This window comes from Nonomuraea sp. NPDC050478, assembly GCF_044458265.1.
Classification (GTDB): Bacteria; Actinomycetota; Actinomycetes; order Streptosporangiales; family Streptosporangiaceae; genus Nonomuraea; species Nonomuraea ferruginea.
This window is the reverse complement of the sequence record NZ_JBITHT010000001.1, coordinates 1,421,572-1,476,195: the sequence shown is the minus strand read 5'-3', so window position 1 is coordinate 1,476,195 and position 54,624 is coordinate 1,421,572. Positions and strand designations below refer to the sequence as shown.

At 69.4% G+C, this 54,624-nt stretch carries 57 protein-coding genes and 1 tRNA gene (2 of these 58 cut by a window edge); 20 read left to right on the top strand and 38 right to left on the bottom strand.

Annotation, left to right across the window (positions count from 1 at the left end; translation table 11 throughout):
- Positions 1-160, top strand: the final stretch of a protein-coding gene (locus ACIBF7_RS07095; RefSeq protein WP_219544804.1) for a HEAT repeat domain-containing protein. Its footprint begins 359 nt before the window's first position; the window shows 160 of its 519 coding nt (coding positions 360-519); its start codon lies off the left edge, out of view; the stop codon is at positions 158-160.
- Here the strand turns inward: ACIBF7_RS07095 and ACIBF7_RS07090 are convergent.
- Positions 137-784, bottom strand: coding sequence for a CoA pyrophosphatase (locus ACIBF7_RS07090; protein ID WP_271276105.1), 648 nt, complete (start codon positions 782-784; stop codon positions 137-139). The two genes, ACIBF7_RS07095 and ACIBF7_RS07090, sit on opposite strands and share 24 nt — an antisense overlap.
- A 39-nt stretch (positions 785-823) precedes the next feature.
- Positions 824-1,555, bottom strand: coding sequence for an endonuclease III (gene nth, locus ACIBF7_RS07085; protein WP_148036287.1), 732 nt, complete (start codon positions 1,553-1,555; stop codon positions 824-826).
- A gap of 349 nt (positions 1,556-1,904) precedes the next feature.
- On the opposite strand from nth, the gene ACIBF7_RS07080 reads away from it, so the two are divergent.
- Positions 1,905-2,585 (top strand): Crp/Fnr family transcriptional regulator, encoded by a 681-nt coding sequence (locus ACIBF7_RS07080; protein ID WP_148036286.1) that lies wholly within the window; start codon positions 1,905-1,907, stop codon positions 2,583-2,585.
- Here ACIBF7_RS07080 and ACIBF7_RS07075 read toward each other — a convergent pair.
- From ACIBF7_RS07075 to ACIBF7_RS07060, 4 genes are read right to left on the bottom strand one after another with little or no spacing between them, the layout of a single operon-like run.
- On the bottom strand, positions 2,567-3,355 hold the full coding sequence (locus ACIBF7_RS07075) for an MBL fold metallo-hydrolase (protein ID WP_271276103.1): 789 nt from the start codon (positions 3,353-3,355) through the stop codon (positions 2,567-2,569). The genes ACIBF7_RS07080 and ACIBF7_RS07075 overlap by 19 nt on opposite strands.
- Complete coding sequence (locus ACIBF7_RS07070; protein ID WP_397196641.1) at positions 3,352-4,167, bottom strand: NUDIX hydrolase; 816 nt, start codon at positions 4,165-4,167, stop codon at positions 3,352-3,354. Before ACIBF7_RS07070 ends, ACIBF7_RS07075 begins: the two co-directional genes overlap by 4 nt.
- A gap of 49 nt (positions 4,168-4,216) precedes the next feature.
- Positions 4,217-4,675 carry a RidA family protein gene (locus ACIBF7_RS07065; RefSeq protein ID WP_148036284.1) on the bottom strand — a complete coding sequence of 153 codons (459 nt, stop codon included), beginning with the start codon at positions 4,673-4,675 and terminating at the stop codon, positions 4,217-4,219.
- The gene (locus ACIBF7_RS07060; protein ID WP_090945153.1) at positions 4,672-4,827 is read right to left on the bottom strand and encodes a hypothetical protein; all 156 of its coding nucleotides are present in this window, start codon (positions 4,825-4,827) and stop codon (positions 4,672-4,674) included. Before ACIBF7_RS07060 ends, ACIBF7_RS07065 begins: the two co-directional genes overlap by 4 nt.
- A 76-nt stretch (positions 4,828-4,903) precedes the next feature.
- On the opposite strand from ACIBF7_RS07060, the gene ACIBF7_RS07055 reads away from it, so the two are divergent.
- Together ACIBF7_RS07055 and ACIBF7_RS07050 are read left to right on the top strand one after the other, a co-directional pair.
- Positions 4,904-5,905 carry an ArsA-related P-loop ATPase gene (locus ACIBF7_RS07055; protein ID WP_397196640.1) on the top strand — a complete coding sequence of 334 codons (1,002 nt, stop codon included), beginning with the start codon at positions 4,904-4,906 and terminating at the stop codon, positions 5,903-5,905.
- Positions 5,902-7,029, top strand: coding sequence for an ArsA family ATPase (locus ACIBF7_RS07050; RefSeq protein WP_219544801.1), 1,128 nt, complete (start codon positions 5,902-5,904; stop codon positions 7,027-7,029). Before ACIBF7_RS07055 ends, ACIBF7_RS07050 begins: the two co-directional genes overlap by 4 nt.
- 44 nt (positions 7,030-7,073) lie before the next feature.
- Here ACIBF7_RS07050 and ACIBF7_RS07045 read toward each other — a convergent pair whose 3' ends face one another.
- Positions 7,074-7,370, bottom strand: coding sequence for a WhiB family transcriptional regulator (locus tag ACIBF7_RS07045; protein ID WP_148036282.1), 297 nt, complete (start codon positions 7,368-7,370; stop codon positions 7,074-7,076).
- 241 nt (positions 7,371-7,611) lie between these two features.
- On the opposite strand from ACIBF7_RS07045, the gene ACIBF7_RS07040 reads away from it, so the two are divergent.
- On the top strand, positions 7,612-9,867 hold the full coding sequence (locus ACIBF7_RS07040; protein WP_271276101.1) for a transglycosylase domain-containing protein: 2,256 nt from the start codon (positions 7,612-7,614) through the stop codon (positions 9,865-9,867).
- 45 nt (positions 9,868-9,912) lie between these two features.
- Here the strand turns inward: ACIBF7_RS07040 and ACIBF7_RS07035 are convergent, their stop codons facing one another.
- On the bottom strand, positions 9,913-10,368 hold the full coding sequence (locus ACIBF7_RS07035; protein WP_148036280.1) for a GatB/YqeY domain-containing protein: 456 nt from the start codon (positions 10,366-10,368) through the stop codon (positions 9,913-9,915).
- A gap of 59 nt (positions 10,369-10,427) precedes the next feature.
- Here ACIBF7_RS07035 and ACIBF7_RS07030 point away from each other — a divergent pair, with 59 nt between their 5' ends.
- Positions 10,428-11,321, top strand: a complete 894-nt coding sequence (locus ACIBF7_RS07030; RefSeq protein WP_148036279.1) for a metallophosphoesterase — start codon at positions 10,428-10,430, stop codon at positions 11,319-11,321.
- Positions 11,322-11,393: 72 nt separating this feature from the next.
- Positions 11,394-11,467, top strand: a tRNA-Pro gene (locus ACIBF7_RS07025).
- 78 nt (positions 11,468-11,545) lie between these two features.
- On the opposite strand, the gene ACIBF7_RS07020 is transcribed toward ACIBF7_RS07025, so the two are convergent.
- The gene (locus tag ACIBF7_RS07020) at positions 11,546-11,671 is read right to left on the bottom strand and encodes a hypothetical protein (protein ID WP_197093450.1); all 126 of its coding nucleotides are present in this window, start codon (positions 11,669-11,671) and stop codon (positions 11,546-11,548) included.
- Positions 11,672-11,737: 66 nt separating this feature from the next.
- Here ACIBF7_RS07020 and ACIBF7_RS07015 point away from each other — a divergent pair, with 66 nt between their 5' ends.
- The gene (locus ACIBF7_RS07015; protein WP_397196639.1) at positions 11,738-12,898 is read left to right on the top strand and encodes a hypothetical protein; all 1,161 of its coding nucleotides are present in this window, start codon (positions 11,738-11,740) and stop codon (positions 12,896-12,898) included.
- A gap of 57 nt (positions 12,899-12,955) precedes the next feature.
- Here ACIBF7_RS07015 and ACIBF7_RS07010 read toward each other — a convergent pair whose 3' ends face one another.
- Entirely contained in the window at positions 12,956-13,585 is a 630-nt protein-coding gene (locus tag ACIBF7_RS07010) for a class I SAM-dependent methyltransferase (RefSeq protein WP_185110958.1), read from the bottom strand.
- Positions 13,586-13,834: 249 nt separating this feature from the next.
- On the opposite strand from ACIBF7_RS07010, the gene ACIBF7_RS07005 reads away from it, so the two are divergent.
- On the top strand, positions 13,835-13,960 hold the full coding sequence (locus ACIBF7_RS07005) for a hypothetical protein (RefSeq protein WP_269433553.1): 126 nt from the start codon (positions 13,835-13,837) through the stop codon (positions 13,958-13,960).
- Between the two features lie 289 nt (positions 13,961-14,249).
- Here ACIBF7_RS07005 and ACIBF7_RS07000 read toward each other — a convergent pair whose 3' ends face one another.
- Positions 14,250-14,798 carry a hypothetical protein gene (locus tag ACIBF7_RS07000; protein ID WP_397196638.1) on the bottom strand — a complete coding sequence of 183 codons (549 nt, stop codon included), beginning with the start codon at positions 14,796-14,798 and terminating at the stop codon, positions 14,250-14,252.
- Positions 14,799-15,082: 284 nt separating this feature from the next.
- On the opposite strand from ACIBF7_RS07000, the gene ACIBF7_RS06995 reads away from it, so the two are divergent.
- The gene (locus ACIBF7_RS06995) at positions 15,083-15,361 is read left to right on the top strand and encodes a hypothetical protein (protein WP_397196637.1); all 279 of its coding nucleotides are present in this window, start codon (positions 15,083-15,085) and stop codon (positions 15,359-15,361) included.
- A gap of 97 nt (positions 15,362-15,458) precedes the next feature.
- Here ACIBF7_RS06995 and ACIBF7_RS06990 read toward each other — a convergent pair whose 3' ends face one another.
- Positions 15,459-16,211, bottom strand: coding sequence for a GntR family transcriptional regulator (locus tag ACIBF7_RS06990; RefSeq protein ID WP_397196636.1), 753 nt, complete (start codon positions 16,209-16,211; stop codon positions 15,459-15,461).
- A 101-nt stretch (positions 16,212-16,312) separates the two neighbouring features.
- On the opposite strand from ACIBF7_RS06990, the gene ACIBF7_RS06985 reads away from it, so the two are divergent.
- From ACIBF7_RS06985 to ACIBF7_RS06970, 4 genes are all read left to right on the top strand, one after another.
- A complete protein-coding gene (locus tag ACIBF7_RS06985; protein WP_397196635.1) occupies positions 16,313-17,443 on the top strand; it encodes an adenosylhomocysteinase in 1,131 nt (376 codons plus the stop codon).
- Positions 17,440-17,985, top strand: a complete 546-nt coding sequence (locus ACIBF7_RS06980; protein ID WP_397196634.1) for an NUDIX hydrolase — start codon at positions 17,440-17,442, stop codon at positions 17,983-17,985. The genes ACIBF7_RS06985 and ACIBF7_RS06980 overlap by 4 nt, the downstream gene beginning before the upstream one ends.
- Positions 17,986-18,181: 196 nt before the next feature.
- Positions 18,182-18,502 (top strand): DUF6247 family protein, encoded by a 321-nt coding sequence (locus tag ACIBF7_RS06975; protein ID WP_397196633.1) that lies wholly within the window; start codon positions 18,182-18,184, stop codon positions 18,500-18,502.
- Positions 18,499-18,744: a hypothetical protein gene (locus ACIBF7_RS06970; protein WP_397196632.1), complete on the top strand. Its 246-nt coding sequence runs from the start codon at positions 18,499-18,501 to the stop codon at positions 18,742-18,744. The genes ACIBF7_RS06975 and ACIBF7_RS06970 overlap by 4 nt, the downstream gene beginning before the upstream one ends.
- A 3-nt stretch (positions 18,745-18,747) precedes the next feature.
- Here the strand turns inward: ACIBF7_RS06970 and ACIBF7_RS06965 are convergent, their stop codons facing one another.
- The 3 genes from ACIBF7_RS06965 to ACIBF7_RS06955 form a co-directional block, all read right to left on the bottom strand.
- Positions 18,748-19,458 carry a GntR family transcriptional regulator gene (locus ACIBF7_RS06965; RefSeq protein WP_397196709.1) on the bottom strand — a complete coding sequence of 237 codons (711 nt, stop codon included), beginning with the start codon at positions 19,456-19,458 and terminating at the stop codon, positions 18,748-18,750.
- A gap of 538 nt (positions 19,459-19,996) precedes the next feature.
- A complete protein-coding gene (locus tag ACIBF7_RS06960) occupies positions 19,997-23,560 on the bottom strand; it encodes an NACHT and WD repeat domain-containing protein (RefSeq protein ID WP_397196631.1) in 3,564 nt (1,187 codons plus the stop codon).
- 182 nt (positions 23,561-23,742) lie between these two features.
- Positions 23,743-24,159, bottom strand: a complete 417-nt coding sequence (locus tag ACIBF7_RS06955) for a hypothetical protein (RefSeq protein ID WP_397196630.1) — start codon at positions 24,157-24,159, stop codon at positions 23,743-23,745.
- An 837-nt stretch (positions 24,160-24,996) separates the two neighbouring features.
- Here ACIBF7_RS06955 and ACIBF7_RS06950 point away from each other — a divergent pair.
- The gene (locus ACIBF7_RS06950; RefSeq protein ID WP_397196629.1) at positions 24,997-25,308 is read left to right on the top strand and encodes a hypothetical protein; all 312 of its coding nucleotides are present in this window, start codon (positions 24,997-24,999) and stop codon (positions 25,306-25,308) included.
- Positions 25,309-25,335: 27 nt separating this feature from the next.
- Here the strand turns inward: ACIBF7_RS06950 and ACIBF7_RS06945 are convergent, their stop codons facing one another.
- The 6 genes from ACIBF7_RS06945 to ACIBF7_RS06920 all read right to left on the bottom strand — a co-directional run bounded on the left by ACIBF7_RS06945 (position 25,336) and on the right by ACIBF7_RS06920 (position 29,145).
- Entirely contained in the window at positions 25,336-25,572 is a 237-nt protein-coding gene (locus tag ACIBF7_RS06945) for a hypothetical protein (protein ID WP_397196628.1), read from the bottom strand.
- A gap of 70 nt (positions 25,573-25,642) precedes the next feature.
- Complete coding sequence (locus ACIBF7_RS06940; RefSeq protein WP_397196627.1) at positions 25,643-25,834, bottom strand: hypothetical protein; 192 nt, start codon at positions 25,832-25,834, stop codon at positions 25,643-25,645.
- A gap of 115 nt (positions 25,835-25,949) precedes the next feature.
- Entirely contained in the window at positions 25,950-26,324 is a 375-nt protein-coding gene (locus tag ACIBF7_RS06935) for a BlaI/MecI/CopY family transcriptional regulator (RefSeq protein WP_271276094.1), read from the bottom strand.
- Positions 26,325-26,383: 59 nt separating this feature from the next.
- Complete coding sequence (locus ACIBF7_RS06930) at positions 26,384-28,087, bottom strand: VanW family protein (RefSeq protein ID WP_397196626.1); 1,704 nt, start codon at positions 28,085-28,087, stop codon at positions 26,384-26,386.
- Complete coding sequence (locus tag ACIBF7_RS06925) at positions 28,084-28,392, bottom strand: hypothetical protein (protein ID WP_397196625.1); 309 nt, start codon at positions 28,390-28,392, stop codon at positions 28,084-28,086. The genes ACIBF7_RS06930 and ACIBF7_RS06925 overlap by 4 nt, the downstream gene beginning before the upstream one ends.
- Before the next feature lie 234 nt (positions 28,393-28,626).
- A complete protein-coding gene (locus ACIBF7_RS06920; RefSeq protein ID WP_271276090.1) occupies positions 28,627-29,145 on the bottom strand; it encodes a carboxymuconolactone decarboxylase family protein in 519 nt (172 codons plus the stop codon).
- 58 nt (positions 29,146-29,203) lie between these two features.
- On the opposite strand from ACIBF7_RS06920, the gene ACIBF7_RS06915 reads away from it, so the two are divergent.
- Positions 29,204-29,875: a GNAT family N-acetyltransferase gene (locus ACIBF7_RS06915; protein ID WP_397196624.1), complete on the top strand. Its 672-nt coding sequence runs from the start codon at positions 29,204-29,206 to the stop codon at positions 29,873-29,875.
- 206 nt (positions 29,876-30,081) lie between these two features.
- Here ACIBF7_RS06915 and ACIBF7_RS06910 read toward each other — a convergent pair whose 3' ends face one another.
- The 4 genes from ACIBF7_RS06910 to ACIBF7_RS06895 form a co-directional block, all read right to left on the bottom strand.
- On the bottom strand, positions 30,082-31,059 hold the full coding sequence (locus tag ACIBF7_RS06910) for a saccharopine dehydrogenase family protein (protein ID WP_397196623.1): 978 nt from the start codon (positions 31,057-31,059) through the stop codon (positions 30,082-30,084).
- A 46-nt stretch (positions 31,060-31,105) separates the two neighbouring features.
- Positions 31,106-31,315, bottom strand: a complete 210-nt coding sequence (locus tag ACIBF7_RS06905; protein WP_397196622.1) for a heavy-metal-associated domain-containing protein — start codon at positions 31,313-31,315, stop codon at positions 31,106-31,108.
- A 26-nt stretch (positions 31,316-31,341) separates the two neighbouring features.
- Positions 31,342-31,623 (bottom strand): metal-sensitive transcriptional regulator, encoded by a 282-nt coding sequence (locus ACIBF7_RS06900; protein WP_148037235.1) that lies wholly within the window; start codon positions 31,621-31,623, stop codon positions 31,342-31,344.
- 551 nt (positions 31,624-32,174) lie between these two features.
- Positions 32,175-34,211: a SufS family cysteine desulfurase gene (locus ACIBF7_RS06895; RefSeq protein WP_364231694.1), complete on the bottom strand. Its 2,037-nt coding sequence runs from the start codon at positions 34,209-34,211 to the stop codon at positions 32,175-32,177.
- A gap of 184 nt (positions 34,212-34,395) precedes the next feature.
- On the opposite strand from ACIBF7_RS06895, the gene ACIBF7_RS06890 reads away from it, so the two are divergent.
- On the top strand, positions 34,396-35,526 hold the full coding sequence (locus tag ACIBF7_RS06890) for a helix-turn-helix domain-containing protein (RefSeq protein WP_271276086.1): 1,131 nt from the start codon (positions 34,396-34,398) through the stop codon (positions 35,524-35,526).
- A 131-nt stretch (positions 35,527-35,657) separates the two neighbouring features.
- Here ACIBF7_RS06890 and ACIBF7_RS06885 read toward each other — a convergent pair whose 3' ends face one another.
- Both ACIBF7_RS06885 and ACIBF7_RS06880 read right to left on the bottom strand, forming a co-directional pair.
- The gene (locus tag ACIBF7_RS06885; RefSeq protein WP_364231697.1) at positions 35,658-36,095 is read right to left on the bottom strand and encodes a hypothetical protein; all 438 of its coding nucleotides are present in this window, start codon (positions 36,093-36,095) and stop codon (positions 35,658-35,660) included.
- A 10-nt stretch (positions 36,096-36,105) separates the two neighbouring features.
- Positions 36,106-37,224: an amidase domain-containing protein gene (locus ACIBF7_RS06880; RefSeq protein ID WP_397196621.1), complete on the bottom strand. Its 1,119-nt coding sequence runs from the start codon at positions 37,222-37,224 to the stop codon at positions 36,106-36,108.
- Between the two features lie 243 nt (positions 37,225-37,467).
- Between ACIBF7_RS06880 and ACIBF7_RS06875 the strand changes: the two genes are divergently transcribed.
- A complete protein-coding gene (locus ACIBF7_RS06875) occupies positions 37,468-39,252 on the top strand; it encodes a hypothetical protein (protein WP_397196620.1) in 1,785 nt (594 codons plus the stop codon).
- 64 nt (positions 39,253-39,316) lie between these two features.
- On the opposite strand, the gene ACIBF7_RS06870 is transcribed toward ACIBF7_RS06875, so the two are convergent.
- The 6 genes from ACIBF7_RS06870 to ACIBF7_RS06845 form a co-directional block, all read right to left on the bottom strand.
- Positions 39,317-39,928, bottom strand: a complete 612-nt coding sequence (locus ACIBF7_RS06870; protein ID WP_271276082.1) for an isoprenylcysteine carboxylmethyltransferase family protein — start codon at positions 39,926-39,928, stop codon at positions 39,317-39,319.
- Between the two features lies 1 nt (position 39,929).
- Positions 39,930-40,592, bottom strand: coding sequence for a cation transporter (locus ACIBF7_RS06865; RefSeq protein WP_271276081.1), 663 nt, complete (start codon positions 40,590-40,592; stop codon positions 39,930-39,932).
- The gene (locus ACIBF7_RS06860) at positions 40,589-40,963 is read right to left on the bottom strand and encodes a metalloregulator ArsR/SmtB family transcription factor (RefSeq protein WP_148036263.1); all 375 of its coding nucleotides are present in this window, start codon (positions 40,961-40,963) and stop codon (positions 40,589-40,591) included. Before ACIBF7_RS06860 ends, ACIBF7_RS06865 begins: the two co-directional genes overlap by 4 nt.
- A gap of 68 nt (positions 40,964-41,031) precedes the next feature.
- On the bottom strand, positions 41,032-41,895 hold the full coding sequence (locus tag ACIBF7_RS06855; RefSeq protein WP_397196619.1) for a universal stress protein: 864 nt from the start codon (positions 41,893-41,895) through the stop codon (positions 41,032-41,034).
- Positions 41,896-41,978: 83 nt separating this feature from the next.
- Positions 41,979-43,697, bottom strand: coding sequence for a DNA polymerase/3'-5' exonuclease PolX (polX, locus tag ACIBF7_RS06850; RefSeq protein ID WP_397196618.1), 1,719 nt, complete (start codon positions 43,695-43,697; stop codon positions 41,979-41,981).
- A 112-nt stretch (positions 43,698-43,809) separates the two neighbouring features.
- Positions 43,810-44,232: a CBS domain-containing protein gene (locus ACIBF7_RS06845; RefSeq protein ID WP_148036260.1), complete on the bottom strand. Its 423-nt coding sequence runs from the start codon at positions 44,230-44,232 to the stop codon at positions 43,810-43,812.
- 182 nt (positions 44,233-44,414) lie between these two features.
- On the opposite strand from ACIBF7_RS06845, the gene ACIBF7_RS06840 reads away from it, so the two are divergent.
- A complete protein-coding gene (locus ACIBF7_RS06840; RefSeq protein WP_364231712.1) occupies positions 44,415-45,053 on the top strand; it encodes a phosphoribosyltransferase in 639 nt (212 codons plus the stop codon).
- A gap of 3 nt (positions 45,054-45,056) precedes the next feature.
- Here the strand turns inward: ACIBF7_RS06840 and ACIBF7_RS06835 are convergent, their stop codons facing one another.
- The 5 genes from ACIBF7_RS06835 to ACIBF7_RS06815 all read right to left on the bottom strand — a co-directional run bounded on the left by ACIBF7_RS06835 (position 45,057) and on the right by ACIBF7_RS06815 (position 53,908).
- Complete coding sequence (locus tag ACIBF7_RS06835; RefSeq protein WP_364231715.1) at positions 45,057-47,963, bottom strand: FAD-binding and (Fe-S)-binding domain-containing protein; 2,907 nt, start codon at positions 47,961-47,963, stop codon at positions 45,057-45,059.
- A 99-nt stretch (positions 47,964-48,062) separates the two neighbouring features.
- Positions 48,063-49,826, bottom strand: a complete 1,764-nt coding sequence (locus ACIBF7_RS06830) for a glycoside hydrolase family 15 protein (RefSeq protein WP_397196617.1) — start codon at positions 49,824-49,826, stop codon at positions 48,063-48,065.
- An 18-nt stretch (positions 49,827-49,844) separates the two neighbouring features.
- Entirely contained in the window at positions 49,845-50,942 is a 1,098-nt protein-coding gene (locus ACIBF7_RS06825; RefSeq protein WP_397196616.1) for an enolase C-terminal domain-like protein, read from the bottom strand.
- Between the two features lie 40 nt (positions 50,943-50,982).
- The gene (locus ACIBF7_RS06820) at positions 50,983-52,698 is read right to left on the bottom strand and encodes an RICIN domain-containing protein (RefSeq protein ID WP_364231724.1); all 1,716 of its coding nucleotides are present in this window, start codon (positions 52,696-52,698) and stop codon (positions 50,983-50,985) included.
- Positions 52,699-52,864: 166 nt separating this feature from the next.
- Positions 52,865-53,908, bottom strand: a complete 1,044-nt coding sequence (locus ACIBF7_RS06815) for a LacI family DNA-binding transcriptional regulator (protein ID WP_219545524.1) — start codon at positions 53,906-53,908, stop codon at positions 52,865-52,867.
- A gap of 345 nt (positions 53,909-54,253) precedes the next feature.
- Here ACIBF7_RS06815 and ACIBF7_RS06810 point away from each other — a divergent pair, with 345 nt between their 5' ends.
- Positions 54,254-54,624 carry the 5' portion of an RICIN domain-containing protein gene (locus tag ACIBF7_RS06810; protein WP_397196615.1) on the top strand. Its footprint extends 1,651 nt past the window's final position, so 371 of the gene's 2,022 nt are visible here — the first part of the coding sequence; the start codon lies at positions 54,254-54,256; its stop codon lies off the right edge, out of view.

The window sequence follows — 54,624 nt, the reverse complement described above, 5'->3', positions numbered from 1 at the left end:
GGTGAGGTACGGGGCGGCCTACGCGCTGCAGCACGTGCTGGGCGACCCACCCGACCGTACGGGGCTGGCCGCGTTGCGTTCGCTGACCCTGGACGCCGACGCCGACGTGGCCGGCTGGGCCTCGCTCGGCGTGGCGCTAGCCACGGGCCGCGAGCTGTAGCACCTCGGGCGGGATCTCCTCCACCCGGTCGCGGTCCCACGGCAGCTCCATCGCGCCCTCGCGCAGCAGCCCGTCGAGCACCGCCGCGGTGAACCCCCACACGAGCATCCCGCGCACCCGGAAGGCCGGCCCGGCGAGCCCGGCCCGGTGGCGCAGCATGAGGCGGTTGGCCGGGTCGGTCAGCTCGGTCACCGGCACCCGCTCGACGGAGTCGACCTCGTCGGGCGAGGCGGCGTGCACCGCGCACGGGTCGTGCCACCAGCCGAGCACGGGGGTGACCCGGTTGTCGCTGTGGGAGAGGTAGAGCTCGGGCATGGTGCCGAGGACGGTGACGCCGCGCGGGTCGAGGCCGGTCTCCTCCTCGGCCTCGCGCAGCGCCGCGCCGATCGGCCCGTCGTCCTCGGGGTCGACGCCGCCGCCGGGGAACGCCGGCTGGCCGGGGTGGCGCCGTCCGCGCGTGCTGCGCTGGATCAGCAGCACGTCGGGGCCGTAGGGGCCGTCGCCGAACAGCGCCAGCACCGCCGCCCTGCGTCCGCCCCGCACGGGCGGGCGCAGCCCCGGGGGGACACGGGTCTGTACGGCGTTCGCGGCGAGCTGGTCAAGCCAGTGGGGCACCTCGGTCACGACTTCTCCAACACCGCGGGGATCACCGAACTTCCCCGCTCAGGAGAAGGGACCGGAACGCACCAGTTTGCGCGCCTCCTCGACGGCGGTCGGGCCGGTGCCGTACGAGGGACAGAGCGCCGCCAGCGGGCAGACGCCGCACGCGGGCCTGCGGGCGTGGCAGATGCGGCGGCCGTGCCAGATGATCCGATGGGAGAAGACGGTCCACTCGCGCTTGGGGATGAGCTCGCCGACCACCTGCTCGATCTTGACCGGGTCGGCCTCCTCGGTCCAGCCGAAGCGGCGCACCAGCCGCTGGAAGTGGGTGTCGACGGTCAGCCCCGGCACCCCGAAGGCGTTGCCGAGCACCACGTTGGCGGTCTTGCGGCCGACGCCGGGCAGCGAGACGAGATCGTCCATCTTGCGCGGCACCTCGCCGCCGAAGCGGTCGCGCAGCCCCTTGGCCAGCCCGATCAGCGAGCGGGTCTTCGCCCGGAAGAACCCGGTCGGCTTGATGATCGTTTCGAGGTCCTCAGGGTCGGCGGCGGCCATGTCGTCGGGCGTCGGATACTTGGCGAACAGCGCGGGCGTGGTCAGGTTGACCCGCACGTCGGTGGTCTGCGCCGACAGCACGGTGGCGACCAGCAGCTCGAACGAGTTGGTGAAGTCGAGCTCGCAGTGAGCGTCGGGGTAGGTGTCCGCGAGGATCCGGTTCATCTTCCTGGCCCGCCGCACCAGCCCCAGCCGGGTCTCCGGCTTGCGTCCGCGGGCGCCCGCCACGTTCGTCGCCATGCCGCAAGGGTATGGCCACCCGCCGCTTCCCGGGACATGACGCTTTCTTTCCGCGTACGAGGAGAGCCGGCCATGAGAAGGAAGATCATAAATCCCCTCTTCGGGGGATTGGGCCGTTTTTAACGGTGTATGTAACGGACTGGAGGGCTCTGAGCGGGGGATGAGTAAGCATGTTGACGGTTTTGTTCGTACACTTCGGCAGGAGGATCGCACGGCTCGTCGTGGGGGGAACCATTTCGAGCCCGGCACGCGGTTCATCCAGCCGCTGAGCGGCACCCCCGGGCGAGCCTGGCTCGCCAGGTGTGCCGCCCGGAGTGGTGTGCGTCACAATGGCAGCAGAGGAGGCAGAGTGAACACCGAAGACGTGCTGGGCAAGGCCCCCCTGTTCGCCGCGCTCGACCGGGAGAGCGCCGCGGCGCTCAGGACGAGCATCACCGAGGTCCAGTTGTCCAAAGGGCAGACGATCTTCCACGAGAACGAGACGGGCGACCGGCTCTACGTCGTGCTCGAAGGCAAGGTCAAGCTCTCCCGCACCTCCCCCGACGGCCGGGAGAACGTCCTCAGCGTGCTCGGCCCGAGCGAGATGTTCGGCGAGCTGTCGCTGTTCGACCCGCGTCCGCGCACGGCCACCGCGACCGCGCTGACCGAGGTGCGCCTGGCCGGGCTGGGCCACGACGACCTGCGCCCCTGGCTGACGGGCCGCCCGGAGGTGGCGCTCCACCTGCTGCGGGCGCTCGCCCAGCGGCTGCGCCGCACCAACGACGTGCTGGCCGACCTGGTGTTCACCGACGTGCCCGGCCGGGTGGCCAAGCAGCTGCTCGACCTGGCCGAGCGGTTCGGCACCAAAACCGACGACGGCATGCGCGTCCACCACGACCTCACCCAGGAGGAGCTGGCCCAGCTCGTCGGCGCCTCCCGCGAGACGGTCAACAAGGCCCTGGCCGACTTCGCGCACCGCGGCTGGCTGCGCATCGAGGCCAAGGCCGTGGTGATCCTCGACCACGACCGGCTCTACAACCGGTCCAGATAGTCGAGCTGGGCCCGCACCGACATCTCGGCCGCGGGCCAGAGCGACCTGTCGACGTCCGCGTACACGATCCGTACGATCTCCCGCGGCGTGCGCGCGCCCTGGCGCCGTGCCTCCTTGATCTGGTCGAGGCGCACCCGCCGGTGCGCGATGTAGCTGTCGAGCGCGCCGATCGGGTCGGGCAGCACGGGGCCGTGGCCGGGCAGCAGGGCCTGCGCCTCCAGGCTCTCCGCCGCCGCCCTGAGCCGGTCCAGGCTGCGCAGATAGTCGGCCAGGCCGCCGTCACCCGCGATGATCGTGGTGCCCCGGCCGAGCACGGTGTCGCCGGTCAGCATGGCCCGGTCCTCCGGCAGCCAGAAGCAGAGCGAGTCCGCCGAGTGGCCGGGCGTGCCGTACACGTGGATCTCCAGCCCGTCCACGACGACCACGTCACCGTCGGCGAGCCCTTCGTCGCCCAGCCGGTGGCGCGGGTCCAGGGCGCGCACCGGCGCTCCGACGAGCCCGGCGAACCGCCTGGCCCCGCCGCTGTGGTCGAAGTGCCCGTGGGTGAGCAGGATCTGGGTCACCCGGCGATCCCCCAGGTGGTCGCGGACCCGGAGCAGGTGCGCCTCGTCGTCGGGCCCCGGATCGACCACGACGACCTCCCGGCCGCCGATCACCCACGTGTTGGTGCCGTCGAGCGTCATGATCGACGGGTTGGGCGCGAGGAGGTTCTCCGCGTGCGCGGTGCGCGACCCGTCGGGCGTGTCGAGCGGGATGTGCAGGCCGCTCATGCCGACTCCAGCCGGAACTCGCCGTCGACCTCCACGACCCTGGGCAGCACGGTGACGATCTCCCGCCGCTCGCCCAGCACCGACTCCACGCCGTCGTGGCGGGCCAGGTCGCTGAGAGTGCGGTACGTGGGAGGCATCAGGAAGATCTCGCCCCGGTCCGCCATGGCGAGGGCCTCGGCCGGGCGGCGCCACTCGACCTGGTCGGCCTCGCCGCCCACGTCGCGGGTGCGCTGGCCCTCGGGCAGCACGGCGACGAAGAAGCGGGTGTCGAAACGCCGCGTCTCGGCCTCGGGCGTGATCCAGTGGGCCCACGGCTTGAGCAGGTCGGAGCGGAGCACCAGGCCGCGCTTGGCGAGGAAGTCGGCGAAGCCGAGGCTCCTGTCGATGAGGGCCAGCCGGTCGGCCTCCCAGTCGTCGCCCCGGGTGTCGGCGACCACGGAGTCGGGGCCGGGCCCGGCGAGCAGCACCCCCGACTCCTCGAACGTCTCGCGTACGGCCGCGCACACCAGGCCCCTGGCCACCGCCTCGTCGGCGCGGAAGGCCCGCGCCCACTCGGCGGGCGACGGCCCCGCCCAGGCCACGGCCTGGTCGGTGTCGCGCGGGTCGACCGACCCGCCGGGGAAGACGTACGCGCCGGCGGCGAAGGCCATGGTCGCCTTGCGCCGCAGCAGGTAGACCTCGATGCCGCCCGCCCGGCCCGCGCGGAAGAGCGCCACGGTGGCGGCGTCCCGCGCGCGGACCGGGGCGACACGCCCGGACAGCACGTCTCTGATGTGTTCGGCGTGTTCCCGAGAGAACCGAAGACCAGCCACGATGACCTCCAACTAGAACATCACTCGGTCATAGTGACATATCCGGCGTTCAGGACACCTCGGCGATGAGCTCCACCTCGACCGGGACGTTCAGCGGCAGCGCCGCCACCCCGACCGCGCTGCGCGCGTGCTTGCCGGCCTCGCCGAACACCTCGCCCAGCAGCTCGCTGGCCCCGTTGGCGACCTGCGGCTGCCCGGTGAAGTCGGGGGCGCTGGCCACGAACACCACGGCCTTGACGATCCGCTTGACCTCGGCCAGGTCACCGACCTCCGCCTTCAGCGCGGCCAGCGCGTTGAGCGCGCAGATCCTGGCCGCCTCCTGGCCGTCCTCGACGGTGACGTCGGCGCCGAGCTTGCCGGTGAACCGCACCTCGCCCTTCACCACCGGGACCTGGCCCGAGGTGTAGACCAGGTTGCCGGTCCGCACGGTCGGCACGTACGCGGCCAGCGGCGCGACCACCTCGGGCAGCTCCAGCCCGAGGTCGGCGATCTTCTGCTCCGGAGTCACTGCTTCTCCCGCTTGAAGTAGGCGACCAGCTGCTCGGGCGTGGCGCCCTGAAGGATCTGGACCAGCTCCCAGCCGTCGGAGCCGAAGTTGTCGAGGATCATCTTGGTGTTGTGGATCAGCACCGGAGCCGTGAGGTACTCCCATTTCTTCATGGCCATCAGCGTAGTGTGAGCAATCTCCGGGGCACTCGTGGGCTTGCGTCAAATGACCGTTCGGTAGCCTCGAATCGTGGACTCTCGGGACACGGATTGGGACGGTGTGCGACTGCACGTCGTCACCGGCAAGGGCGGCACCGGAAAGACGACGGTGGCCGCCGCTCTCGCGCTCGCCCTCGCCTCGGGCGGGCGCAAGGTGCTGCTCGTCGAGGTGGAGGGCAGGCAGGGCATCGCCCAGATCTTCGACCTGCCGCCGCTGCCGTACGAGGAGCGCCGCATCGCGGTGGCCCCCGACGGCGGCGACGTCTGCGCGCTGGCCGTCGACCCCGAGGAGGCCATGCTCGAATACCTGGAGATGTTCTACGGCATGCGCAGGGCGGGCCGGGCGCTGACCAAGATGGGCGTGCTCGACTTCGCCACCACGATCGCCCCCGGCTTCCGCGACGTCCTGGTCACCGGCAAGACCAGCGAGGCGGTGCGCCGGCGCGGCAAGGACGGCAAGCGGGTCTACGACGCGGTGGTCCTCGACGCGCCGCCGACGGGCCGCATCACGCGCTTCCTGAACGTCACGGAGGAGGTCGCGGACCTGGCGAGGGTCGGCCCCATCAAGAACCATTCCGATCTCGTACGAGGCGTCGTGAAAAGCCCGGAAACAGCGGTGCATTTCGTGACTTTGTTGGAAGAAATGCCCGTCCAGGAAACGCTCGACGGCCTCGCCGATCTTCAGGCGGCTGGCCTGCCCCCCGGCGGCGTCTTCATCAACATGGTGCGCGAGCCGCTCCTCCCCCAGCCGGTCCTCGACAAGGCGGTCAAGGGCCGCGTCGACACCGCCGAGCTCGTCGCCGGTCTGGAGGCCGCCGGCCTGGCCACCGGCGGCGACGCCAAGGCCCTGGCCGAGGCGCTCGCCGAGGAGCTCGCCGAGCACGCCCGCCGCACCGAGATCGAACGCGACGAGCGCGAGACCCTCACCGCCGCCGAACGGCCCAGCTACGAGCTGCCGCTGCTGGCCGACGGGGTCGACCTCGCGGGCCTGTACGAGCTGGCCGAGAGCATCCGCACCCAGGGAGCAGCGTGAGAAAGCCCGCCACCCTCGACATCGACGCCATCCTCGACGACAGCGGCACCCGCATCATCGTCTGCTGCGGCTCCGGCGGCGTCGGCAAGACCACCACCGCCGCGGCGCTCGGCCTGCGTGCCGCCGAGCGCGGCAGGTGCGCCGTGGTGCTCACCGTCGACCCCGCCAGGCGCCTGGCCCAGGCGATGGGGCTGAGCGAGCTCGACAACACCCCGCGCCGCATCGTCGAGTGCGAGAGCGGCGGCCAGCTTTTCGCGATGATGCTCGACATGAAGCGCACGTTCGACGAGATCATCGAGGCGCACGCCGACCCGGAGCGGGCCCGCCAGATCCTGTCGAACCCCTTCTACCAGTCGCTGTCGTCGAGCTTCGCCGGCACCCAGGAGTACATGGCCATGGAGAAGCTCGGCCAGCTCCGCCGCTCCGACGAGTGGGACCTGATCATCGTCGACACCCCGCCGTCGCGCTCCGCGCTCGACTTCCTCGACGCGCCCGAGCGGCTCGGGAGGTTTCTCGACGGGCGGTTCATCCGGCTGCTCACCGCCCCGGCCAAGGCCGGCGGGCGCAGCGCCTTCCGCATCTTCAACGCCGGGTTCGGGTTCGTCGCCGGCGCGCTGACCAAACTGCTCGGCGCCCAGGTGATCAAGGACCTGCAGACGTTCGTGTCAGCGCTCGACGCCGTCTTCGGCGGCTTCAGGCAGCGCGCCGAACTCACGTACAAGCTGCTGCAGGCGCCCGGCACGGCCTTCCTCGTGGTCGCCGCGCCGGAGCGCGACGCCATGCGCGAGGCTTCCTACTTCGTCGAGCGGCTGGCCGAGGAGCGCATGCCCCTCGCCGGCCTGGTCGTCAACCGGGTGCACGAGTCACCGGCCGCGACGCTCTCAGGAGTGAGGAGCGCCGCGGCCGCCGAGGACCTGCAATCACGGGGCGAGCACGAGTTGACCGCCGCTGTGCTGCGGCTGCACACCGGGAGGATGCAACTCGCGGCTCGCGAGCACCGGGAGCAGGACCGCTTCGTGACCGCGCACCCGACGGTGCCGGTCGCCCAGGTCGCCGCGATGTCCGAGGACGTACACGACCTGGCCGGCCTGCGCCGCATCGGCGAGCTCATGGCGAAGGCATAAGAGTGCGGCCGGCGACTTCGCCGGCCGCGCCTCGCCTGGACCGATCAGCCGGCGATCAGCTCGTTGGTCCGCTCGTACTCTTCCTTCGCGGACTCGAGCAGCTCACGCCACGAGTCCACGTCGGGTCGCCGCCGTAGCAGCGCACGCCGTTCGCGTTCGGTCATACCGCCCCATACCCCGAACTCGATGCGGTTGTCCAGCGCATCGGCGAGGCATTCGGTACGGACCGGGCATCCTCGGCAGATCAGCTTCGCCCTGTTCTGCGCAGCCCCTTGGACGAACAGCGCGTCCGGGTCCGCACCTCGACAGGCGGCACGGGAGGTCCAATCCGTGATCCACATTTTCGACCCCACTCCCCTTAGGTGGTCAGTCGTCATTTGGGGCCGACGGGCGCGGGCGCCGAGCCTCCGTATTCAGTTGCCGCAGGGAGAACGTACGCAACGAGACCTTCGGACCGACAGACCCCAGAGGACCAAATTCTCGCTGGACTCTTGACCGGGAATGACTAGTCACCCCTACCAGTCAAGGCGAAATGGTGTGGTGTTACCGTTAGCCTCACGCTTTCGACGTAGGCTTGGGACCGTGCAAGCTCAGGGCAAAGATCGTTTCGCGCCGATCCTGAACGTCATCAAACTGACGACGGCCGGCGTGGCCGCGGGCGTGCTCGCAGCCGCCGTCGCGCTGCCCGCCGTGGGCGGCGCGGGCGTCTCCGCCAAGTCGGCCGTGGGAGCGCTCGACCTCAAGCCCGAGGAGCTCGAAGAGCCACCGCTCTCCGAACGCACCAAGCTGGTCGACGCGAACGGCAAGCAGATCGCGCAGTTCTACTTCGAGAACCGCCAGTCGGTCAGCCTCGACAAGGTCGCCCCGATCATGCAGAAAGCCCTGATCGCGATCGAGGACTTCCGCTTCTACAAGCACGGGCCCATCGACATCGAGGGCACCGCCCGCGCTCTGATCAAAAACCTTACCACCGGCGGCGTCACGCAGGGCGGTTCTTCCATCACTCAGCAGTACGTCAAGCAAGTGCTGGTCAACGCCGCCGAGACCGACGAGGAGAGGGCCGCCGCCACCGCCACGACCGTCTCACGCAAGCTCAACGAGCTGCGCTACGCCATGGCGATCGAGCAGAAGTACACCAAGAACGAGATCCTCGAGCGCTACCTCAACATCGCCTACTTCGGCGCGGGCGCCCACGGCATCCAGGCCGCCGCCCGGCGCTTCTTCGACAAGCCCGCCTCCGAGCTCAGCCTCGCCGAGTCCGCCACCCTCGCCGGCGCGGTGCAGAACCCCGCCCGCACCGACCCCAACGTCGGCCCCAAGTCCAGGGCCCTGCTGCTGGAGCGGCGCAACGTCGTGCTCGACCGCATGGCCGAGGTCGGCGCGATCACCCGCCCGGAGGCCGACGAGGCCAAGAAGAAGAAGCTGGGCTGGAAGGACGTCGAGATGCCCGGCGGCTGCGAGGAGAGCTCATACCCGTACTTCTGCCTCTACGTGCAGAACGAGATCCTCCTCAACAAGGACTTCGGCAAGACCGCCGAGGAGCGGCTCAAGCTCCTCCAGCGCGGCGGCCTGACGATCAAGACCACGATCGACCCGAAGATGCAGAAGGCCGCCGAGAAGGCCATCAAGAAGTACGTGAGCCCCAAGGACAAGCCGGTGGCCGCCCAGGCGATGGTCGTGCCGGGCACCGGCGAGATCAAGGCCATGGCCGCCTCGCGCAAGTTCGGCAACTCCAAGAAGAAGAACGAGATGTCCTACAACCTGGTCGCCGACGCCGCGCACGGCGGCGGCCGGGGCTTCCAGCAGGGCTCCACCGCCAAGGTCTACACGCTGACCGCGGCGCTGGCGGAGGGCATGAAGTTCGCCGACGGCTTCCCCGCCCCCAACGGCTACCGCGCCACCGGCTACAGCTCGTTCAAGGACTGCAAAGGCAACGGCGTCGGCGACCCCTCCCACACCGTCAACAACTCCAGCGAGGGCGGCGGCGGCTTCAAGACGCTGGAGAGCGGCACCTGGGGCTCGGTCAACACGTTCTTCATGAAGCTGCAGCAGTCCGTCGGCCTCTGCGACACCGTCAAGACGGCCAAGAAGATGGGGCTCAAGCGGGCCGACGGCGGGAAGCTGGGCGAGTTCGAGACCTTCACTCTCGGCATCAACGAGGTCGACCCGGTGACGGTCGCCAACACCTACGCGACCCTCGGCGCCCGCGGCAAATACTGCGCCCCGCTGGCCATCACCGAGGTCAAGGACCGCGACGGCAAGGTCACCCGGTTCAAGCCCAAGTGCGAGCAGGTCCTGGACGAGAAGGTCGCCGACGCGGTCAGCGCCATCCTGTCCGGCGTGTTCACCAAGGGCACGATGAGCGGGGTCGGCGGCATCGGCCGCGACGCCGCCGGCAAGACCGGCACCACCGACAACTACACCGCCGCCTGGTTCGCCGGCTACACGCCCAACCTCTCGTCGGCCGTCAGCATCGGCGACCCGCGCGGCGCCTTCAGCCACAACCTGATCGGCGTGACCATCGGCGGCCGCTACTACTCGTACGTGTACGGCGCCTCGATCTCCGGCCCCATCTGGAAGGAATCGATGATCTCCGCCCTCAAGGGCGTGGAGCCGGCCAAGTTCCACTCGGCCGACCGGTCCCGCTTCGGCGGCTGCAGCGACAAGTGCGCGCCCAAGCCGAAGAAGAAGGAGCGCGACGACCGCGGCGACCGCGACTTCGACGACCTGCGCGACCTGTTCGACCGCGACAACGACCGCGGCGACCGGGGACGCGGCGGCGACAACAACCGCGGCTGGGGCGACTGGAACGAGACCGGCCTGGTGCCGGCCGACTGACTGACGGACGGGCCCGCTCCACCGGAGGCCCGTCCAGCCACGACGTCAGCCCGCCAGCCTGGCGCGCACGGCGGCGGCCACCCGGCCACCCTCCGCCCGCCCGGCGACCTTCGGGTTGACCGCCTTCATGACCTGACCCATCGCCTGCGGGCCCGAGGCGCCCGTCTCGGACACGGCCTCGTCGACCAGCCTGCCCAGCTCCTCGTCGGACAACTGGGCGGGCAGATACTCCTCCAGCACCGCTTCCTCGTCGCGCTCCGCCTGGGCCTGCTCGGCGCGGCCCGCGTTGCCGAACGCCTCCGCCGCCTCCCGGCGCTTCTTGGCCTCCCGGGTCAGCACCTTGATGATCTCCGCGTCGGTGAGCTCTCTCGCCGCCTTGCCGGAGACCTCCTCGACGTTCACCGCCGCCAGGGCCATCCGGATGGTCCGCAGCCGGAGCTCGTCCCGGTTCTTCATCGAGGCCGTCAGGTCGGCCTTCAGCTTGTCTTTCAGTCCGCTCATGCGGTCCATCTTGCCGCGTGCGCGGACGGCCCGTGCCGGATGTCGGGCATCATGAAGAGGTGAGGAAAGCAGTCGCAGTGCCGCTGTCAGTGCTCGGGCTCGGCGTGGCCGGCGTGGCCTACGCGTCGATCGTGGAGCGCAACTCGTTCCGGTTGCGCCGGTTCGACGTGCCGGTCCTGGCGCGGGGCCAGCGCCCCGTACGGATCCTGCACCTGTCCGACCTGCACCTGACGCCCCGGCGCACCATGCTGATCAACTGGGTGCGCTCCCTCGGCGCGCTGGAGCCCGACCTGGTGGTCAACACCGGCGACTCGATCGCCCACCCCGACGCCGTCCCGTCGCTCCTGCACGCCCTGGAGCCCTTGCTGCGCCGCCCCGGCCTGTTCGTGTACGGCTCCAACGACCTGTACGCTCCGCAGCCCAAGAACCCCCTGCGCTACCTCTGGCGCACCTCGCGCAACGAACGCCGCCAGCACACCCCGTCGCTCCCCTGGGAGGAGCTGGGCGCCGGCATGGCCACCGAGGGCTGGCTCGACATGAACAACACCACCGCCCGCGTCAAGGTCGGCGACCTCGACGTGGCGGTGGCCGGCATCCACGACTCCCACATCTCCCGCGACCGCTACGACCTCGTGGCCGGCCCCGCCCCCGCCGACGCCGACCTCCGCCTCGGCGTCATGCACTCACCCGAGCCGCGCAACATGACCCGCTTCGCCGACGACGGCTACCAGCTCCTCCTCGCCGGCCACACCCACGGCGGCCAGCTCTGCATCCCGTTCTATGGCGCCCTGGTCACCAACTGCGGCATCGACAGGAAGCGCGTCAAGGGCCTCAGCCGCCACGACTCCTCCTGGCTCCACGTGTCCGCCGGCCTCGGCACCAGCCCGTACGCCCCGGCCCGCTTCGCCTGTTTCCCGGAGGCGTCCCTGCTCACCCTCGTGCCCCGGCGCTGAGGCGGGGCCGAGTGGTCACAAGCACCCGCGAAGTCGGCTAGACTTTCCACGCACATGCAAGACGGTGTGCACCGGGGTGTAGCGCAGCTTGGCAGCGCGCTTCGTTCGGGACGAAGAGGTCGTGGGTTCAAATCCCGCCACCCCGACAGTATTGCCGCAGGTAGAAGGCCGCTTCCGAAGATCGGAAGCGGCCTCTCTTGTTCTCTGAGTGACTAACTGCGTGACTACGCTTCTACGGCGTCCGTAGCTTGCGTCTCGGACTGGTGCTTCAGAACGTAATCGATCATGCGCTGCATGGTCTCCACGTTCTCGTACAGGAGCCCTAGCGCCCTGTTGCACTGCTGGCACAAGGCCCGTTGACCGAACTAACTCATGTGTTCTTGCAGGTCAACGCGTTTCTCCGCTAGCTTCTCGGGATGCTTCAAGGTGATGTCCCCGAGCGGGACTTGGCGACGTTCGTCCTGCCCGAGTTGGGCCGGCTACAAAAGACCGGCGATCAGTGGGCGCCGTACCAGATAGTCGACCAGGGTGGCATTGTCGTCGGCCCCGTCCGGGCCTTCTTCGCCGAGCTGCAGGCAGAGGGCAAATCCGCCTCCACGGTCCGGTCAGACGGCATGGACCTGCTGCGTTGGTGGCGGTTCCTGTGGGCGCTCGACATCGAGTGGAACCGGGCTACTCGTGCGGATGCACGAGACTTCACCCGGTGGATGCAGATCGCGAACAAGCCGCAGCGCCTGCACTGGAGACACCGGAACGCCGGCTACTCCGAGAAGACGGCGCCGAAGCCGCGGATGACAAGGAAGAAGATCCCCGGTACGCCGAACGCCATCACGGGCGAGGCCTCGCCCGGCCCGCAGTACGCCGCGAGGACTCGGGCACACTGCGAAACCGTGCTGCGCACGTTCTACGACTTCCACCTGGACGAGGGCACCGGGCCAATCATCAACCCGTTTCCGCTTGACCGTTCCCGTCGCAGCAGCCGCGCGAACGCCCACCACAAGCCTGACCAGCCCTTTAAGTCAGAACGGGCAGGCCGCTACCGGCCGGTCATCCCGAAGCGTGCACCCCTGGCCGGTCACTCCGACATCAACACCACGATGGGCTACAACGCCATCTACCCGACAGACGCCATCGAAGCGCACCGCGCATTCATCGCCCGTCGACGATCGCTTCGTCCCAGCGAGGAATATCGGACCCCGACGAACGAGGAGTGGGACGCCTTCCTCGCCCACTTCGAGAAGCGCAAGCTCTCTCTGGGAACCTGCGCTCGGGCCTTCGGAAGGTCGTGCATCCACGAGCACGCTTGTGTCAGATGCTCGCTTCTCCGACCTGACCCGGCCCAACGGGCACGGCTTGCCGAGATCCGCGACAACTTGATCGCCCGAATCACCGAAGCTGAACAGGAGGGATGGCTCGGTGAGATCGAAGGACTCCAAGTCAGCCTCGCCAGCGCAGAGGAGAAGCTCGCCCAGCTCGATGCAGAGCAAGTCCGTCAACGCCAAGTGGTTGATCTCGGCATGCCCCGCTTCAGCCAGATCGCGACACGAATCAGTACGGCAAGAGGACCTTCAAGTTAGCCGAGCTCATCCACGCGGATGATCTACACCACCCCGACCCAGGCCACGGGCCACGCTCTACGGGCGGCGGGCCAGCAAATGGGTGTCGAGGAAGCCCCGCTCGGACGCTGGGTCGTGGAGCAACCGAGCAACCGTGACGAGTCCGGCCCCGGTCAGCAACTCGGCAAACTGCTCCGCCGGCCAGCTATAGGCGGGCGCCACCTTGTGGTCGAAGCGGACCGGCTCCGGTCCCTCGGTCCCGAAGAAGGACACCAGGAGCAGGCCCCCTGGCGTCAGGACACGCACCTGTTCGGCGAGCAGCGCGGGCAATTCTCCAGGTGGGGTATGGATCATCGAGTAGTGGGCCAGCACTCCGCCGAGCGCGCCGTCCTCGATCGGCAGGGCCTCCATTCGCGCTTCGTCGAACCGCAGCGTCGGATGGGCCCGCCGGGCGTGGGCGACCATAGCCGGGGAGAGGTCGAGCCCGAAGGAGTCCAGCCCCAAGTCGTGCAGCATAGCTGTCAGATGCCCGGGTCCGCACCCGACGTCGGCTGCACGCAGGTTCCCCGTGCCACGCACGAGCTCGGCGAAGGTGCCGATCATGTTCCGCGCGAACGGCTGCGTCTCCAACCGATTAGCAAACATCGACGCGTACAGCTCGACGACCCCGTCGTAGGCCGCCCTGGTCTCGTCCTGGTGTTTTAACACGGGAAGGAAACTAACACCCGCGCCATTCGCACCCGTTCTCCGGCCCCACACCGGACCTCCCCTTCAGGACTGATCGTCCCGTCACCTGATCACAGGGCACACTCTCGTTGGTTCAGAGAAGCTTGCGTCCGATGTTCGCTCCTCCGGCCTGAACCGTCCCAGCGTGACCGCCCGATCGAGATCCGCGAGAACCTGTTTGATCGGATCGCCGAAGCTCAGCGTGAAGGCTGGCTCGGCGAGGTCGAGGGCTTGGAGATCAGCCTGGCGGGCGCCGAGGAGAAGCTGACTCAGCTCGATGCCGCACTCAAGCCTTCTGTGATCCACCTGGGCCTGCCCACCTTCAACCAGATCGCCGGGCGGTCCAGCACCCTCTGACCGCCCCTCTCTCAGAACCCGGCAGACGGACGACCCCGGTGCATCATGTCTGGTGTGTCCCGATACTGTAGGCGCCTCTTACCTGTTACGAGTTCGACTGAGTGACAGACTGCGTGACAATCACCGTGGTCGGTCACGAACGTTGACGGACGGTCCCGTACTCTCACCGCAGGCCACAGGGCTGGCGTGACGCATATGAATAGGTGTTCGAATTGCTTCGGGACGAAGAGGTCGTGGGTTCAAATCCCGCCACCCCGACAGAGTTTGACCAGATGAAGGGCTTGATCCGCTAAGCGGGTCGGGCCCTTCTCCTGTTTCTGGGAGAAAATTGGGAGACGATCTGCCTGGCGGTGCCATCACGCCAGCGGGCGAGCTCGGCGTCCAGGGCCGGGATGAGCGAGGTCGGCCAGATCTTGTACCGTTCGCTGACCGCGTTCTCCCACAGGGCTTGTTCGACGTCGACCAGCTGCTCGCGCATCCCTTCGGTGGGGTGCCCGTACCGGCCGGACATGGAGCTGTCGGTGTGCCCCATCCGCTCCACCTTCAACGCCCGTTTGATGCCGGCGTCGTCCATCCAGGTCTGCTGGCCGTGGCGGGCCCAGTGCGCGGTGAAGTCGGGCAGCAGCGGCGGCCAGCTGACCAGGTGCGGCCGTTCCTCTTCCGGCCAGCTCGCCCAGTCGGGGCGGCCGCGGCCGCGCGGCGGCACGAACTCCTCGTCCTTGACGGCCATCGGCCACGGCACGCGCACCGGCCGGCCGGGCCAGGCGTAGGCGCCTTCGACGACGCGCGGCCGGCCGCGCTCAGGTGTGGGCCCGTACACGGCGATGTCGGCGAGCACCGGCCGGGCCGGGCGCTCCCAGTTGCGGTCCTTGCGCCCCGGGTAGACGCCGTCGGCGGCCGGGCGCAGGACGCGCGAGCTGAGCGTGCCGCGCTGCAGGTGCGCCCCCGCGGGGGTGAGGAACAGGTAGCGGCGTTGGCGGTGGTCGCACCACTCGACGAGTTCTTCCCCGTCGACGGGACGCGGCTGGCGCTCCCCGCCGAACCCCTGGAACGCTCGTTTGTGGCGGGTGTTCGTTGTGATCTTGCCCGCCTGGTGGCGGGCCTGTCCCTGAGGAGGGGCGCATGCATCCGATCCCGAAGATTCCGTTCACGGCGCGGTACCCGCTGCTGCTGCGCGGCGGTATCGCGCTGGTCCTGATGGGTGTGACGAGGCTGGCGGTCGCGCTCGGCTGGTTCCCGCCGGAGTGGGAGCTGTCGGAGCGCGGCGTGGAGCAGCTGCTGGATGGCCTGTATCTGGCGTGGGCGTGGGTGACGTCGCAGCGGCGGGTGACTCCGGTCGCTGATCCGCGTGACGACCGCGGCCGGCCGCTGGTGGCGGTGCCGGGCCGCGTCGAGCCGTAGGTTCGACGCGGCCGCCGGAACCCGGTTGGCGAGGCTCACGAGAAACGCCCCGTCCTCCCCTGCGCGGGGAGGGCGGGGCGTTTTCGCGTGCCCGGGTTCAGGTGTGGCGGGTGACCGGGTAGCGGACTTCGCACCGGCTCGCGTCGCGGCGGGTGGCGTTGGCCTCCACTACGCGGCCTTCGGCCGGGCCGGCGGTGGCGATCGTGGTGCGGGTGACGCATAGCACCGGCACGCCGGGGGCGAGGTTGAGCAGCCGCGCCTCGTCGGCGGTCGCAGGCCGCGCCGTGATCACGCCTTGCCAGTCGAGCCGTCCCCAGCCCAGGTCGTGTTCCATCCGGTCGTAGATGCCGCCTGGCCCGGTGTCGGGGTCGGCCAGCACCGTGCCGGCGGCCAGGTCGGCGGGCAGGTAGGAGGCGGCCAGCTGGACGACGCGTCCGGTGCCGGGCTCCCCCATCACGCGGTCGCGGATGACGACGGGGTCGCCGGGTTGCAGGCCGAGCAGTGCGGCGATGTCTGGTGGGCACGGCCCTTCGTCGACGGTGGGCGGCCGTAGCGGGCGCAGGTCTTGCACGGACTCGCTGAAGTAGTAGCCGAGATCGTCGCGACGCGCCGTGGTGTCGAGGGCGAGGGTGACACGGTCGGGCTGTTCGCGGACGAAGGTGCCTCCTCGGCGGACCGGCGTCACCAGGCCCTCGACGGTGAGCTGGGCGACGGCGCGGCGGATCGTGGTCCGGCTGCAACCGAACTGCTCGGACAGCTCGTCCTCTTTGGGGATTCTCGTGCCGGGCGGGTAGGTTGCGTCGCCGATCGCCTCGCGAAGGGTCTGCGCGACTTGTTGCCAGCGCGCCATGGTTCCTCCTCTCCTAGGCCGCCATTACATCACTACCTATTGATGGTTGGGCAATCCCGGAGGACACTCCGAATAGGTAGTTATCTATTCGAGGAGGGTTCGTGTTAGAGAACTTCGAACGGGGACGCGTCAACGCGTTCTTCCGCCGGGTGGCCGACGCGATGCCGCGCGGCGACCGGCCGGCCGCGCTCGTCATCACCCATCTGCTCGCTGGGCGCGGCACGTTCCTCGACGGCGTGGCGCGGGTCTGCGACGTGGCGGCCGTGCTGCCGAAGCCGCGCAGCATCAACGACGACTGCCGCCGCGAGATCGGCGCCGCCCTCCAGGTCGACGAACTCGACCGTGCCGCCTTCGCCGACCCGGAGCGGGCGCTGGCGTACATGGAGAGCCGGGCCGCAGGCCGCGACCTGGTGCTGTGTGACGTCGGCGGCTACTTCGCGCCTGCGCTGGAGCACCTGCACACGCACTTCTCCGGCCGGCTGCTGGGCGTCGTCGAGGACACCGAGAACGGGCATCAGCGCTACGCCGGGCTCGGCAAGACGTCGGTGCCGGTGTTCAGCGTCGCCCGCTCCCCGCTGAAGGACCCGGAGGACTACCTGGTCGGCCAGTCGGTCGTGTTCTCCACCGAGGCGCTGGTGCGCTCGCGCGACGACATCCTGTACGGGCGGCCGGCCTGCGTCATCGGCTACGGCAAGATCGGCCGGTCGGTGGCGGCGATGCTGCATGCCCGGCATGTCGCCGTCACCGTCTACGACGTCGACCATGTGCGGCGCGTCCAGGCGCTGTCGCAGGGCTACCGCACCGCCGCCAGCCTGGCCGAGGCGCTCGCCGACGCCGGGGTGGTGGTGTGCGCCACCGGCAACCTCGCCTTGAAGGAGGACGACTTCGCCCGCATCCCCAACGGCGCCTACATCGCGTCGGTGACCAGCTCCGACGACGAGCTGGAGCTGGCCTCGCTGGTCGGCTTGTACGCGCGCACCCCGGTGGGGCCGCACGTCACCCGCTACAGCAGGACCGGCCACTACTTCTACGTGTGCGCCGACGGCAACGCTGTCAACTTCTTGCACGGCGCGTCGGTCGGCAGCTTCATCCTGCTCGTGCAGGCGGAGATCATCGCTGGGCTGGCGCTCCTCGCCTGCGGGGAGCAGGACCCGGGCATGCGGGAGGTTCCAGCCGAAGTCCGGCAGTCGATTGCGGCGACCTGGCTCAACGTCTTCCATGGAGTGTCATGACCATCACCAACGAGGAGCTCCGCGCCGTCCTGGCCCGCTACCTCGACACTCATCCTGACCGGGCGCCCAGCGTCGCCCAGCTGACGCATGCGCTCGGCCCGGACACCGTTCTCGCCTCGCGATCCACCTTCCCGCTGCACGTCACGGCCAGCGCGGCGGCCATCGACTCGGCCGGGCGGGTGCTGATGATCCACCATCGGGCGTTGCAGCGGTGGCTGCTGCCGGGCGGCCACGCCGAACCAGGGGACGTCACCTTGTACGGGACGGCGCTGCGCGAGCTGGAGGAGGAGACCGGCATCCCGTGGCAGCACGCCGTCTCCCCGCCGTCGCAGGACGTCGTCCCGGTCGACGTGGACGTCCACGAGATCCCCGCCAACCCGGGTAAAGGCGAGCCGGCGCACTGGCACGCCGACTTCCGGTACGCCTTCTGGGCTAAGGACACCCCGATCACGATCCAGGACGAGGAGGTGACGGCGTACGCGTGGCGGCCGGTGTCCGACCTGCCCACGCCTCGGCTGGTCGAACGAGTCGGCGCGATCTAGCCGGCAGAAATGCGGAGGCCCCCGCCTGGGCCATCAACAGGCGGGTCCCCACACTCACCTCACGGGAACAGCACTATTCAACCAGGGATGACAGCGGCACGAAAGATTGTTCGAGTCGGGCGTGCCGGGCGGGAACAGCGGGCCCGACCTATGGTTCCGCGTGTGCCCGCGTATCCCCGCAGGTACGGTGACAGGTATGAGCGCTCAGCCGGAGCACAGGCACGACCAGCACGCCCAGCACGACCCGCAGGAGATCCTGGCCGCGCTGCCGCCGCACTGGCGCCGGCAGTTCCAGCAGGAGTACGAGGACGCGGTGCAGGCAGCACTGCGCCCGGAGTCGTATCGGCTGCTGCAGGAGATGCTGCACCGATGGTGGCTGAAATCGATCGCGCTCGCCGATCCCGGATTCGACGAGGCGGCGCGGCGGGCCGGCGACGGAACGGCCGAGACGACGCCGATCGGCGACGTCGTCCCGGACTGGGAGCAGCGGGTTGGACGGGCGCGGGCCCGCCGGTGAGCTTCCAGGTCAGCTTGGCCGGCTCGGCGCTGGTCAAGATGAAAGGGCTGCCGGAAGACGCGCTCGACGCGCTGGTGGCGCGCACAGCCGACCTGGTCGACGAGCCGTGGGACGCGGCGGCGACCTTCCGCGGCCGGACGGACTTCCGGGAGACGACGTTCGGCGACCGGGGCCTGCTGTTCTTCGTCGTCGACGAAGCCGGGCAGCGGATCACGATCTACGACTTGGTGTGGGCGGGCTGAGCGTCACGCGCTGTCGGCGGGCTCGTCCCACATGCAGAGCCCGTAGACGAGCTGGTAACGGTCTACGGGCAGGATGATGTCGGCTGTCTCGACGGGCCGGGTCTCGGCGTAGTGGGTGCGCTCGATCCGCAGGACGATGTCGCCGGCGGCGATGTCGAGCGCCCGCGCTTCTTCGACCGTCGCGGCCCGGGCGGAGACGACTTCGGGGGCGTGGGTGACGTGCACGCCGATCTGCCGCATCCGCTCGGCGACGCCTCTGCCGCCGTACGGGCCGTCCTCGGGCAGGGCGATCACGGTGTCGCGGGTCAGCGTCAGCGGCTCCCACGACGTTTCGAGGTAGACGGGTTCGCCGGCGGCTTTGCGGGTGTACGTGGTCTTCATCAGGTCGGGGCGTTCCCCGTCAGGGAGCGGGCCCAGGCCGAGACGGTCACGCACCGCGGCGGGCCCGTCGACCGTTGTGGAGCGGTAGCCGATGGAGCCGATGGCGTCGCCGCCGCTGTCGAAGCTCGGCATGGCGCGGCCGAGGTTGGCGTGCCAGGAGCGGACGAGGCTGCGGATCGGCGGCCGGGCGCGGACGTAGGTGCCGGACCCGGGTTTGGAGATGACGAGGCCTTCGGTGACCAGGACGCGCACCACCCACTGCGCGGTGCCGGAGGTGATGCCGTGCTCGCGGACCAGGTCGGGGATGGACGGCAGCTGGTCGCCTTCCCTCAGCTCCGCCCCCGCCCGGCCTGCCTCCGATCCCGTGGTGGGGGATCCCGGTGGGCCTCGGCGTCGGCCTCCTGCAGATTGACGTGGTCATGTTCTTCCCGTGGCTGCTGTTCGTCATCGTGCGGCCTCGGCCGCGGCATCAAAGCCGGGGATGGGTTCGGGGCCGGCGCCGAGGGCGGGTTCCGGGCCGGCGTCGGCGGGCGGCCGGGCCGCCGGAGCTGGAAGCGCGGGAGGGGTCTGCGGCTCCTGGCCGGCGGACTGTGTGACTTCGACCGGATGAGGAGAGCCCCCGCCCGGCCCGGAAAGTTCCGGGCGAGGGCTCTCTCGCGTCGTCGGAGGGCGGCGTCGCCGCCGCCGTTGTGTGCGTGGTCGGGGAGGGCGGAAGCGCCTGTGACCGCCTGAGCCGGTGTGCGGCCGTCCGCGTCATCTTCCTGGGACGGGAGCGACCCAGGCCGTCCTTCGACAACTTCACAGCCAACGTAGGTCCTGAGAGCCGCTATTACCGCCACGTCAGCGAAGAGACCACATGGCGGTGGTTGTCTTAGCAGGTCTTTCGGTACGGAACCTCCGGGATGTGGACCTTCCAGTCCGCTTCGGACAGAGGGCCGACCTGAGCGCACAGCGCTGTTTTGATCTTGTTGGGTGCGATGATGTGGGTGCGGAGACGACTCTCGCTGTCGAGGGCGAGGATGGCCGATCCATCCGGGGCGAAGGCCAGCGACTGCAACGAACTGCCCGGAAGCCACAACTGTTTGCTGAAGCCGGCGAGGGGAAGCCCCAGGGGCCGATTCGCGGTGACGTCCCATAGGCGGATCTGGTCGCTCGCGTCTGCCACGGCCAGTAGGCGCCCGTCGGGAGAGAAAGCCGCCGGGTCGCCGCCGACGCTCGCCCTGCCCACCTGCTGAAGCGACCTGGAGTCCCGGAGCGTGAGCTTGTCGTGGGCATGGTGGTCTGCGAGAAGTCCCTTCGCACTTAGCGCCACGGCGACTGCCATGCCGGAGTTGGGCGGGACCAGCCGCTTGCCGGTGGAGGTGTCGACGACGCCTTGGTCCGGGGCGGAGATGACGGTCCGGCCGTCGCGGCTGAACAGAATCTGATGGCTCTCGGTGTAAATGCCAAAAGGATCGACCTGCGGGGGCTGTCCGGTGACTGCGGCTCGCCGGTTTCCCGAGGCGATGTCCCACAGTTCCAGCAGGGATGCGCTCCGGCTGGCTTTGGTGAGCACGGCCAGCGTCTTGCCGTCGGGCGAGAATGCGATGTTGGAGTTGTGCCGGGTCGACAGGGTGGTCATTCTGGTCGTTGAAGCCACGTCCCAGATCTGCAACTTCCCGTCGCCTTGGCATACGGCCAGCAGGCGGCCGTCTTCGGACAGCCGGCATGCGTACAGTGCCAGCCCGTCGGGCCGACCGCTGATGTGGAGCGTGTTGCGGCGCACCATTCTGGTGGGATCCCAGATCTCCACGCGGCCGAAGCTGCCGAGGGTGTTGACAGCCAGGGTCGAACCGCCGTCACTGAGCACCGCGCCCCCGCGGAACGTGACCGGATCGAGGATCGCGCCAAGGGAGATCACCGTGATGCTGGCGCCCCTGGCGTCTTCAATGCAGCGCAGGGTGCGGTCGCCGGGTCCGAAGGCGTAGTCAAAGCAGTCGGTGTTGGCGTATTCGAAAACGGGTCGGTCATCGTAGCTGCCGTAGCCTCCCCACGCGGGAAGGAGGTCGTTGGTGTCCCAGATAACGCCGTCGTAAGAGACGTACCTGCTACTGGCGCTGAAGACGATGTTTTCAAATATAGGATTTGAAACGGTTTTGCGGATCGTCCACCACTTCACCTCGGACGTAGCGAGCCGGGTGAAGGGGACGACTCCCAACCGGTTGCCCTGGACAAGAGCGAGGAGCTTACCGTCGGGGCTGAGAGCGATCCGGCTGATATGTTTCTCACCGGTGACCACCCTCAAGGTACGCGCCTTGCGGCCGCTGCGCAGGTCCCAGAAGTCCAGCGACATCTTGCGCGCGTTGATCAGATACTTCTCATCCGGAGTGATTGCGGCCGATCCAAGAGAGTACGGGATGCTCATCAGGCGCTTGCCGGATGATGTGTCCCACACGCTGGAGGTGTCGGCGTCGGGCTCGTAGAGCAGCAACCGTTCACCTTTGGCGTCCAGGTTGTAAAACACCGTACGAGAGCGGAAGGTCACCGGCCGGGGCCGCCCGGTCGCAGTGTCAAGCAAGACGATGGTGCGGTCCCGCCGGAGCAATGCCAGGACTTTGCCGTCGCCACTAAGCCGGGGGAAGACCAAGATTCGCGTGTCGTCCAAGGGCTCGCCGGGAAAGGTGAACGAACGGATTACTGTACGGGCGTCGACATCGGCGATCTTCACCTGGTTGCCGCGGACGTAGACGCGAAGGCGGCCGGTGGCGTCGCTGTCCGTACGCCAGCTCCCGTCAACCCCGAAGGGACGGTAGACGTCCTGCTCGACCTGACTGTGCAACGTCAGCAGCGCATTGTGGGCCTCGTAACTACCGGGCGCCAGGCTCACCGCGGCGACAGCGAGCCGTTTGGCGGTGAGCGGATCAGTAAGGCGCATCGTGGTGGCCAGCCCCGCCACGCGGGCACCGACGGCCTCGTCGCGCTGGTGACTGATTTTCTGGTTCTTTTCCGCCAGGGTTCGTCCTTGGGCGATCGCCGTGACGGCCGTACCGGTGGCGACGACGAGCAGGACCGTCAGGACCGCACTGAGCAATGTGCGGTTGCGGCTTCTGCGCCGGGCGGCACGTATCGAGTGGTCGAGGAAAGCACGTTCGACGAGATTGAGTGTGAGGTGCTCGTGCCCGGCCAAGGCATAGGTGACGGTCGTATCCAGTGCGGTGCCCTGCAGCAGATCGCCGCGCTTACGACCATGCTGGTGCCAGCGGCGCGCGGCGTCGGCGAGGGCCTGGCGGGCGTGGAGGATCTCACGGTCGTTCTCCACCCACCCGCGCAGGCGGGGCCAGGCGGACAACAGCGCCTCGTGGGTGATCTCCACGGTGTCCTGGGTCTGGATGATCAGGCGGCCTTGGGTGAAGGCGTCCACGACCGCGGCGACCGAGCCGGTGCCGCAACCGGGGCCGAGGAGATCGGCGCGGGGTACACGGCGCCGGACATCGTCTGTCCCCTCGCCAATGGCGACCAGGCGCAGGAACAGGGCTCGAGCCGTTTGCCGATCTGCCTCACTCAGGCCGGTGAAGATGCGCTCGGCGGTGGTGGCCACTGCTTGCTGGATGCCGCCGGTGACGCGATAGCTCTCCACGGTCAGGGTGTGGCCGTGTCGCTGCTGCCAGGTGGTGCGCAGCGCGTGGGCCAGCAGCGGCAGACGCCCGACATCGTACGCCTCGCCCGTGGTGGCCCCCAGGTCGCGGAGCAGAAGTTCGACCAGCCCCGGCTCGATGTCCAACCCCACGTCCTGGGCCGGGTACTGGATCGCTTCGCGCAACTCGTCCTGCGACATCGGCCCGACGAACACCTGGCCGTCCTGCAATGCCGCGCGTAGCAGGGGGTAGTCGGCGCAGTGGGTGTAGAAGTCCGAGCGCAGACCGCATACGACCAGCGCCACCGACGAGGTTCCCCCGAGGCCCGGGCTGGCCAACTGGGTGAGCACCTCGATGAAGCGATGGCGCTCCGGCTCGTCGACGCACTGGGTGAACAGTTCCTCGAGCTGATCGATGACCACGATCATGCGCGGCCCGCCAACGTCCGGATCGGCGTCCCGGGTCGGAAGCCGCTCGTGCAGCATCCGGGCGCACTGCTGGACCCCGGCCGCGATCGCGTCACTGGCCTGCCCCGGCTCGATGCCGGGCAGTTTCTCCAGGTTCTCCGTCAAGGAAGCCATCGGCTGGGCGGTGGGCGTGAACAGCAGGCGCGGCCAGTGCCGCGATCCGGGGAGGGCGCCGTCCTCCAGCGCGGGCAGCAGGCCGGCGCGCAGTAGGGAGGACTTCCCGGCGCCGGAGGGGGCCACCACCATCAGCGGGCCGCCGGAGCGGGCGCGCTCGTCCAGGCGCGCGGTCAGCTCAGCCAGCAGCCGGTCCCGGCCGAAGAACCAGCGGGCCTGCTCGGGTCCGAAGGCGGCCAATCCGGGGTAGGGGCAGTGCTCCGCCGTCTCGCCTGGGCGGGCGCGTCGCCGCTGCCGGACGCCGTCTTGGTAGTAGAAGTGCTGGTCCCGGCCTGCCTGATAAACCGCGCCGGCACCGGATGCCTCGCCATGGAGTTGGGGGCCGGCGTGCTGTGGCTCTGGTGGTTGCTCGGAGGGCCGACTCACTTCTCGTGGATGTGCTGATCGCGGCCTGCCTGGAACACCTGCCCGTGCCCGTAGGCGGTGGCCGTCATGGTGATGTCGCGGATGCGGGACTGCTCGGGTGCGGGCAGCAACGGGGCCAACTCCTGGTCCAGGATTCGCCGGAGCTCATCGCCCAGCAGCGGGTCGGCGGCCAGTAGCCGCCGCAGCTTGCGCTGCCAGTCGCCGACCAGTTCCTGTTCGGCCTGCCGGTCGCCCGATTGGTGGGCGACTACCGCCTCCGCGCGGGTCTCCTCCAGCTCAGCTTCGATCGCCAGTGCCCGCTCGGGATGCACCCGTCGCCACAGCGCGGCCACCGCCGTGCGGGCCTGCTGCCACCCTTCGGTCGTCATCGCGGTCACCACTGCGGTCGCCGCGGCTAAAACCAGCGGATCCATCCCCGCCCTCCTCAACGCGAGAACCGGCTGCTGAAAGCCAGCGTAGCTACAGTTCCGGGACTCTGTAGGCGGAAAGCGCAACACGTGCATGTCGAAATTGATGCCCTTGCTGTGCCGGGAGTGTGAGTCTCCTGTTTAGTAACTACAGCCTGACTAGCCAGCGTTTCCAGGACAAGCGGTCCGCTGAGTGCAGCTCGCGGAGATCTTCGGCACATTCGGTCAGCAGGTTTTCCCTGCGTTCCGCGTAATTCGCCGCGCCTAGAGCAACGATAGGCGCCCTGACCTGCGGAGACGCTCCCGAAGGGCCTGATAAGGCGTTTCTCTAGGCATAGAGAAACGCCCAGGTCGGAGAGGTGGCGATGTATACCACGGCTCCAGCAAGGTAGCTAATCGCGACTGGCCAAAACAGGATCAGTATGGGCAAGGTGACGAGTCTTGTGCCGGGCAGGCATCGCCCCTCTATCGTGACTCCAGCTTGATCGGCCAGGCACGGCCCACCGTCCCGATGGCGGTCGGATCCATAACCTGCTCTGGCCTGCGAGAAGGTCAAGCCCTAGGCGGATAAATCTCTACCCGATCCTTCTGGTCACTCCACCCGCTACCTCTCCAGCCGTCGGCTTTCGCGGCGAATTTCATGCGGGAACATAAGAAAAGCGCTTATGACCTGGGATGATAGGAATCATCCGTACATGCCGAAATCACAAAATTGAGGCTGGGCTCGTACGATGAGCGCCGGGAAGACCTTGGTCCTGTGGGACATCGACCACACTCTGATCCATCGGCGGCCTCAGCCACAACATCTACGCCGAAGCCTTCCAAGCCGCGACGGGCCGGGCCATGCGGCAGCTCGCCGACATGACCGGCCGCACCGAACGCGCGATCACGGCGGACACCCTGCGCCTGCACCACATCGAGGTTTCGGCTGAGCTGCTGCACTCGTTCGGCCTCGCCCTCGCCGAGTCCTTCCTGACCTTCGAGGAGGAGATCAGGAAACGCGGCCAAGCCCAAGCGCCGGGCGACGAACTGTCCCTCCAGATGATCGACCGCACCGTCGAGCGTGGACACCAGCCGGAGACCGGGCAGGTGTTCGGTCATGGTCTCGATGGACGGGCCCCCGCGTACATCCCATGTGCCCCAGCCCTTCGCTGAAGAGCAGATCGCCGGGTTGCAGGGCGTTTAGCGGAACGCGCCGGTCGGCGCCCCAGCTCCATTGAGACCATGCGGTGCGGGGCTGCCGGAGGCCTGGCCGGTATAGACCATGCCCTTGCTGTTGGGGTCACCGGTGCGGAAGGCGCCGAGCCGCCGCAGGAGCTTGGTCTGCGCGTCGACCATCTTCTCTACCTTGGCCTTCTCCCCGCGCACCTTGTCGTGGGCTGTCTCGGTCTCTGCCGCGCCGCGCGTCAGGCGCAGCAAAACATACTATTCCACATAGTGAATGATTCGGCATTGTCGCTATGAGATACGCGTGGCCCGCCCGGAGCGTTCAGTGCGGCGGACAACGGGTGACGCCGTGAAGATCGTGCCCGCTCAGCAGGGCCGCCGTACCCGTGGTGGTCAGGCCGGACCCGTCACTCAGCAGGGCCGCGCACGCCTTGAACAGCCCGGCCGGACCGTGCCCCACGACCTCGGCCGGCACGGCGAAGGCCGGCGCGGCCAGCACGACGGACGCGACCACCGAGGCGGCCGCCGCCTGTCACAGCGCGATCGCCGCCCAGGCAGTGGCCCTGCGTCCTAACCGGGGGAGGTACACGGCGGCGGCGATCGTGTAGATCACCGGACGAGAGAGGCGATCAGGCCCGGCCACCCCGGTTCGGGAACACCTGCAAGGCCGCCTCAAGCGCTGCGGCTTCCTCCGGAGTGAGCCGTTCCAGGAAGTGGACGAGCGTCGCCGCCTGGTTGTCACTGCCCGCCAGCGCCTTGCGCATCAGGTCGGCGGTGTAAGCCTCTTTGGACGCGATCGGCTCGTAGACGTAGGCGCGGCCGACGGGCTGCCGCTTGAGCAGGCCCTTCTTGTGCAAGTTGTCCATCACGGTCATCACCGTGGTGTAGGCGATCGTCCGCTCCTGGCGAAGGCCCTCCAGCACCTCACGCACCGAGGCCGGCCTGCGCCGGGCCCACATCCAATCCATGATCGTGGATTCGAGCTCGCCCAGGCCGCGCAACATGCCGTAATACTACTGGTGATCGTCGTCACACCGTTTCTTGAACGGTTCCTTCGGCGCGTTCACCGCGACTGCTCCGGCCCGTCACAGGTGAGCCGGGGCTCCGCGTCGTACACGGTGTGGAACTTCTGCTTGCGTACGACCTTCCCGTCCTCCTTGAAGATCCGCCACACGTCGATGGTGAACCCCTCCGCGCCTCCCATCGGGATGCAGTCGGGCCCCGAGTCGGTCAGGCTGGGGACCGGCTTGACGTCGTAGCGTGCCGAGCTCTCGGACTCGATCTCGTAGCGCTTGGTGCTCCAGAACTGCACGGTGATGGAGGTGTCGGTGTACGAGGTCTTGATCAGCACGCCGTACGGCGAGTCGTTGCGCCAGCGGAAATCCGGCTGGGGATAGGAGACCGTGGACTCCCGCCCGGCCGGGTAACGGGAGATGTAGTACTGGTGCGGCCTGTGCTGGACGTCTTCGAAGCCGCCGAAGAAGACCGCGTTGAACATGGTGGTGGCGAACTGCGAGATGCCTCCGCCCACGTCGTTGACGAAGCGGTTGTTGAGGATCATCGGGGCCTCGACGAAGCCGCGCGCCTTGTCGCGCTTGCCGACCACGCCGTTGAGCGAGAACGTCTCGCCCGGCCGCACCACATAACCGTCGAGGATGTCGGCGATGCGGTGGATGTTGGTCACGCGAGGAGCGCAGCACGGGTGGTGCGTGGTGTACGAGCTGACCTTCTCCTTGACGCCCAGCTTCTTCGCCTCGGCGGTCGTCACCCGCGGCTGTCGTGCCACGGCGGGCAGCTCGACGGTGCGCTCTCCCGCTGCCACGGCCTCGGCGATCGCCGGGCCGATCGCCTTGGTGTCGACGCCCCGCCCCGGCCGGGAGGGGACGACCTGCGGCTTGCCCTTGACGATTTTGAAGGAGGCGTCCTTCGGAGGCGTCGCCAGCAGCGCCTTGCCCAGGGCCGGAGCGATCTCGGAAGCCTTGAAGGACGGACGCAGACCACCCTGCCCGTCCGAGACGAAACGCAGGCCCGCGGCCAACTGCTCTCTGGACACGCCGGCTTCCTTGCCGCCGCTGGTAAGCGTGAGCGGCGACGCGACCGCCGTGCGCGCGGTGGTCGTGGTGACACGACGGACCTCGGCGGCGGTGACCTTGGGCGGCGTCGCGCGGACGTCCAGCTCCACTGACGTACGGCCGTGCTCGAAGGCCTCCCGTACGGCTCGCGCCGCCTGGTCGAGGTCGAGCGCGCGGCCGGGCTTGGGCAGGACAGCTCGCGGCTCCAGCCCTCGGTAGCGGACACTGCCTTCCCTGGGCTTCTGGTGCACGCTCTCGGCCAGCTCCCCGAGCGCGGCGGTGAGCCGCCCCTGATCCACCGTGACCTTGGGAGGAATTTCGCGACTGCCGAAGAGCGAACGGGCGACGCCTACCGGGGTGACGGCGCCGTCCATGGCGACCTCGACCGTCGCCCCGGTGTCGAAGCCGAACCCGAGCTCGGCGGGTGTCACCTTTTCCCGCTTCTTCCCGGCGATCAGCGTCAACGGCTCCTCCACCCGCTTCCTCAGCTCCTCGTCCAGCCGGGAGCGGGCGGCCTCGGGTGACATTCCGCCGACGTCGACCCCGTCCACCCGCGTACCGGGTGGAACCTCGCCGGCGAGCAGAACGGCCGGCACGGCGTAGGCCAGTATCGCGACGAGGACGGCGACGGCCGGGATGAGCACGCCGGGCGAGCGCAGGCGGCTCCGGCCCTGGCGCGGGTGATGATCGCTCATGTGCCCGCCGGTCGGAAGGCGACGTCGCCACCCTTGTTCCGCGACTCGTGGACAGTGCCGTCTTCGACGGCGGCGAGCAGCCGGTTGCCGCCAACGGCGGCGAACGCGACGGCCCGCCCCGCGCCGCCGGCCTGCCGGGTGCGCCCGCCGTCACGGCTGGTCTGAACGCGTCTCTCGGCGTCCACACCCACCGGCGGAGTCCAGCTCTCGCCGTCGCCGGGACTCGACCGTACCCGGCCGGTCCGGCTCTCGTGGGCGTACAGCTTGTCGCCCGCGGTTGCGGCACGAAGCCGTGGATCGCGCATGACTCACCCTACTAGCCGATATAGTAATCCAGCCCACGCAAGCGACTCTGACTGCCGCCTGCATTGCGGGCTTTACTGGACCATACCTGCACCAATGGACCGATATGTGCGGCAGTAGTGGCGCAGGCCCCAGTACGGCGGGCTGGTGACGATGCAGTCCACCGAGCCTGCGGGCATCTCTGCGAGCACCTGGCGGGCGTCTCCCCGGTAGATCGCCATGCATCGTGCTGCTGCTCAGTTCGCTGGTTGCAGGCCGGCCAGAAGGTTGAAGGCCCCGGTCAGCAGGTTGAGTGTGACCACGCCGACGATCTCCGCGATGATGCGGTCGCTCCAGCCGTGCGCGCGGAGGTCTGCGACATCCGCGTCGGTGATGGAGGACGGCTCGGCCAGCACCCGTACGGCCACGGCGATCAGGGCTGCCTCTCTGGCGTCGGTGGACGTGCCCTGCCGGGCCAGGGCGATGTCGGCCTCGCTGAGCCCGGCCGCGCGCCCGGCCTCGACGTGCGCCTGCATGCAGGTGCCGCATCCGATCCACTCCTGGACGGCGAGCGAGACCTTCTCGCTGAGGGCGCGGGGCAGCTTGACCCGCTTCATGGCGCGAGAGAAGTTCAGGTAGCCCTCAAGCAGCGCCGGCGAGTGCGCCATGGTGGCGACCATCTCCCCCACGCTTCCTCTCCTGTCGAGGATGTCGTTCAGCAGTTCCTTGGACCTGCCCGGGGCGTCGGCAGGCTCAAGCGGGACGAGACGTCGCATATGTCCTCCTCAAGACTCTCGATGTACCATACCCCCCTACCGTATAAAGGAGGAAGGCGTGGAGCGATGGCTCGTTGAGCATCTGTCCCACTGGCTCGGCGGCTGGCCCGCAGTGACCGAGCTGGACATCATCGGCGCGGACGTGCGCGATCATCCCGGCTGGGACGGCAAGGTCCATCCCGCGATCGGGGTGTCCAGCCCCGAGGCAGGCGTGTTGTCGCTCCCTCCACACGCCGTCACGGCCGCGACGAAGCTGTACGCCGAGGACAGGGACCTCGCCGTGCTGGGGCCGCGGGTTCCCGCTCTGGCGGGCTTCCCCGAGCGCGGCTGGTTCACCGCCGTCTACCGCTGGACCACCCACCCCGAGCCCTTGCCCGACGCCGGTACCTGGATGGCCGCGGACGCCCCCGGCGTACCGGACTGGCTGCTGCCCTTCGGCGGGGATGTCCTGGTGGCCATGGACCCCGCAACCGGCGAGCACCTGGCCGGGGTGGGAATCAAACGGCACGACGCCTACGGCCGCGAACTGGCAGTGGTGACCGCTCCCCCGGCCCGCGGCCGGGGCCTCGCCCGCCGCCTGGTCGCCCAGGCGGCCAGACGGGTGCTGGACGAAGGCGCCCTGCCCACCTACATGCACGACCCCGCCAACCGGGCCTCCGCGGCGGTGGCCGAAGCCGCCGGCTTCCCCGACCGGGGATGGTTCGCCTTCGGCGCCGCCGAAGCCCGTTGATCACACTGCTTCACGGCGGGGCACTCCGCCGCGTCAGAACAGATCGCGCTGCACCGCGCATGCTCATCTACGACCGTCACATCGCCGTCGTACAAGCCGATCCAGAGTCCCTGTAGGCCGGCACTGTGCTGATTCGCGGCGGCAGCCGACTCGGCTGGCTCGACCCCGGCTGACCGGTGAGCGGCGGAACCCTCCTCCCACGAGGTTCAGCCATTGACGTCGACGACGAACCCGCTGGCGGCCAGTTCGGTCAGGAAGGCGATCGGGTCCACCAACTGCTCGATGTGGCGGACGCCGGCCGGCAGTCCGGGCAGGTCGCGGACGAGCAGCGCGGCCGCGCGGCCGGTCGCACAACTCTGTGAGTGCCCGCCGAACGACGCCTGAGCCGCTCCGGCGCTGACCGTCACCGCGAAGCCGTCGCTTCCGAGGTGGACCTTCGCCAGCGTCTTGAGCAGCAGCTCTCGTATCCGGGGACGGCGCAGCAGCCCTGCGATGGCAGGGCGCCGGGCGGCGGCCAGCAGCATGGTGAACAGGCGGGAGTCGAGGCACAAGCCCGTGCGGGCGGACGGTACGGCGATCGTCCGGGGCAGCGTGTACTGGTCGGAGAAGGGGAAACGATGCACGATACGGGCACCGTACGGCTCGGGGAAGGCCATCGTCCACGAGCCTTCGAGCGCGCCCAGCCCGTCCAGTGTCCAGGCGATCGCCGCCGAGCCGTGCTGCTCCCCCGAGCCGAGCAGCACGCCGATGTGCAGGTCGCTGCCCGGTGACCGCTCGGCGACCACGCGCGCCAGCAGGTTGGTGACGCCGGGAACGAGGCCGACACTCAGGACGGCGGTCGCGCCGCGCGCCGCGGCGAGATCGTCCAGTTCCTCGATCGCGGCCAGTACGTCATGGGAGGCCGACACGTCGACATAGCCGATGCCGCGCTCCAGGCAGGCGCGGGCGACGGCGGCATTGTCGATCTCGGCGCACATAAGCACCGTCGTGATTCCCTCCAGTGACCTGGCCAGGTCAGCGGGGTCGGCGGCGTCCACGCGAACCGACGTCACACCGGCAATGGGCCGGGCACGGCCTGGATTGCGCCCAGCGACGATCACCTCTGTGTCGGGACGTCCTGACAGAGCCAGGGCGGCCTCGCGGCCGACCGCACCATATCCACCGAGGATGAGGACGGCGCTCACCGACGGGCCCCTTCCGCAACCGTCCGCCCGAGAATGAACGTGGTGTTCACTGGTTCGCCACTTCGTAACCGGCCTCTTCGACGGCGACGGTGATCTTCGCTGGGTCGACGGGGCCGTCGCTGTTCACGGTCAGCAGGCCGGTCGCCAGGTCCACCTCGACGTTGGTGACACCGGCCACTTCACTGACCTCCTCCTTGACGGAGCTGACGCAGTGGCCGCAGGTCATGCCCTTGACGGTGTAGGTGGCGGTGCTCATATCGATCTCCCTTTCAATCCGGTCGGTCAGGAACGAACAAGCCGTGCGATGGCGTCGGAGGCCTCCTTGACCTTGGCCTCCGCCTCGGGCCCGCCCTTCTGCGTGGCCTCGGCGACGCAGTGGGCCAGGTGCTCTTCGAGCAGCGCCAGGGAGAACGACTTCAGCGCGCTGGCCGCTGCCGACACCTGCGTCAGGATGTCGATGCAGTACTTGTCGTCCTCGACCATGCGCTGCAGGCCGCGGACTTGCCCCTCGATACGGCGCAGACGCATCGCATGGTTCTGCTTGCTGTGGCTGTATCCGGCCATGTCCACTCCCCTCTGGTTCGGTTGTTCGGAATAACACCATACCCCCCTATGGTATTTCTGCCATTCGCGGGTGGCCCTTGCCGCCGGCCGTACACGATTGCAGGAGTCCGCATGCCGCACATGATCCGCAAGCCAGGCGTCTCGGCGGGACGTCGCTGGCCGTTTCCTCGCCGGAGTTCATTTCGTCAATGACGCGATCACCGCGATGCTCGGAGCCCTGCTGCCGACGTTGCAGGATCGCTTCGGGCTCGGACCGGCCCTGCTGTCCGTGCTCGTGCCAGGGTCGCTCGATCGGCCCAGTCGGTTCCGCACGACGATCTGACGCCGCAGTACCGTCACCTCATGCCGGAGCACCATGATCTCGGCGTCCATGGCTGCCTCGCTTCGGCCCAGGAGAACCAACCAGCCGAATACCCGGACCACGATCAGATACAGGAGATGGGCTGACACAAGAGCCGATCTGGGCCGTTGGGTCGGGCACGGCGAACTCATGAACTGGGGCGCCGAAAGGCCACCCCCGGCGGGAAGTGGCCCTCGGGGAAGAGCGGCGGTCAGGCTCGGGCGGTCACCAGGGTCACCGCGGTCTCCGAGTGGACGCCGGTCTCATCCGTGCAGTGCGCCAGATTCGCGCGTACGGCGGCCGCGAGGTCGGCGCGACGCGAACCGATGTACGGGCTGACCGCGGAGAAGTCGAACAGGCAGCAGATCGCGTCAGGCCCCCCGGGAAGGGTGGCCGGCAGCGTCCATTCGCGGAGTTCGATGTCCACGAAACCGGCCTCCTTCGCCAGCATGGCGACCTCGATCCCGGGCAGGGACCACGGTTCCTCGAAGAGGCCCGCCTTGTCCGGGCCGAGGACGGTGGCGACGGCGTCGTGCAGGGCGCGGAAGAGGGGGTTGCGGTGCAGCGGCTGCCACGTGGCGATGGCGATCCGCGCGCCGGGGCGGGCGGCCCGCCGCATCTCGGCCAGCGCCGCGCCGCGATCGGGAACGAACTGCAGGACCTGCTGCATGGTGATCAGGTCGAACGCTTGGTCGGAGACGTGCAGCGGGGTGGCACCGCATTCCACGTACTGGATGGGGGCGCCGTCGAGGGCAGGCAGTTCAGCGGCGAGGGCGAGCATGGCGGGGTTGAGGTCGGTGCCGACCACGGCGCCGGTGGGGCCGACCGCCTTGGCCAGCACCCTGGCGACAGTGCCGGGGCCGGTGCCGACGTCGAGCGCCTTGGTGCCGGGGGCCGGCGCCAGCGCCTCCACCATGTACTCCGCCCACGGCTGGAAGATCGACGGGAGCAGGATGTCCTGGTACTGCCGTACCAGGCTGACGTCGAAGGAGGTGCCCGCGGTCACGGCGGCCCGGGACCTCGTGGCCGTTTCGAGGGTCTCGGCGAGGATGTCGACCTCGTCGGGGGAGTTGTACAGGTAGAACGAGGCCCGGATCGCAGCGGGGACGCCGAATCGGCTGCACGCGAGCTGCGCGCAGTGGTTGCCGGACCGGACGGCGATGCCCGCCTCGTCCAGACTCGCGCGCATGCGCTGGAGCGGGATGCTGTCCACCACGAACGACAGGAGCGGCAGCCGGTTCGCGGTGTCGGTCGGGCCGATGAAGCGGATGCCGGAAACATCGCCGAGCCGGTCCAGGGCGTACTCGATCAGGGCCTGGTCATGGGCGGCGATCGCGTCCATGCCGATGTTGCTCAGGAAGTCGCAGGCGGCGCCAAGGCCGACGGCCTGCGCGACCGGGGGTGTGCCGGCCTCGAACTTGAGCGGGGGCGCGGCGTAGTGCATGGCGTCCACCGCGACGTGCTCGATCATCTCGCCGCCGCCGAGGAAGGGCGGGAGCTCTTCCAGAAGTTCGTACCTGCCCCACAAGGCGCCGATTCCGGTCGGGCCGCACATCTTGTGGCCGGAGAACGTGACGAAGTCGGCTCCCAGCGCGGTGACGTCGATGCCGAGGTGCGGGACCGACTGGGCCGCGTCGACGACCATCAGGGCGCCGACCTCATGCGCGCGGGCGGCGATCGTTGCGACCGGGTTCACCGTGCCCAGGATGTTCGACGCGTGCACGACCGTGACGACCTTGGTCCGTTCGTTGAGCTTCTCGCTCAGGTCGGAGAGGTCCAGGCGGCCGTCGTCGGTGATGCCGAGATATCTGACCTTCGCACCCACCCGCTCGGCCAGCAGCCGCCAGGGGATCAGGTTGGAGTGGTGCTCCATCTCGGTCAGGACGATCTCGTCGCCGGGACCGACGCGGAGCCGTCCGTCCGCCCAGATGAACGAGTTGGCCAGCAGGTTGACGGCCTCGGTCGCGTTCTTGGTGAACACGATCTCCTCGGCTCGCGGTGCGCGCACGAACGCGGCGATCTTGCTTCGCGCCCCTTCGTACAGGTCGGTCGCCTGCACGGCCAGCCGGTACACGCCACGGTGCACATTCGCATTGGTGCGGATGTAGTAGTGGTTCAACGCGCCCAGGACAAGGGCGGGTTTCTGCGTGGTGGCGGCGCTGTCGAGGTACACGGGTGGGCGGGAACCGTCAAGGGCGGTTTCGAAGAACGGGAATTCCTTCCGAATCGACTCGACGTCGATCGCCATCGTGGTCTCCTCCTGCCGAATGGTGTAGCGGCATTGTCGGCGGAGCCCGACCGGATAGATCCAACTGGAGTTGCTTCGTGGCGAACCCTTCAGCGTAACCCACATTTCACCAAGGTCGAGCGGCAAGGAGTCGCCGTCATTTCCGGCCACCGAGGGCCTCGAATTCCTCACTTAATGTGGCGGCATGGTCGGCGATTTCTTGGTTGACGGCGCGCGGATCATGGCCAGGCGCCGTTCGCGCGGCCTTACCCGGAGAATTCTGGCCGACCTGGTCGGCTGCAGCGAGGAATGGCTCCGCCTGGTCGAGAACGGGGTGAAACCCCTGGATCGGCTGTCGACCATCATGCGGATCGCCGAAGTGCTCCGCGTCGAGGATCTCTCCGAGTTCGTCGGCGGCCGGACGAAACTCCCGCCCGCCTGCGAGCACGGCGAATCCGACGAGGTCGGGAACGCGCTGCTGCTGCCCGGCCGGTTCACCGGCGAGGCGACCGAGAGCGTGCTGCGGGTGCAGCACCACGTGATGACGGCGTGGGAGATCTGGCAGCGCTCGCCCCACCGCTACACCGAGACGCGGCGCCGCCTGCCGCCGCTGCTGTCGATGGCCGACCTGTCGGCCAGGGGCGCCACCGGCGCGGACCGGGAAGCCGGTACGGCCGGCCTCACCCAGGTGTACCGGCTGTTCGCGGCGCTGCTGCGAAGCTGCGGCCAGCACGCGCTGGCCCTGGTCGCCGCCGATCGCGCGGTGGCCTCCTCGGCGGGTTCGGCGATCACGAAGGCTGAGGTGGCGGGCGTGCTCGTCTCGCTCGGCCGGTACGCCGACGCGCGCTGGCTGTGCCTGGCGGTGATCGACGAGCGGCCCGAGTCGCTGGAGGTCACCGGGCTCTGCTATCTGACGGCCGCGCTCGCCGCCGCCGAGGAGAGCGACGTGCTGCGGGCCGAGGAGCTGCTGAACCACGCCCGTAGGATCGGCGACCGGCTGGGCACGGAGTTCGCACTGGAGGTGGACCTGCACCGAGTCGCGGTCGCGGTCCGGATGGGCCGGTGCGCGCAGGCGATCCGCCTCGCCGCGGGTGTCGATGCCGACCGCCTCCCCGACAGGGACCGCCAGGCGCGGCACCTGCTGGCCGTGGCCACCGCGCACGCGATGGACGGCGACTCGAGCGCGGCCATGGCGCTGCTGTGGCGGATCGTCGAGGGCTGCCCGGAGGAGCTGCGATTCAACGCGGACGCCGGACCGGTGCTGGCCCGGCTGCGGGCGATGGACTGCGAGTCGACCCGAGGGGAACTTCGGCAGATGACCCGGATCACCTCTTGATTCATCAACGTCGGGGCATGGACGACGCGCTTCTCGGCCGTTCGGGACGACCACGCCCGTCGCCATCTCCGCGAACACCGACTTCCCCCTGCCGGATGAGGACACACCGCACGGCAAGACCTGGACGTACCTCAGCCTGAAGGGCGGGCCGTCGAGGCCGGGGTCTTCGCCGGTTGAGGATGCGATCCCAAGGCGACATACCAGCGCCGATCCTGGCGAGTGAGCACCAAGGTCTCGGCATAGTGCCCAGAGGTGCCGCGGCCCACGAGCCGGGCGGTCGCCACCTTCGGCGAGATCTCGCTGCTGATGTCGACGTTCTCAAGCCGGATCTGCCGGCCGCCGTGCATCTCCAGCCGCCGCTGGATGTCGGCTGCCGGGTCGTTCCCGATCGGGGCCAGCAGGGCGAGCCGCTGCGCGTCGTGCTGGTTCAGCCCGGTCACGTAGGCGTCCACCGCGGCCCGGGGGCTGGCGGCTCCTCCGGGCGCCTCCGTGAGGCCGCATCCGAACAGCAGCGCGCATCCGGCGAAGGCCAGGACGAGCCTCCGCCGGATGTCCGAGATGATGCTCATATCTGCCGTGTCACGTCCGATGTGCGTAGAACCATGCATCGGGGGTCGCCGCGATGATGCTGCTCAGTCTCTTGTTCAGAGTATTGGTGCTGTGGTAGGTCATGTACAGTTCGTCGGCGTTCTGTCCTGAACCGTCGCGGCCGGTGACGAACATGGAGTGGCTGATGTTGTCGTTCCGGTCGAAGTCGATTTGCAGGACGTCGCTGACGCCCATTTCCCAGATGTAGTCGAGCGGCTCCGTCCGGCCGGAATTGAAGGGACTGGCGAACCAGTACCAGTTCTCGGCCGCCGCCCAGGTGTAGGTGGTGGTCCAGTTACCTTCGTGCCCGTAGTACCACTGGTCGGGGAGGGTCCGGTTCTCGCCTGGCCAGGAGCCCGTCTCCGCCCAGCCTCCGGCCTTGACTATCTGCGACAGGAAGTTGGTGCAGTCGCCGCCTTCACCGCCGTAGGTCCGGTAGTTCGGGTTGTAGTTGCTCCAGTATTGGAGGGCGTATCTCGTCATCGCGCCGTAGTCGTAGGCGAGTGTGGAGTTACCGGGAGCACGATAGGTGGGGGACGATTTGTCGGGCACCGTGCCCTGGGACGTCGTCCGTGGCCGGGATGTGCTGCTGAGCTTCTTACTGGATGGAACGGCTTTGGACGGTACGGTTACTGCGGTGCTCGGGTAGGTGTCGGGAGCGAGGTCTCCCACGCGGATATCCGGCGCGTCATGGCTGAGCACCCACTGGCTTCCTTCCAGGGTGTACGTCAGGGTGTGACGCAGCTGGTATTGCTCGGCCTCCGGACTGCCTGGCGTCGTGCGGGCGTAGAACAACGTGGTGTTCTCGGTCAGCTTGACCGTCGCGGTCTTGCCGCTGGTCGATATCTGCGTGTCGGAGACGGTGACCTCGCCCCGGCTGTGCCCGCCGTTGGCTGATCTCAACTTCTCGCGGCGTACGTCGATCGCGGCGGAGTCGGCTCGGAGCGTCTCCTTGAGCTGCTCGCTCGCCGGCGTCGCGTGGAGTGCGGTGCCCCGCGAGTCGCCGGTCAGTTGGGCGACTCGCGATTTGAGGTACATCAGTGCGGCGGTTTCGAGGTCTTCGGCCGAAGCGTGTGTGTCGGCCGAATATGCGGGTGTGCTGATTGCCATCAGACAAGCGGTGGCCGCGGCCACCCATAAGTGCCGTTTCCTTGTACGCACGATGCCTCCCCGTAACTATTGTCATGACAACCCGTTGATCGCTTCGTAAGGATCTCTTGCGAGGGGATATCCGTCAACACTGCGCATGCCGGAAAACGCATGTCGGTGCCGCATGGACGAGTAACCGTCCGGGGCGGCCAGGGTGTCAGCTCCGGTGGTCAATCCTTGATCCGTGCCGCGCTAAGATCATCCATGCTTCCGGATGGTTTCTGGCGGGTTATCAGGATTGGATTAGTAGGTCTGGTTCTTGCGGCGACGGTCGCGGGCCTGCTGATCGGTGATGCCTGGCTCTGGGTGGCCGTCGAATGGGCGCCGCCGGCCTATGCGGGCTTCGCCGGGCGAGAAGGGTTCGGCACCCCGACGGTCGTGGCGCTGCTCGTGGCCGCCCCGGTGAAGGCCGCGTTCCTGTGGCTGATCCTGCGCGCTCCTGCGCGGGGGCCGCTCGACCGCCGGGAGAAGGCGCTGCGCGGGCTGCTGTATCTGGCGGTGGCGGACGGCCTCGTGCTGTGGTACCCGATCGCGCTGCTCCCCGACGCGGTCGACGCGGCCTTCCAGCTCGCGCTGTGGGCCGCGATCGACGTTCTCTTCCTGCTCGTCATCCGCTGGCGGTCCGGCATGCTGCGGGCGGCGGCCGGCGCGATGTTCGCCGTCGAGCTGGTCGTGATGACCGACGAGCTGCTCGACGACCTCGACCTCCCAGAGCTCGGCGCGGGCGGCAACGTCGTACCGATCTTGATGCTGGGCGGAGTGGCGGGGATCCTCATCACGGTCATCGGGCAGTGGCGCGACGGCCGGTGGAGCCGTGGCACGCTGACCGCCGGTTGGCTGTCGGTGGGCGTCTACGCGCTGGTGCTCCCGCTCGACATTCTCCTCGACATGATCCACACCGACGGTCTGGCGGTGTCGGTCCTGATGGAGGCGGTGACCCTCGTCAGCACCGTGTGGATCGCGGCGACCGCCCGTGAAATGCCCAAGGAGGACCGCCTGGCGGACCTTCCGCCCGCGCGGCAGCGCGCGATCCGCGTCGCGGTGGCGGCCGTGGCCGTGCTGCCGGTCATCGCGCAGATCCACCCGGAGCAGGCCGCGCACCTCACCCACACCGGCTGGTCGATGGACTGCTATGACCGGCCCAGCTTCGGCGACCTGAAACCTGAGGAGCGCGAAGCCGCGTTCCTGTGCCTGGCGCGGAGCAGAGACGGCGGGGTTCCGCCCATCTTCCCGGACAGCCTGTCGGACCAGGGCGTCCTCTCGTACGCGCGAGCACTGTGCCGTGCGAAGGACCGCGACGAGCAGACGGCGATCCTGACGCGGGCCGGGAGCGCGCGGCCCGCGTGGGGCGCGGACCCGTGGGACCTCGTCTACGTCTGCCCGGAGATCATCGGCGCGACCCACCCCGAGCTGCTGCGGTCGACCGCGGAGAAGAAGGCGGCGAGCGACGCCTACCTCGCCGAGAGGAACGCGAGTTGCCGCGACCCGTGGCCCCGGACGAAGGGTGTCGTCCAGGCCACGGCCACCTACTTCCTGTTCGCCGACGGCGATGCCGGATATCTGGTCCACGATCCCGGCGACCCGGCGGCCGGCGAGGCGGCGGAGCGGGCGACGGACAAGGTCTACGACGACAGCGCCGGCATCGGGGTGGCCCGCAGCGCGGTGCTCATCGGGCACGTCGAGGACGTCATCGATCTGTGCCTCACCGTGAAGGCCCTCCGCACCGCGCCGCCCCGGCGGACGGCCGGGTGGGATCAGGTCAACGAGGTGCCGATCGTCAGCCGCAGCGGCCGGCTCACCGTGCCGGAGATGGGCGACGGAGAGGTGGGCGCGGGTGCCCCGATGCCGAACCTGGCGATCGCGGGGAAGGGCCGCTACCGGCTCCGCGTCTACGTGCGGGTCGGCGAGGCGGGTGAGGAGCACCTGGTCGTGGTGTTCCCGGGCGCGTCGAGGAAGAGGGTCGAGCTGAAGCGGTGGACAGCTCGATGATCGCGATCTCCGGTGCGATGGCGCTGCCGACCACGTGGAAACGCCGAGATCTCGTCCATCGTCGTCAGGAGGTGTGCGGCATGCGGCCGATGCCGGGCAGGAAGCGGCCGACGCGCGCCGCGTACCGCAGATAGGCGGCGCCGTGCACGCGCCGGAGATACGGTTCTTCGACGGCGCGGACCTGCAGCTCGATCGCCACGACGGCCAGAACCAGCGCGGCCAGGGAGATCAGGTTGGGGACCATGGCGGCCAGCCCGGCAGCGGTGGCGATCATGGCGGTGAAGATGGGGTTGCGCGCGAGGGCGAAGGCGCCGGTGGTGACCAGGTCGGTGGTCTCGCTCTCGGCCACGCCGATGCGCCAGGAGGCGCCCATCGAGGTCTGCGCGGCCAGCGTGGCCGCCACTCCGAGCAGGGCCAGCACTGTTCCGGCCGCCTGCAGGGGCCGCTGGTCGATGCCGGGCAGCGGCGGCAGGCCGGCCAGGGCTGCGGTCGGCCCGGCCGCGCCGGCGGCCAGAGCGGCGACGAACAGGAGTTTCGCCCACCACTGGACGCTGCCGCGGGCGAGGGCTGCACCGCGGAAGCCGGCGTCTCCGGTGCGGCGCCACTGCACCCAGCTGCGCAGCCCGAACGCCAGCAGGGCCCAGGCGAGATAGATGACCAACGCGGTGACGGGCATGTCAGTCTCCCGGGCAGGAGCAGCCGGGGGCGCAGGCCTGGGTGGTCACGCAGCAGGCGTGGCCGCGCCAGGCGTCGCGGCCTTCCTTGACCGCGACGGCGGCGATGACCAGGGCGGCGATCGGGTCGGCCCAGGACCAGCCGAAGGCGCTGTTGAGCGCCAGGCCCACGAGCAGCACGGCGGACAGGTACGTGCACAGCAGCGTCTGCTTGGAGTCGGCCACCGCGGAGGCGGAGCCGAGCTCGCGGCCGGTGCGGCGCTGCGCGGCCGACAGGAACGGCATGATCACCAGCGACAGCGCGGCCAGGACCAGGCCGGGGGTGGAGTGCTCGGCCTCGCCGTCGCCGAGCAGGGCGCGCCCGGCGTCGAAGGTGACGTAGGCGGCCAGCGCGAAGAACGAGACCGCGATGACGCGCAGCGCGGCCTTCTCCCGCTTCTCGTGGTCGGCGGCGGAGAACTGCCAGGCCACCGCGGCGGCGGAGGCGACCTCCACCACGGAGTCGAGACCGAAGCCGATCAGGGCGGCGGAGGAGGCGACGGCTCCGGCGGTGATGGCCACCACGGCTTCGATCACGTTGTACGTGATGGTCGCGGCGACCAGGAGCCGGACGCGGCGCCGCAGGACGGCCCGCCGCGCCGGGACGGTGACGTTCGGCGCGGTCACGACACCGTCTCCCCGGCCTCCCGTACGGGACACAGCGCCACGGCGTGGCCGGTGGCGGCCAGCAGCTGCTCGGCCGAGGCGAGCAGGTCCATCAGCTCGGGCCGGGTCAGGGAGTAGAAGGACTGGCGGCCTTCGGCGCGGTAGCCGACCAGGCCGCAGTCGCGCAGGCAGGCCAGATGCTTGGACACCGTGGACTGGGCCAGCCCGAGCTGGGTGGTCAGGTCCACCACGCGGGCCTCGCCGCGCGCGAGCCGCTGCACGATGCGCAGCCGGGTCTCGTCGGCCAGGGAGTGGAACATCGCCGCCGCCGGGGAGACGCCGGCGGCGATGTCCGCGCTGACACAACGGCCGCCATCAGAATCAATCGCCATATGGCGATGATAGCTCGATATCACGATGCATATGCAAGAGGCACGGGCTGCGCTCCTGAGCGGGCTGGTCAGCCGGCTCGCCCGCGCGGCCGTACGACGGCGACCGGGCAGGAGGCGTAGTGAAGCACCCCGTGGCTGACCGAGCCGAGCACGGCTGAGCGGATCGCTCCCCTCCCCCGGGAGCCCACGACGACCAGGTCGGCACGCACGGACGCCTCGCACAGCGCCGCAACGGGATTGCCGCGGTAATCCGAAACGGTCGCGGCCACGCCGGGATGCCGCTCCGACCATGGCGACAACATCCTCTGGACCTCTTCCCGCCGCGCCTCGGCGATGATGTCGAAATCCCGTGGGAAGCCCCGGCCCAACCTGCTCGACGGCAGATCCCAGGCGTGCACCACCCGCAGCCGGGCGCCATGCGCCTCCGCCTCCTTGAAGGCGTAGTCGATGGCCGGGTGTTCGGGATCCTGAGGATTCAGGCCGGCCACGATCTCGCCCCGCATCATCGCGGGTGAGCCACGGACCACCACCACAGGACCCGCTGCGTGCCCGGCGAGGCCCAGGGCCACGGAGCCCAGCAGGAGCCCGGTGAATCCGCCCAGGCCGCGACTGCCGACCACGATGGCCGAGGCCTCGTCGGCCTGCGCACGCAACACCTCGGCGGTATCACCGTAGAGCAGCTCGGTGCTCACGCGGACGGTGCCGCGGAACCCGGCGGCCACCGCTGCGGCCTCCTGCAGCTGCAGCTCACCTTCCTCACGCGCCGGGTCGTCGGCTGAACGCTCGTATGCCCGCCCGCCGTGGACGAACGGCTCTACGACGTGGACGATACGCAGGTCGCAATCGCGTCGGGCCGCGTCGTCGGCCGCCCACACCACCGCGGCCAGCCCTCCCCGGGAACCGTCCACCCCTGCGACGATCGGTTCGGCCATGTCATAGCCCCCTCCACTCGGTTCCGCCGACCGCCTCGGCAACCGGTCGAGCACGTACGCACCACCTGTCCGATGCCGGGCGGTCACCCTGACCGGAGGAACTCCAGCAGCCGGTCGATCGGCCAGGTGTTGATGACCCGTCCGGCCGTGAGCCAGCCCCGCTGCGCGGTACCGACGCCGTACCGCATGTTGCCCAGGTGCGGGACGGCATGCGCGTCGCTGCCGATGGCGAAGAGCACGCCGAAGTCCAGCGCTCGCCGGACGAGGCCGGCGGGCAGGTCGAGGCGGTCGGGAAAGGCGTCGATCTCCAGAGCCGTTCCGGTGCGGGCGCACGCCCGGAAAACCTCATCCCAGTCCGCGTCGACCGGTTCGCGGCTGCCGATGATCCTGGCGGTGGGATGCCCGATGATCTTGACGTACGGATTCTCGCAGGCCCGGACGATGCGCCGGGTCATCTCGGCCCGCGGCTGCCCGAAGTGCGAATGCACCGCCGCGAGGCACAGATCGAACTCCGCCAGGAATTCCGCCGGCCAGTCGACGTCTCCCTCCGGATCGATGTTCAACTCGGTGCCGTGCAGCAGTCGCAGCTCCGGGTAGTCGTCTGCCAGCCGGCGGACCCGTTCACGTTGAGCCAGGGCCTTCTCGCGGGTCATCCGCTGCATGTACAGGTTCGGGGCGTGGTCGGTCACCGCGTAGTAGCCGTAGCCGCGCTTGGCCGCCGCCGCGACCATCTCCTCCAGCGGCGCCACCCCGTCGGTGAGATCAGTGTGGGTATGCAGGTCACCGCGGATGTCGGCCTCGCTGACCAGCACGGGCAGTTCTCCCCGGAGCGCGGCCTCGATCTCGCCGCTGTCCTCCCGAAGCGTCGGCGGGATCCATGGCAGGCCGAGCCGGCCGTAGACCTCCCCCTCGTCGGCCGAGACGATCCTCTCTCCGGTCTCCACGTCGAACAGGCCGTACTCCGAGAGCTTCAGCTTCTGATGCAGTGCGATCTCGCGGGTGTGGATGTTGTGGGGCTTGGAACCGGTGAAGTACTGCAGTGCCGCCCCCCAGGAGTCCTGGTGAACCACCCGCAGATCGACCTGGAGGCCGGCAGGGGTGCGGATCGAGCTCTTGGTGCCGCCACTCGCGATCACTTCGGCGGCGAGGGACGAGCCCGTGAACGCCGCCATCAAAGCCGCGGAGTCCCCGGACGTGGCCAGTACGTCGACATCGCCGATCGTGTCCTTCATGCGGCGCAGCGATCCGACGAACGAACACCGCTGGCAGCCGCCGACCGCCGACAGTTCCGCGACGACCTGCTCGGCGACGCCCATCGCGACATCGATGTGGACGCGCCGGCCCGTCTTGTTCATCAGCTCGATGCCGTGGAGCAGGTTCTCCTCCGTCTTCGCGCCGAATCCGCGCAGCCCGTGCAGGTTCCCGGCCCGGATCGCCTCCTCGAGCGCTTCGACCGAGCCGATCCCGAGTTCCCCGTAAAGGACCATGGCCTTCTTCGGACCGAGTGAGGGAATCGTCGTCAACCGGCGTACTCCGGCCGGCACCTTCACCCGGAGTTCCTCCAGTTGGTGAATGACACCGGTCTGGCGGAACTCCTCGATCTTCCCCGCGATCGACGTGCCGACATTGGGTATGTGGCGCAGTCCGGCCGCGTCGAGGTGGGTGATGTCCTGGGCGTACCCGCCGACCGACCGCGCCGCCTTCTCGTACACCCGGACCTTGAACGCATCGCCCCCGGTGATCGCTATCAGGTCGGCGTACTCCTGCAACAGCGCGGCGACCTCGTCGTTGATCCGATCCATCTGAAGCACCTCGTTCCGTGCGGCCGGGTCTCATGGACCGCCGGCGCGGCGGGGCCGCCCGCGCGGACGCGGGCGGCCACCGCGCGTCAGAGATCACCCTGGCGCAGCGGTTTCAGTGAGAGGTCGCCGAGATCGCTTCCACCAGTACGCCGACCTTGTCCTCGGGCAGCTTCGCCGCGAGGTCGGCCTGGCTGATGATGCCGACCAGTTCCTCGTTCTCCAGCACCGGCAGCCGGCGGATCTTGTGCTCGGCCATCTGGTGCAGGACTTCCTCGATGTCCGCGCTCGCGTCGATCGACCACACCTGCTCTGCTTCGATGAGCTGCCCGGCGGCGAGCGTGGCCGGGTTCTCGCCTCTCGCGACGCACTTCACGACGATGTCGCGGTCGGTGATGATGCCCTTGAGCCGTCCCTCCTCGCAGACCGGCAGCGCACCGACGTTCATGTCCGTCATCCGGCGCGCCGCCGTGTCGACGGTCTCGTTGATCTGAAGGCATTCACAGCCATGGTGCATGACATCACGCGCTGTCGTCATGTCGCTTCCTTCCCTGTGACGTCCCCTTCGATGTCGTGCTACTCAGCCCGCGGCCCGTGAAACCCGCCGGAAGCATCTTTGACCTGCAATTTCTGCAGCATCCCCATCAAATTTTTGCCGACCGGCCGTGGTGAAGGGGCGTCGAGGTGGGGAGGGTGGCAGCGAACTCAGGAGGTGGACCGGTGTTCGTCGATCGTCATGACGCGGGTGTCCGTCTGGCCGAACGAGTGAGGGAAGCCGTCAGCGACGAGAACGTGGTCGTCGTGGGGCTGCCCCGAGGGGGCGTGCCGGTGGCCTTCGAGGTGGCCCGGGCCCTGGGCGCGCCACTGGACGTGATCGTGGTCCGCAAGCTGGGGGTGCCGTTCCAGCCCGAGCTGGGGTTCGGCGCCATCGGGGAGGGCGGCGTACGGGTGATCAACGCGGGGGTCGTCCAGATGGCGCATCTGACGCGGGGAGAGATGGCCGGCGTAACCGAGGACGAGCAGGCCGAGGTCATGCGCCGCGCGAGCCGCTTCCGCCGTGATCGGGCGCCGGTCGACCTGGCGGGCCGTACGGTCGTCGTGGTGGACGACGGGATCGCCACGGGCGGCACGGCCCGGGCCGCCTGTCAGGTGGCTCGTGCGCACGGAGCCGGGCGGGTGATCCTGGCGGTGCCGGTGGGCCCGCCGGAGACGATCGAGAGCCTGCGCGCGGACGCCGACGAGGTGATCTGCCTGGAGACGCCTACCGATCTGTTCGCCATCGGGTTCTGGTACCGCGATTTCACCCAGACCACGGACGACGAGGTGATCGAGCTGCTGGGGCGGTCCACAGGCGGGTGATCCTCAGGCTCGGGCGAGGAGTTCGGCCAGGTGCAGCGGGCGGTGCCGGGTTCCGGCGTGTTCGATCTGGGTGCGGCAGCTGAAGCCGTCGGCCAGGACGATCGTGCCCGGGTCGCTCTGACGGATGGCGGGCAGCAGCTCGTGCTCGGCGCAGGCGAGTGACGTGCGCAGGTGACCGGCGGTGAAGCCGAAGTCGCCGGCCAGGCCGCAGCAGCCGCCGACCGTGCGCAGCTGGACCCCGGCCTGCCGGAGCACCTGCTGATCGGCCTCGTAACCGAGGACGGCGTGCTGGTGGCAGTGCGGCTGGGCGACGGCGGCGAGGTCGATGCGCGGCGGCCGCCAGCCGTCGGTGCCGGTGAGGAGCTCGGCCAGGGTCCTCGTCTGCTCGGCCAGCCGGGTGACGTCGCGGTCGCCGGGCAGCAGGTTCGCGGCGTCGTCCCGGAAGACGGCGGTGCAGCTGGGTTCGAGCCCGACGATCGGGATGCCACGCCGGAGCAGGGGCGCGAGCGTGTCCAGGGTTCGTCGCAGCACGCGGCGGGCGATGCCGAGCTGCCCGGTGGAGATCCAGGTCAGCCCGCAGCAGAGGGTGCGCGGTGGGACGAGCACTCGGTAGCCGGCGCCTTCCAGGACGGTGACGGCCGCGGCCGCGATGCGCGGGGCCAGGTTGTCGGTGAAGGTGTCGGGCCACAGCAGCACCTCGCCGCGTTCGCCGCTGCCGTGCGGCCCCCGTCGGCGGTAGGCGTCGCTGAAGCGGATCCCCGCGAAGGACGGCAGGGGCCGGGACGGCTCCATCCCGCCCAGCCGCTTGACGAGCCGGGCCAGGCCGGGCGCGTGGGTCACGGTGTTGACCAGGCCCGGGGCGAAAGAGGCCAGCCGCGCCCACACCGGCAGCCAGCCCATGCTGTAGTGGGCGGCGGGCCGGAGCCGGCCCGCGTAGTGGTGGGCGAGGAACTCGGCCTTGTAGGTGGCCATGTCCACACCCACGGGGCAGTCATGCTTGCAGCCCTTGCAGGCCAGGCAGAGGTCGAGGGCGTCGTGCACGGCGGTGGAGCGCCAGCCGTCGGTCACGGCGGAGTCGTGGTGCCCGTTCAGCATCTCGAACAGCAGCCGGGCACGCCCTCGGGTGGAGTGCTCCTCCTCCCCGGTGGCCCGGTAGGAAGGGCACATGACGCCGCCCTGGTGGCTGCGGCACTGGCCGACGCCGACGCAGCGCATCACGGCCCGCTGGAAGCTGCCCTGGTCGCCGGGGTAGCCGAACTCGGTCTCTGGCTCGGCGGGCGTCCAGGCGCTGCCCAGCCGCAGGTTCGTGGTGATCCCGTACGGGGAGACGACCTTGCCGGGGTTCATCCGGTCATCGGGGTCGAACACCGCCTTGACCTGCTGGAAAGCGCCGACGATGGTGGGCCCGAACATCTTGGGCAGCAGCTCGGCCCTGGCCTGGCCGTCGCCGTGCTCGCCCGACAGGGAGCCGCCGTAGGAGACGGCCAGATCCGCGGCCCGGTCGAGGAAAGCGCGGAAGGCCGCCACGCCGTCGGCGGTGAGCAGGTCGAACGGTATGCGGGTGTGCACGCAGGCATGGCCGAAGTGGCCGTACAGCGCGGCGTCGCCGTATCCGAACTCTTCCAGCAGGCGGCGCAGGTCACGCAGGTAGTCGCCGAGGCGGTCCGGGGAGACGGCCGAGTCCTCCCAGCCGGGCCAGGTGTCGGGCATGCCGGGGCCGCGCGCGGTGGCGCCGAGCCCTGCCTCGCGCAGCTCCCACAGTTGCTGCTCGGCGGCGGGGTCGTCGAAGAACGCCACGTCCGGGGCCTGCTCGCCGCGGCCGAGATCCTCCACGAGGGCGCGTGCCCGCTGGTCGGCGTCCTCCTGGTCGTCGCCGATGAACGACACCATCAGCCAGGCGCCGCCTTCCGGCAGACGGGCGACCGCCTGCCGGTGCATGTGTTTGCGGGTCTCGTACCCGACGAGCTTGTCGTCGATGCCTTCCAGCTGGAGCGGCCGGTGCGCGGTGATCCGCGGCACGGCGTCGGCCGCCGCCGCGATGTCGTGGTAGCCGAGCACGAGCAGGCTCTGCGCGGCCGGCACGGGCACGAGCGCCAGTTCGGCGCGGAGCACGGTGACCAGGGTGCCTTCGGAGCCGACCAGGGCGCGGGCCAGGTCGAACGGGCCGCCTGGCAGCAGTTGGTCGAGGTTGTAGCCGGAGACCCGGCGTGGGATGTCCGGGTATCGGCGGCGGATCTCGTCCGCGTTCTCGCCGGCGATCTCGCGCAGCCTGCGCAGGATCTCGGCCGGGCGGCCTCCCTCCGCGGTGATCCGGTCGTACTCCTCGTCGCTCGTGGGGCCCACCCACATGCGCGTCCCGTCGTAGGTGAGGATCTCCAGCCGGACGACGTTGTCGGCGGTCTTGCCGTACAGCTGGGCGGTGGATCCGCAGGAGTTGTTGCCGATCATGCCGCCGAGCGTGCAGTGGGAGTGCGTGGACGGGCGGGGGCCGAACATCAGGCCCGTCGGTGCGAGCCGCCGGTTGAGGTCGTCCAGCACGATGCCGGGCTCCACCACGCAGGTACGGGCCCGCTCGTCGACGGAGACCAGGCGGTCGCAGTACTTGGACCAGTCGATGATCACGGCGGTGTTGCAGGTCTGGCCGGCCAGGCTGGTCCCGCCGCCGCGTGAGGTGATCGGCGCCCGGTGCTCGCGGCAGACCGCCACCGCGACGGCCGCGGCCTCCACCGTGCGCGGCACGACGACGCCGAGGGGCACCTGCCGGTAGTTGGAGGCGTCGGTGGAGTAGGCGCCCCGGCTGCCGGGGTCGAAGCGGACCTCGCCGTCCACCTTGGCGGCCAGGTCCCGTTCCAGGTCGCGGACCCGCACGTAGGGCTGCCGGCTCCTGAGGCCGGAGTCGGGGCGTGTCATCACTTTGAGCGTTTCCGCGACGATACGGGTCACGCCTGCGGTCCTGCCCTGCCCGCCGGAGCGGAATGCTGACGAATGTGGAAAGACTTCGCACGGGTGTCAGAGGGCGGCCAGCGCGGCGGCGGTGTTGATGACGGACACGTGGCTGTAGGCCTGCGGGAAGTTGCCGATCTGCCGACGGCGGGCGGTGTCGTACTCCTCCGAGAGCAGCCCGACGTCGTTGCGCAGGCCGAGCAGCCGGTCGAACAGGTCGCGCGCAGGGCGGCGGCGGCCCAGCATCGCCAGCGCGTCGGCCAGCCAGAACGAGCAGGCCAGGAAGATGCCCTCGCGGCCGGGCAGCCCGTCCACGCTCTCGTGCTCGGGCCGGTAGCGGAGCACGAAGCCGTCCTCCACCAGCTCGCGCTGGATCGCGTCCACGGTCCCGGCCACGCGCGGGTCGTCCGCCGGCAGGAAACCGAGGCGGGGGATGAGCAGCAGCGCGGCGTCCAGACCGGTGGAGCCGTAGTACTGGGTGAAGGTACCGCGGCCGGCGTCGTAGCCCTGCGCGCACACCTCGTCGTGGATCTCGCGGCGCAGCGCCCGCCACCGGTCCACCGGCCCGCCCAGCCCGAACGCCTCCACCGCCTGGACCATCCGGTCGGCGGCCACCCAGGCGAGGATCTTGGAGTGCACGAACTGCCGACGCGGGCCGCGCATCTCCCACAGCCCGTTGTCGGGCCGCCGCCAGACGCCTTCGAGATAGTCCATGATGCTCCGCTGCAGGTCCCACGCCTCCTCTACCACCGCGAGCCCCGACTGCCTGGCCAGGTGCAGACAGTCGAGGGTCTCGCCGTACACGTCGAGCTGGAACTGGCCGCTGGCGGCGTTGCCGACGTTGACGGGGGACGAGCCCTCGTAGCCGGGCAGCCAGTCCACGCTCCATTCGGGGATGCGCCGGGCCCCCTCGACCGTGTACATGATCTGCAGGGCGGCCGGATGCCCGGCGACGGCGCGAAGCAGCCAGTCCCGCCAGGCGCGGGCCTCGGCGTCGTAGCCGGCCGACATGAGCGCCTGCAGGGTGAACGAGGCGTCGCGCAGCCAGCAGTAGCGGTAGTCCCAGTTGCGGGAACGGCCGATCTGCTCGGGCAGTGACGTGGTGGCGGCGGCGACGATCCCCCCGGTCGGCGCGTACGTGAGGGCTTTGAGCGTCAGCAGGCTGCCGCGTACGGCGGCGCCGTCGTCGCCCCGGTAGCCGCAGCCGCTGATCCAGTCGCGCCACATGCGCTCGGCTCCGGTCAGGGACTCCTGCGCGTCGATGGCGTCCGGGCGCGGCAGCCACGAGTGCTGCCAGGTCAGGACGAACGGCACCCGGTCACCTGGCCCGGCCGTGAACTCCGCGGTGGTGCGCCGGGCGTCCTCGTCGACGCACAGAGGGACGGGAGTGCGCAGCCAGGCGGCGTCGGGCCCGGCCACGGCGGCGAAGAGGCCGTGCTCGTAGCGCAGCCAGGGCTCGTCGCGCCCGTAGTCGAAGCGGAGCATCATCTCCATCCGCATCCCGACCCGGCCGCGCACGCCCTCGACGATCCGGACCACGTCGGGCGCCTGCCCGCGCGGCGGCATGAAGTCCAGGATCCGCACCGCGCCGCCGTCGCACTCCCATGTGCTTTCCAGGACCAGCGTGTCGTCCAGGTAGCGGCGGGAGGAGCACGGGCCGCCAGACGCCGGAGCCAGCAGCCACCGGCCCGCACCGGGCTCGCCCAGCAGGGCGGCGAAGCAGGCGGGAGAGTCGAAGCGCGGCAGGCACAGCCAGTCGACGGACCCGTCACGGGCGACCAGGGCGGCGGTGTGCATGTCCCCGATGAGGGCGTAGTCCTCGATCCGCATCCCGGTCACCTCCTGGTCCTACGCGGTGCGGTACGGCCGCGCGGCGTCGGCGCGCAGGGTCAGGCCGTGACCCGGTTCCCCGGTGACCGGGCCTGCCAGCCCGCCGGTGGGGTCGGCGGCCCCGTCGAACAGCTCGGCCTCGATGCGCTGGTGGTCGTGGAACCATTCGATGTGCCGCAGGTTGGGCGTGGCGGCGGCGGCCGGCAGGTGCAGGTTGGGCGCGCAGTGCGCGGAGACCTGCAGATTGTGCCCGGCCGCGGCCGCGCAGGCGGTGAACCAGCCGGTGTAGCCGCCGCAGCGGGTGGCGTCGGCCTGGAGACAGTCGACCGCTTCCGCCTGGCACATGCGGGTGAAGTACGCCACGTCGCTCCCGTACTCCCCCGCGGCCACGTCGGCGGTGACCTGCCCCCTGACCAGCCGCAGGCCGGCCAGATCGTCGGAGGAGACCGGCTCCTCGAACCAGCGCACGTCGTGCTCGCGCATCTGCTCGGCCTGCCGGACGGCCTGCTTGGCGGTGTAGCCGCCGTTGGCGTCGACGTACAGCTCGGCGTCGCCGCCGATGACGCGCCGGGCCAGCGCGATCCGGTGCAGGTCGCGGTCGGGTCTGGCGCCGGACGACTCGCCGATCTTGATTTTGACGCGGCCGATGCCCAGCTCGTGGACCCAGTGGGTGAGCTGCGCGACGGTCGCGTCATCGTCATAGGTGGTGAAACCGCCCGACCCGTACAGCGGCACCCGCTCGCGGGCCATGCCGAACAGCCCGGCCAGGGACGTCCCCAGCAGTCGCGCCTTGAGATCCCACAGCGCGACGTCCACGGCGGAGACGGCGTACCCGGCGACGCCGGGACGGCCGGCGTTGCGCACCCGGCGGATCATGGACGCCCAGATCGCCGGGATCGCCAGGGCGTCCGCCCCCGTGACCACCTCCGCCAGGACGTCGCCGATGAATCCGGCCGCGGCCGCGGGCGCGTACGTCCATCCGGTCCCCGTCATGCCCTCGGCGCGGACCGTGGCGACGACCAGGGTCGTGGCGTCCCAGGCGAGGGTCCCGTCCCCTTCTGGCTGGTCGGTCGGCACCCGGTAGGCGGCGGCGGTCACCCCCTCGATCCTGCTCATGTGAGTGCGTGCTACCCCGTCCTACCTGGACAAACGGGCGTCAGCCGGTCCGCACGAGCTGCCACTGCTGGTTATTGCCGCCCCAGTCGTCGTACTGGACGATGTTGGCGTTGTCGGCGGTGGAGGCGCCCTGGACCTCCAGGGCCTTGCCGCTGTTGCGGTTGATCAGGCGGAGGTAGCCGCCGGAGTCGGCCGTCCGCCACTGCTGGTTGGTGCCGTTGTGGTCGGCCCACTGGACGATGGATGCGCCGTTGGCGGTCGACCAGTTGTGGACGTCCAGCACCTTGCCGGAATGGCGGGACTTCAGGCGGTAGTAGCCGCCGCCCGAGTCGACGAACTGCCATTGCTGCTGGTTGCCGTTGTTACGGGTCCACTGGGTGATGCGGCCGCCGTCGGCGGTGGACAGGTTGTAGACGTCCAGGGCCTTGCCGCTGTTGCGGTTGACCAGGACGTACCAGGCACTGGTGTCGATCCCGCCAGGGGACCCGGTCACGCCGGTGACGAAGGTGGTCACGCTCCGGGCGGGGAGCGTGACGGTGAAGGAGCCGTTGGACACGCCGGTCGTGCCCTGGGGCGCGACGTTCCTGCTCGCGTCGGTGAGCCAGGACGAGACGCTGGACGCGGTGCCGTTCGCCAGGGTGAACTGCTGGCTCACCCCGGAGGTTCCCTTGTTGATGGCGACGACGACGACCGTGGAGTCACCGCCCCGGTAGGCCGAGACGTAGACGTTCGACGCCGGGTTCGCCGTGGCCTCGATCCGCACGTACCCGGGGCGGACGAACCTGGCGAACTGCGCCATGTTGGCGCCGCGCTTGCTGATCTGGCCGTCCTCCCGCATGGGGCCGTACCCGCGCCGGATGTACCACCAGATGTAGGCCTGGAACTCGGCGTCCACCATGGCGCGGTGGATGTGCTCCCCCACGTCGAGCGCCTGGGGCCAGAGGTCGGCCGAATCGCTGCTGTTGGGGTAGTAGACCTCGGTCATCCAGAGCTCTTTGCCCGCGCCCTTCTGCTTGAAGAGGGGGTACGGGAAGTTCGCGAACGACGTGCCGTAGAGGTGAGCGCCGATGATGTCCACGTTGGCGAGCGCCGAGGGGTCGTTGAGTATGGGGTCCGACATGTTCTTCAGGTACTGGAAGGACTCGGGCGCGATGACCCTGGTGCCGATCGAGCCGGCGTTCTCCCGTAGGAAACGCACCATTTCGGCGGGAGTCCACCACGTCCATTCGTGGGCGTAGTCGGGCTCGTTCTGCACCGAGATGCCGTACAGGTTCACCCCGTTGTTCCGCAGGAAGCCGTTGAAGTCGTTCAGGTGCTGGGCGTAGGCGCCGTACATGTCGTACCTGAGGCGCCGGGCGTTGGTCTGGCTGCCGCGTACGAAGGTCTCGACCATGTGGGCGGGAGGGTTCCACGGCGAGGCGATGACGGTCGCCCCGAGCTCGATCGCGCGCCGCGCCGTCGCCAGGTCACGGCTCCAGTCGGCCTGGTTCTCGGGGACGGGGATCCTGAGCACGGAGAACCCCAGGCGGCCCTCGCCGGTGCCGAACGCCGTGTCCCGCTGGGCGGCCGTCAGGTCGCCGATCCAGGCGGAGTGGGTCATGCCGCCGAAGCCGCGGATCGTCTGCCGCCCCGCCGACGGATCGATGACCGCCGCGGCGGCGGCCGTCGCCCCCGCGGGCCGCGCCGTGGCCGCGATGACGGGCAGGGCTCCCATCGTGGCCAGCATGGTCCTCCGGCTGACGGGTCCGTTCCGCATGTTGCCTCCTCTTTTGGGAGCGCTCCCATTTCGGCGTACGCACGTACATGTCGGGGAGGGAAGGACTATCTCGGAGCGCCGAGTGTTCGCGCTAACATCTCTGGCTGGAACGTAGAGCCCTCACCCCGGCGCGTCAACCGTTCACCGGGAAGAAACTTAACCAAGATCATGACCGGAGGGCGGCCGTGCTCTGGCGGACCACGAGTTCGGTCCCCAGCTCCACCCGCTTCTGCTGCAGCGTCTCCCCCTCGGCCAGGCTGATCAACATGGTCGCGGCCGTGGCGCCCATCTCGCGCAGAGGCTGGTGGATGGTCGTGAGCGGCGGCTGCGCCCAGCGCCAGACCGGCATGTCGTCGAAGCCGATCACGCTCAGGTCGTCGGGAATGCGGAGCCGCAGCTCGTGGGCCGCGTGGTAGACGCCGATGGCCTGACCGTCGTTGGCGGCGAAGATCGCGGTGGGCGGCTCGGGTAATTTCATCAGCTGATGAGTGTGGGCCACCCCGTCCTCGATCTGAAAGTTTCCCTGACGGATGAGAGCCGGGTCGATCGGCACACCCGCGGCGTCGAGAGCGGCGCGGTAACCGTCCAGCCGGGCCCGGCTGGAGAGCGCGAACGAGGGTCCGGTGATCATCGCGATGCGCCGGTGGCCGAGTTCGAGCAGGTGACGGGTGGCCTCCAGGCCGCCGCTCCAGTTGGTGGCGGCCACGGACGGCACGCCGAGCCCCGGATTGCCCGCCGGATCCAGCACCACCAGGGGGATCTCCTGGGTCGCGAGGCGCACGCGCTGATCCTCCGCCGGCCCGGAGAACACGGTGATCACACCGGCGGGACGGCGGGTGAGCAGGTCGCCGATCCATTTGGGCTCGGGAGTGTGCCGGCCGCCGAGCTCGGAGACCACCACGCTCAGGCCGTGGGTCCAGGCGACCCGCTGGACCCCCTTGACGATCTCTATCGGGTAGTCTCCGGCGAGCTCGTGGAAGACGACCTCGATGAGGCTCGCGGGTTTGATGCGACGGCGCTGCCGGCGGTAGCCGTGTTCCTCGATGAGCCTCTCGACCAGCGCGCGGGTCGTCGGGCCCACCTCCGAGCGACCGTTGATGACCTTGGAGACCGTGGCGGTGGACACTCCTGCCAGCTCGGCCAGCTGAGTCAGGGTCAGTGGTACCGAAGGTGCCGATTCGCCGATGGGGGGTTCTCCGGTCGAGGCCATATCCGGAGTTTATCCAGGTACTTTTCGGTCGCCTCTCGGAGAGGAAGCAAGTTAACCCGGCGCCTTCGTGGTTCACAGGGGCTGTTCTCTGAAACTTTCACACACGGGTGTCCTGCCGTGTGCGCTTCTTTCCGGCGAATGCGCAGGCGAAGCGACATCCGGACGGCGACGCCCCTGTGCGCGAGTGGTGGTCCCTCGTTGACGACGGACGGGGGCATCGGATGTACTCCGCGACAACGTACTCGTCGAAGAAGGCCGCGCGGTTTCACGCGGCGAAGTGTTAGCGCTAACAAGTTTCGTGGTGAATTTCGTCCAGGCAAGCGGCCAACGGCTCTGGAGGTCTCTGTGAGGCGCGTGCTCGCGGTTCTCTCGTCACTGCTGCTGGTGGGCGTGTTCCTCACGCCACAGGCGTCGGCCGCGACGGTCGACACCAACGCCTGGTACGTCCTGGTCAACCGCAACAGCGGCAAGGCCCTGGACGTCTACAACCTGTCCACCGCCGACGGCGGCCGCATCACCCAGTGGACACGTAACAACGGCAACCAGCAGCAATGGCAGTTCGTCGACTCGGGCGGCGGCTACTACCGCCTCAAATCCCGCCACTCCGGCAAGGTCCTCGACGTCTACAACTTCTCGACCGCCAACGGCGCATCCATCGTCCAGTGGGCCGACCACAACGGCACCAACCAGCAATGGCGGCTCGCCGACAGCCCGGA

Bases quoted from the DNA above. Each gene is read 5' to 3' on its own strand.
- ACIBF7_RS06950 (WP_397196629.1), top strand. From the start codon at position 24,997: ATGCGGCAGCTCGCCGACATGACCGGCCGCACCGAACGCGCGATCACG.
- ACIBF7_RS06830 (WP_397196617.1), bottom strand. From the start codon at position 49,826: ATGCGGATCGAGGACTACGCCCTCATCGGGGACATGCACACCGCCGCC.
- ACIBF7_RS06975 (WP_397196633.1), top strand. From the start codon at position 18,182: ATGAGCGCTCAGCCGGAGCACAGGCACGACCAGCACGCCCAGCACGAC.
- ACIBF7_RS06855 (WP_397196619.1), bottom strand. From the start codon at position 41,895: ATGGCCGAACCGATCGTCGCAGGGGTGGACGGTTCCCGGGGAGGGCTG.
- ACIBF7_RS06870 (WP_271276082.1), bottom strand. From the start codon at position 39,928: ATGCCCGTCACCGCGTTGGTCATCTATCTCGCCTGGGCCCTGCTGGCG.
- ACIBF7_RS06880 (WP_397196621.1), bottom strand. From the start codon at position 37,224: ATGGCAATCAGCACACCCGCATATTCGGCCGACACACACGCTTCGGCC.
- ACIBF7_RS06815 (WP_219545524.1), bottom strand. From the start codon at position 53,908: ATGGCCTCGACCGGAGAACCCCCCATCGGCGAATCGGCACCTTCGGTA.
- ACIBF7_RS07060 (WP_090945153.1), bottom strand. From the start codon at position 4,827: ATGAAGAAATGGGAGTACCTCACGGCTCCGGTGCTGATCCACAACACC.
- ACIBF7_RS06820 (WP_364231724.1), bottom strand. From the start codon at position 52,698: ATGCGGAACGGACCCGTCAGCCGGAGGACCATGCTGGCCACGATGGGA.
- ACIBF7_RS07035 (WP_148036280.1), bottom strand. From the start codon at position 10,368: ATGAGCGGACTGAAAGACAAGCTGAAGGCCGACCTGACGGCCTCGATG.
- ACIBF7_RS06990 (WP_397196636.1), bottom strand. From the start codon at position 16,211: ATGGCGCGCTGGCAACAAGTCGCGCAGACCCTTCGCGAGGCGATCGGC.
- ACIBF7_RS06920 (WP_271276090.1), bottom strand. From the start codon at position 29,145: ATGCGACGTCTCGTCCCGCTTGAGCCTGCCGACGCCCCGGGCAGGTCC.
- ACIBF7_RS06845 (WP_148036260.1), bottom strand. From the start codon at position 44,232: ATGACGACAGCGCGTGATGTCATGCACCATGGCTGTGAATGCCTTCAG.
- ACIBF7_RS06935 (WP_271276094.1), bottom strand. From the start codon at position 26,324: ATGTTGCGCGGCCTGGGCGAGCTCGAATCCACGATCATGGATTGGATG.
- ACIBF7_RS06825 (WP_397196616.1), bottom strand. From the start codon at position 50,942: ATGAGCAGGATCGAGGGGGTGACCGCCGCCGCCTACCGGGTGCCGACC.
- ACIBF7_RS06895 (WP_364231694.1), bottom strand. From the start codon at position 34,211: ATGGCGATCGACGTCGAGTCGATTCGGAAGGAATTCCCGTTCTTCGAA.
- ACIBF7_RS06905 (WP_397196622.1), bottom strand. From the start codon at position 31,315: ATGAGCACCGCCACCTACACCGTCAAGGGCATGACCTGCGGCCACTGC.
- ACIBF7_RS06875 (WP_397196620.1), top strand. From the start codon at position 37,468: ATGCTTCCGGATGGTTTCTGGCGGGTTATCAGGATTGGATTAGTAGGT.
- ACIBF7_RS07075 (WP_271276103.1), bottom strand. From the start codon at position 3,355: ATGAGCGGCCTGCACATCCCGCTCGACACGCCCGACGGGTCGCGCACC.
- polX (WP_397196618.1), bottom strand. From the start codon at position 43,697: ATGGATCGGATCAACGACGAGGTCGCCGCGCTGTTGCAGGAGTACGCC.
- ACIBF7_RS06995 (WP_397196637.1), top strand. From the start codon at position 15,083: ATGCATCCGATCCCGAAGATTCCGTTCACGGCGCGGTACCCGCTGCTG.
- nth (WP_148036287.1), bottom strand. From the start codon at position 1,555: ATGGCGACGAACGTGGCGGGCGCCCGCGGACGCAAGCCGGAGACCCGG.
- ACIBF7_RS06900 (WP_148037235.1), bottom strand. From the start codon at position 31,623: ATGGCCGGATACAGCCACAGCAAGCAGAACCATGCGATGCGTCTGCGC.
- ACIBF7_RS06835 (WP_364231715.1), bottom strand. From the start codon at position 47,963: ATGACACGCCCCGACTCCGGCCTCAGGAGCCGGCAGCCCTACGTGCGG.
- ACIBF7_RS06860 (WP_148036263.1), bottom strand. From the start codon at position 40,963: ATGGCGATTGATTCTGATGGCGGCCGTTGTGTCAGCGCGGACATCGCC.
- ACIBF7_RS06890 (WP_271276086.1), top strand. From the start codon at position 34,396: ATGGTCGGCGATTTCTTGGTTGACGGCGCGCGGATCATGGCCAGGCGC.
- ACIBF7_RS07045 (WP_148036282.1), bottom strand. From the start codon at position 7,370: ATGTGGATCACGGATTGGACCTCCCGTGCCGCCTGTCGAGGTGCGGAC.
- ACIBF7_RS06885 (WP_364231697.1), bottom strand. From the start codon at position 36,095: ATGAGCATCATCTCGGACATCCGGCGGAGGCTCGTCCTGGCCTTCGCC.
- ACIBF7_RS07015 (WP_397196639.1), top strand. From the start codon at position 11,738: ATGCTTCAAGGTGATGTCCCCGAGCGGGACTTGGCGACGTTCGTCCTG.
- ACIBF7_RS06955 (WP_397196630.1), bottom strand. From the start codon at position 24,159: ATGGATCCGCTGGTTTTAGCCGCGGCGACCGCAGTGGTGACCGCGATG.
- ACIBF7_RS06925 (WP_397196625.1), bottom strand. From the start codon at position 28,392: ATGCGCGATCCACGGCTTCGTGCCGCAACCGCGGGCGACAAGCTGTAC.
- ACIBF7_RS06980 (WP_397196634.1), top strand. From the start codon at position 17,440: ATGACCATCACCAACGAGGAGCTCCGCGCCGTCCTGGCCCGCTACCTC.
- ACIBF7_RS06930 (WP_397196626.1), bottom strand. From the start codon at position 28,087: ATGAGCGATCATCACCCGCGCCAGGGCCGGAGCCGCCTGCGCTCGCCC.